The organism is Mucilaginibacter sp. (genome assembly GCF_028288185.1).
In the GTDB taxonomy this organism is placed as follows: domain Bacteria; phylum Bacteroidota; class Bacteroidia; order Sphingobacteriales; family Sphingobacteriaceae; genus Mucilaginibacter.
Window position 1 is genome coordinate 1 of sequence record NZ_JAQBOF010000031.1, and the last position, 57,671, is coordinate 57,671.

Sequence of the window (57,671 nt, forward strand, 5' to 3'; positions counted from 1 at the left end):
CCATACAGATGATCCGGAAGGAACCGAAAAATAAAAACCTGCCGATCATCGCCGTAACGGCCAAAGCCATGATCGGCGACCGGCAAAAATGTATCGCATCAGGTGCCTCCGATTATATTACCAAACCGGTTAAAACCGATCAGCTTTTATCCCTGATGAGGGTATGGCTGATCAAATAAAACACTGTAGCTCATGCCTGTAAAAATATTGTTGGTGGACGATAACGAAAATAACCTGTTATCAATGGAGGTCGCCCTGGAAAATGCAAAGTATACCTTTTTCAGGGCCAATTCCGGCCGCGAAGCATTGCGGATACTGTTACACGAAGCGGATTTTTCCTTGATCCTGCTCGATGTAAAAATGCCGATCATGGATGGGTACGAAACAGCGGAGCTAATTTATCAGAGAGATAAACTGAAACAGATCCCGATCATTTTTATAACAGCGCACGATTATGAGGAAGCTGCCATATTCAAGGGTTACCAGGCTGGTGCCGTAGATTTTATCCGGAAGCCTTTTAACGCGGAAATATTGCGTTCAAAAGTGGCGGTATTTGCAGAGCTCTATAAAAAGAATCTGCTTTTAACAAGGCAGGAAGAAAAATTACAGGCTATTAATGACGATCTGTTACAACTTAACCACGAACTGGAACAACGGGTGTTGGAGCGCACGCTGGCCCTCGAAAGTATGAACCAGGAGTTGCAGGCGCTTAATTTATCCAAAGATAAATTTCTTTCGGTGATGTCGCATGACCTGCGCAACCCGCTTACAGCCTTACTGGCCTCTTCTGGTAAATTAAGCGAGGATCCGGAAAGCCTCAGGCCCAACCAGATCAAACAGCTTTCCCAAATTATCCACCGCACGTCGAACAAACTCCTTGACCAGCTGAACGAGGTGATCGAATGGGCTAAAAAACAAAGTCGGAAAACCAGTTTTAATCCTGAAAAAGTACGGCTTGCCGATGGTGTCGAGGAATCGTTGGAGCTCTTAAAGCCCAATGCCCAGCAGAAGAAAATCAACCTACAGAATCATATACCCAAAGATATAGAGGTAATGGCTGATTCCCTGATGCTCCGGTCTATTGTTCAAAATCTGGTGACCAATGCCATTAAGTATACCCCGGAAGGCGGGTCGGTGCGGCTTAACGCCAAAAGGGAAGCGCAAATGGCCTGCATTTTTGTAGAAGACTCCGGCATCGGTATGACCGCCGAAATGAAGGCGCACTTGTTCACTAATACCGATCCAAAGTCGCTGTCCGGCACAAATAACGAACAAGGCAGCGGACTGGGCCTATTGCTGGTCAGCGACTTCGTTGTTCAGCATGGCGGTCAGATTGACGTGGAAAGTACCCTGGGAGCAGGTACCACGATCAGATTTACCATCCCGGCCATAGAAATGAGTAAATAATAGAAAAGAATGCGGTAGTATTCAGGGATATTCCGGAGTATACAAAGTTTATACACCAGCCCATACCTTAAAGCGGCCGATACGAATAATACTTTCATTTTCGAGAAATATGTAATCTTTGAATTTTCTGATTTCTTTATCCCGGACGATCTTTATCGTGTTGACCCGCCCATAGGTCTACTATTATCGCATCCAAATCGCATATTTCTAAAGTTTAATAGTCAGAATAATCAGTTGGATAAAGAAAAAAGCTTTCGCCTTTTGATACATTATGCTGGTACTCGGGCATTTTGCCTAAGGCAACAAATTGCGGATCACTGCCAAACTGTTTCCATTTGTCAATATTATCCTGTTTGTTGTTATAGGTGGTCATGTACATCAAATTAGGCATATGGCCACCGGCAATCACTTCTGAATAGAATACGCCATTCATGTTATACTTCTTAAATATGGCCATTTCATCGCCTATATTAAACATTTTAACTTTACTGGCATGTAGTTTTTCGGTAGCACCTTCGTAGCTGCGTAACTCATATATCCTGTCTGCTTTTTTTCCGGTTAGGTTTGGCATGTTTGGCTCGGGAGCATTTACAAACGCACGAGTTATAATTGTTTCTATACGAGTATAAGGTGAGTTATTATAAGCAGCATCCAAATAATCCTTTCCCGCATCCAGATAGGTTTGATCTTTTAATATTTTTTGATCGGTATTTTCCAAAGCATCCCAGGTACGGTAAGGTACAAAAACATAAATTTTCCTATCCAGGCTATCTTGTTTAATCAGCTTAAAAACGCCAATATTTTTTACGCCTGCTTTATGCAATGCGGGTATATAAGCATTTTGCAGGTAGGCATCTAAACGCCCCTCTTGTGTTGCGTTTTTAAAGTGATAAATTTTTATTTGGTAATAATATTGTGAAGCTGCCTGCGCATATAATCCGGAGAATAAACAGATTGTAAATACAAATAAAGCAATGAATACAATGGGGCATTTTTTATAGAAATTTTTCATAATTGTTATATTTTATAAAACTAAGTTAGTTACTATCTAATTAAAATCGGGGCGGGTTACTATCAATAATATACTACTGCGGTTACCCGTTTCAATAAGTTTGCATCTACACCAAGTCTGGTATGGCTACGAATTACGCCACTTCAGCAGTTAGAATTTTTAACAGCGGCAAGATAAATTAAATTGAGAGAATATGAAAAGTAATTTCAGTTTTTTTCCAAAGTCTTTATTGCTTTGCAGTTCTTAATTTGGTAACGCATGAATTGTCCAACGATTAGCAGCCGCCTACGCAAAAAAGCACCGGGGGGTGTCACATAATAGGTAAAAAAACCGCGCTGGGTTGTTGGTATAATTTAGTTTACCTTTCCCCGGCAGTAGTCTGGTAATAACCTTGCCTTTTCTAAATGGTCGCATCGGTTTTACTTATTTATCACAAGCGCGGATCATTACTTTAGTTTAAACCTCCAGTTTGGCTGAGATATTTTTTATCGCTGTATCCAGGTTATCCACAGCATTTAATAAATGGTCCTCTACCTCAATATAGGCCTTATGCTTATCATCGCTTTGTTTAATAGTATCGATGATGCCAAGGATATTGGATAAATGCCGCCGCACTTCGTGAGAATTAATGAAAGCCAGTTCTTCTTGCCTGGCTGTAAAGAAGATCTGTTCATAATATCTTTTTCGCTTAATATTGCGATAAAGCAACGCAACGAGGATCAGGCTCAGCACCGTGACAATGACTGTAAATATCAGCCAAAGGCGTTCTCTTTTGTAGCTTTCCGCCTTTTGAATATAAGCACCCTGCATTTCATCGATCTTGATCTGCGATGAAATAGTATCAACTCGGGTCAGCCTGCCAATTTGCTCCTTGGCTTGTTGCAAAGCCATTTTAAAACTAAGAACGGCCTGTCGGTCATCCCGATCTTTTTCAGCCACAAGGCCCAGCATTTCATAAAGGCGCAACCTGATCTCTGGGTGATTATTTTGCGCTTCATCGGCCAGCTGACGACTAATCACCACTTTGGCCGAATCGGACCGACCCGCCATGAAATAGGCATCCGCCAGGTTTTGTTCATCTGTAGAGTCAAACCGGTACAGGGTATCTTTACGCAATTGCTGCAAACCGCTGATCGCCTTTGGGTAATTATGTTGCAGTAGGTCAACGTAATAATTCGTCCGCTTTTGGTAGCTATATAACCGGTATGTCCCAATTTTCGTGGCATTCAATACCTGATTATACTTCTTTAACGAATCTGTGTTGCCCATACGGAAATAAATCTCCGCTTTGTTATTATTGATGGCATTTTTAATCATGGGCACGATAATATGATGGCTAACCATCAGCGATTGGGCCTGATTAATGTAAAATAAAGACTGGCTATAAAGATTGATCTTATAATAAATATCGGAAATATTGATATCAATGATGACCTGCATATAGGCATCGTCTAACAAATCGGCTTGTTTTTTAGCCATCCAAAAGCTGGATATGGCTTCGATCATATTGCCATAATAGGTTTGAATAAAGCCCAAATGCGTGAAACAGGCATACAATAAACAACTATCCTCGTTTTTATCCGCCAGCGCTATTGTCTGTATCAGTACTTTTTCCGCTTCCCGATAATGTCGCAACCGCATCAGGCAAAGGGTTTCAACAAAATAGCCTATGGCGATGCTATCCTCCACCTGGTATTGTTGCATTAACTTATTGATCTCTGCTTTAGCGACATTTAAGCGGCTTTCTGAGATATTATCGAAATAATAGCGGAGGTAAAGCACCAATTTCTTTTCCCGGGTCTGCGGGTTGCTTATATGGAGGATGGTTAACAAGCTGTCCTGTTTAACCGTCGGCTCAACCGCAGTTGCGCAGATGGAAAAACAGCAAAAAAATAGGCAGAGGCAAATAATTTTTAACATAGATATAGCAGTTAACACGATATGACCTACACATAAACAACAAATCGGAGTAATAGTTGTAGGTCATTACAGCGCATATGCGCCGGCCTATGTCCTATTCTCATTAACTCCAGATATACTGTCCTCTGATAACCCTACCCGCTTACAATTCTATCATCTTCCCCGTTTTAACTGATTCATCACAAGCGAAGGCGACTTTTAAGCTGTTTATGGCATCATCGGTAGGCTCTGAAAGTTCTATATTTTCCAGTATCGCTTTTAAAAAATAGCGTTGCTCGCGGTTGCATAACTCCTGGTGGTCTGGTTCGTCTTTAAGATCTACCCACTCGTCTTTCCTTGTAAATTCATCAGCAGCATCTATGTCTGCATAATGTACTTTGATAGATTCGGTTTTGGTATGCGCGTCAATATTGTCTGAATTACCTGCTGCGGCAGCGGTTTTGGCAACAATAGAAACAGCGCCCTTAGGCCCAAATACATCTTTGATGAAAAATGCGTTATCGCTCACCATCGGCCCCCACCCTGCTTCATACCAACCTACAGAACCATCTTCGAAGCGAATCTGTAACTGGCCATAGTTGTAATTCCACTCAGGGATATCATTAGTAAGCCTGGCACCAATGGCACTAACTTGCATTGGCTTAGATCGTGTCATCTGGCACATTATATCAATATAATGCACCGCACAATCTACAATCGGGCTAAGGCTTTTCATCAGGTTGCGGTGAACTGTCCATTTAGCGCCGTGGCTTTGTTGGTTAAGGTTCATGCGCATTACCAACGGTTTTCCCATTTCCCTGGCTAGCTCGGTAAATTTCTCCCATGATGGATGATACCTGAGGATATAACCAACCAAGAGCTTCTTATTTGCCTTTTTAGAAGCTTCTGCAACCTTTATTGCGCCTTCTACGGTATCTGCCAACGGCTTCTCAATAAATACATGACAACCCTCCTCAAACGATTTGACGGCGTAAGCCTCGTGCGTATCGGGATAGGTAGAAATACAAACCGCATCCGGTTTGGTAGTTTCAAGCGCTTCGTAAAAATCTGTAAACAACTGATACCCCCCACCTAACTTTTGGTTAAGTACATTTTTACTTTTACCGGTAGATACCAGCCCGCATATTTCAAAACCGGGTAAATTATGATAAGCTGTAGCGTGCGATGCACCCATATTACCACAACCCACCACCAGCACTCTTAAATTATTTTGTGTAGACATAAATTTTATCCTGTTATACGTCCGGCTTTCTTTGCCGGTTTTATTTATTTCTTTTCGCCCAGGTCTTTAACCCTTATGTTGCGAAACGACACTACCGAACCATGACCCAGAAAACCAATATGGCCACTGTCGCGCAACAAGCCGGGATGCGCTTTTCCATCAGGCGCACCGTTCTTTCTAAAAGGCGTAAGATCACCATCCAAAATCACCGTACCATTAAGGATAACCTTTACCAGCGGGCCTTTTACAATAACCTCTTCATAGTTCCATTCGCCTACAGGTTTAAGGAACCCTCTTTTAGCGGGAATAGTACCATATACAGAGCCGTGATATTGATATACATGCAGGTCCTTATACATTGGCGCTTCATTATCCAATATCTGCAGTTCCATACCGGTATAGGCGGCATCACCTTCTAATGGGGCCCGGATGCCCAATCCATTGTTAGCGTCCGGGGTCAGTTGAAACTCGAATCGGAAAACAAAATCACTGTATTCTTCTTTGGTATACAGATTGCCTCCTGACCCTTTACCCGGTTTCGGCCTGATAACCAGGTTTCCATCCTCGGTCGAGTAATCAACTGTATTACCAATCCAATTAAACATATTAGTGCCATCAAACAACACTTTAAAGCCATCTTTCTTTTCCTGGGCACTCAGTTCGAACGGTTTGGCACGAGGAATCTCCCGAATGTAGATATCCCTATAAGCTACCGGCGATCCGTGTGCCTGCAATTCTATCTGCTCTTCAGGGAAAATCGGCTGTTTCCTGTCCCAATAGTTTTCCAACATTACGTTATCTGTAACTAATACGCCGTTCAGCCAAACTGTTACGCGGTCGCCTTTCATCAGTATCCTGAAAGTGTTCCACTCATCAAGTTTATTATCAGCTACTACTAATGGTTTGCTTGGGTTAACCTGGTTATTATACAAGCCACCCGAGCCCACCTGCGCGCCAACATTGGTACGCGCCAAATCCCAAATCTGTACTTGCGGCGATCCCCTTAAATATATCCCCGCATCTCCCTGGCCCTTTTTATCATCAATGATCTTCCAGTCTACCAGCATTTCAAAATCGGCATATTTCTTTATCGTGGCCAAATTATCGCCATGGCTTTGAAACACAAGCTCGCCGTTTATTACTTTCCAGCTGTCCTTTGCCATCGCGTCAGCTTTGATCTGCGCCTCTTCTAATGTCTTAGCGTCCATTTTACTGCGCTTGATAGGATCGGCCACTAAACCCTTCCAACCGGTGAGATCCTGGCCATTAAATACCTGTACAAAGCCGGTCTCGGTCTTCATTCCGGCCAGGTATTTACTTATTTTATCTTTTTGAGTAGCTGCATCCCGACTCTTAATTATTTCGCTGGTCTTAGTTAACAACTGTTTTACCAGATCTCCACTGTACTCACCTGCCAAAGTAATGGTTGCCACGGTTATTGCTGCAGCTTGTTGTAACTCAGCATCATCCAAATATCTACCGGCAAAAAGGATAGCATTATAGCATTTAGCCTGCTGCATATCCCTTAATACTTGTTTCTTCTGATCGGCAGTTTGAGCTACTGTCATTGCTTCGCGTAGCAATAACAAACGTTGTTCGGGTGTGTAAGTTGTATTTTGTTTCACAGAACCCAGGTAACTGCTCAGCACTGTATTGAGCACCTCAGCATCTTTGGTTTGGTGCGCTATTCTTAACAAGTCTTTAGCAGCGGCTTCATTTGGCCAGGCAGCCAATGCATCGAGTGCGGCCTTCTGAACTTGTGCATTACCGCTATTATAGCCATCAACAACCACTTTTAATGCTTTGGTATCGCCCAGGCTGCCCAGTATCTTATAAAACAGCAGCTTTTTATTTTCGGGGGCTGATGCCATTTGTTGTAACACCATATCCGTCTTTTGTCCGACATCGCCCGATAAGCTTAAAGTCGCGATTAAAGCATCCTGCACGGCTGATTCTTCCGAATCGTTAGTATCATAAAACAACTTAAATAACTGCGGCAGGTTCTCCTGTGTGGATACATGGCTCAATGCCGCGTAAGCAGCATGACGGGTGCGCGGATTTTTGCTTTTTAATTGCATGTAAACCGCATTATACTGACCAATAGCAGCACGCGAATCAAGCATATCTATTAGCGTTGCCTGCGTACTTTCCGGCGCGGCAGGCACGGCCGCGGCTAACTGCGCGGCAACGGTGGTTCCTTTCATCCGCGATATTACGCTTGTAATCAGGTCGACATCATCCGAATTAGCATTAGTCATTAATTTTATCAGGCTACCCAGTACTTGTTCCTGGCCAATGTTAACGGCAGCATTAATGGCTGCCACCTTAACCGCCTGATCTTTGCTCTTTGCGAGTGCCAGTATAGCGGGCAAAGCACTCTTGGCCGAGCTTTGTCCCAGCATGTAAAGGATATCTATTTTGGTCGCGTCATTAACAGCAGCTAGTTTTTTTGTCCAAAGCGGGGTTGTTATTGGTGTTAAATAAGGCAGCGCGTAGCGTAAAGCCGCAGCGCGATACTGTGGGTCAGCATCACCGGCGGCAGTAAGCAGTAGTTGCTGGGGAGCTTTACTTGCTTTCACCCGCAACTGCAAGGCATTTATGCGGATACTTACCAAGTCGGGTGTTGTTGCTTTTGTTATAAGGTGGTTAGCTATTTTCTGCACCAAAACAGTGTTACCGTTTTTAAGCAGGTTTTCGGCGTATACCAGGTAAGCACCGGTGGCATTTGTTTTTTCGTATTTATAACCGCTCTTGTCGGCGGCTGTAGCCAATACAGGCTCTGATGACGGGTTAGCAATTTGCGCCAAGGCGTATAAGGCTACTTTAGCCGTAACAGGGTCATCCCCGGCAGCTAAAGTATTAATAGGTGCAGCAGCTGACGAATAACGGCTATCGCCCAAGGCTTCAATAATAAAAAGCCGGGCCGGGCCATTTGCCTGCGATAAGGCATTAAGCAAAGCTGTTTTTGAAGCTGGCGTATTTATTTTAACCAAAGCCCTTGCAGTAGCATCTGCCAGGTCATTATCGGTTAAATATCCCTGCAAACAGGTTATAGCATCGTCCTTACCCACAATATCAAACTGACTGATGATAAACTGTTTATTTTTTTTATCAGTCAACTTTTGCAAGGCTTTGCTATAAGCACTTACGCTCATTTTACGCAAGGCTTCGTTGCCCGGCTTAGTTACATAAGCAGAAAAGCCGCTAACTGTATACTCGATAGGCGCGTTATTGGCGTTACCAGGAGTTGTTAGCCCGTTTATTAATGACACATAGCTATCCTCGCCAAGCGTGACAATAGCAGCCATGTCTTTTTGGAGCGTAGTGGCATCCTTAGCTGGCATTTGCGCAAGCAGGCCGGTAATTTTAGCATTGTCCTGCGCGTTAACTGTATTTTGCAGCATCAAAGCGGCGAACAAAGTAATGTATATTTTTTTCATGATTGATTAAATGCTAAAAGGTGCGCGCATAGTTGGATTGATAAGCCTGTTTGCCGCATCGTCATCAATAAACTCCAACTTTATCGGGTCAAATTTTAACGAGCGTCCTAATCGCAGCGCTATCAACCCCATGTTAACAATGGTGCATGAACGGAATCCGTTCTCTTCGTTCAATGCAAACTTTTGCCTTGTTTTAACCGACTCGGTAAAAGTGGTGATCTGCGGCGCTGGGTCAGGGAAAGCAGCCAGTTTACGCTCCATATCTGGAATATCCGATTTAAAGCCTGGGTACAGTTTTCCTTTAGGCCCTTCTATATAAGGCATATTTTCTTCTTTACCCTCGCCGTCCAATATAATCTGGCAGCCATCGGCATAAGTATAAGTTATTTTTCTCCACGTACCTACAGCGTCTGGATGTTGCTGTGGCGCATCTATTTCTACCGAAATTGGGCTGGTATCATCTTTATTTAAAAAATATTGAACAGGATCCATATAATGTTGGCCCATATCGCTCAAACCGCCGCCATCATAATCCCAATATCCACGGAAGGTTTGATGCGTACGGTGTATATGGTATGGCTTATATTGTGCAGGCCCTAGCCAGGTGTCATAATCCAATTCAGGTGGTACGGGTTGCGGCTCCAGGTTTTCTTTACCCACCCAGTAAAACTTCCAGTCGAACCCGGTGCCTTTGCCTACCCTAACCTTTAATGGCCAGCCCAACAGACCGCTGTCAACCAGTTTTTTTATAGGTTTTGCCTGTACATTCATGCCATAAAACACATCTTTAAACCTGAACCAGGTATTTAAACGGAACATTCGGCCATGCTGTTGCACAGCTTCAATTACACGTTTACCTTCTCCAATGGTATGTGTCATTGGTTTTTCGCACCAGATATCCTTACCTGCCTTGGCGGCATCTACAGAAATAATACCATGCCAGTGCGGCGGGGTTGCAATGTGTACAATATCAACTTCGGGCAGTTGTAGCAGTTCGCGGTAATCGCCAAAGGTTTTTACACCGTTGCCTACCAGTGCAGCGCCTTGCGCAAGGTGTCTTTTATCTACATCGCAAATGGCAACTACAGGGGTATTCTCATAAACCAAGTGTCCGCGACCCATGCCGCCAACGCCTATTACTGCTTTGGTTAGTTTATCGCTGGGCGCCAAATAACCCTTGCCTAGTACAAAACGCGGCACGATGGTAAACGCCACTACCCCTACTGCAGATTTCTTAATAAAGTCTCGCCTGGAGCCTGGTTGTTGTGATTTTTTAAATGTCATATTGGTTGTATATACAACAGGTAACTGTTAAACCAAATTTAGCCAAATATTTAACAAAAGGAAGTTTTTCTATTATCATTAGCTATCTATTTTAATAATACTGCTGAACTCCCGATCTTTACAATTTTTAAAATATGGGAAACAAAAATGCTTCCCATTTATTTTTTTATCATATTTGATAACAGAAAACAAACCTAATAATATGCAGGAATTAGATCCAACAATTCTTAATAAAGCCAACTCATGGCTACAGGGAAATTATGACGCTGAAACCAAAGCGAGGATTCAGAAATTGATAGACACCAACGCAACTACAGAACTAACAGATTCTTTTTATCGCGATCTTGAATTTGGTACCGGTGGCCTTAGGGGCATCATGGGGCCGGGCTCAAATCGTATTAATAAATACACTATTGGCTCGGCAACGCAGGGACTGGCTAATTTTTTAAAGAAGACCTATCCAAACGAAAAGGTTAGCGTAGCCATAGCGCATGATAGCCGGAATAACTCGGATATATTCGCCAATATTACCGCTGACGTATTTTCGGCGAATGGTATCCATGTATACTTTTTTAGCGCGTTGCGCCCTACGCCCGAGCTATCTTACGCCGTACGTAAACTGGGATGCAAGAGTGGGGTGATGCTTACCGCATCGCATAACCCAAAAGAGTATAACGGTTACAAAGCTTATGGTGCCGATGGCGGCCAGTTTGTGTCGCCGCATGATACAGCGGTGATGGACGAAGTAGCTGCTATTTCAAGTATTGACGATGTAAAGTTTAACCGTATACCTGGAAATGTTGAATTAATTGGTGAGGAGATAGACAAGGAATATCTTGATAAGATAACAGCACTATCAGTATCGCCGGAGGCTATTAAACGCCAGAAGAATCTGAGCATTGTTTTCTCGCCTATTCATGGTACAGGTATAACGTTGGTGCCGCCTGCTTTAAAAAGATTTGGCTTTGAAAACGTAACCGTTGTTGAAGAGCAAGCTACTCCTGATGGCAACTTCCCAACGGTTATCTATCCAAATCCGGAGGAAAAAGAGGCTTTAACGCTGGCCCTAAAAAAGGCTGCCGAGATAGATGCTGACCTGGTACTGGCTACCGACCCCGATGCCGACCGTGTTGGTATCGCTGTGAAAAATACCGACAATGAGTTTATCCTGCTTAACGGTAACCAAACAGGCAGTTTGCTAATTAACTACTTGCTTACAGCGTGGGAAGAAAAAGGCAAACTGGATGGCAATCAATACATTGTAAAAACCATTGTAACCACCAATATTATAGAGGAAATTGCAAAAGCTAAAAAGGTTAAGTTTTATAACACCTTAACCGGATTCAAATATATTGGCGAGTTGATGACCAAATTTGAAGGCAAGCAAACCTTTATTGGCGGCGGCGAAGAAAGCTACGGCTACCTGATAGGCGAATTGGTGCGGGATAAAGACGCGGTAGTATCAAGCGCGTTCATTGCCGAAATGACAGCCTATTATAAAGATAAAGGCAGCAGTTTATTTGAGGCTATGATAGATATGTATGTTGAGTATGGCTTTTATAAAGAGAAGCTGATATCGATAACTAAAAAAGGTAAGACCGGAGCCGAAGAGATCAAGGCCATGATGGAAACCTTCCGCACTAACCCACCTGCTACTTTGGGCGGATCAAAAGTGATTACGGTTAAGGATTATGAGCGCCAAATAGAGACTGACCTTACATCAAACACAACTACGCCTATCGCGCTACCGGTATCTGATGTATTGCAGTTTGTAACTGTAGATGGCAGTATAATATCGGCCCGTCCATCCGGTACGGAACCTAAGATCAAGTTCTATTGCAGTGTGAATGGCAAACTGGCCAGTAAAGAAGCTTATAAGCAAACCGATGCTGCGTTGGATGCAAAAATTAACGGAATTATAAAGGACCTGGGCGTATAGCCTTTGTTTGATAACCATACCAGATCCCGGGACCATAGTTTCGGGATTTTTTATTTGAGTGTGAGCCTGTTTTGTTTCACGCGAGAGTGAAACAGATGAAACAAGTGAAACAAGATTTTTAGATAACTATTTGTAAAATAAACATTTATGAAAAACCAGTGAAACAAAATGAAACAACTTTTACGTCATTATTTTTAGGAATAATTTTTACATATAATGCTTATTATCAATTAATTGCAAATTGGCCCATTTTGATGTGTGAAACAACTTTTTGATCGATGAAACAAGTATTGGCCTATCTTTAATAATATTATCTACCTATGCGTATCCTAAAACTGCTGTTTGTTACCATATCTGTTTGTTTTTACACCATTTGTTTCGCGCAAAAGAAACTGCCGGTTGATTATGTCGATCCGTTCATCGGTACATCAAACAGCCGGTGGATGCTGTTCCCCGGCGCTACTATGCCCAATGGAATGGTGAAGTTGAGTCCCGATAACCAGGGAAATGTTTGGCAGGGTGGTTATGAATATTCGGTAGGCAGCATACATGGGTTTACGCATATTCATGGCTGGACAATGGCTGGCCTGTTAACCATGCCTACCAATGGCGACCTAGCATTAAAACCAGGCGCCCCTGATGAACCTTTTAAGGGCGCGAACGCAGGCTATCACTCAAGGTTCAGGCATGATCAGGAGCACGCGTCGCCGGGATATTATTCGGTTTATTTGTTGGATTCGCATATTAAAGCAGAATTAACGGCGACAGAGCGTACAGGTGTACAACGCTATACTTTACCGGCGGACAGCACCAACCGGATAATGATCCAGCTCAATACCCTTTCCGAGTATAGTTTAGAGTTGAAAGATGCGGTTATAACCCGAATAAGCAATACCGAAATGCAGGGTTACGCAAAATCGTCTACAGCCGGATTTAATGATTACACGCTGTATTTTGTAATGCAGTTTAGCAAACCGTTTACAGACTTTCACGGCTATATCAACCAAAAAGAAATTGCCGATACCAAACAGGTGAAAGGCACTAAAGATGTAGGTGCGTATGTAACCTACCCTACCTCGAAACCCGAACAAGTTATCATTAAAACCGGTATATCCTTCGTTAATGTGGACCAGGCCCGAATCAATCTGGATACTGAATTAAAGGATTTTAACTGGGATTTTGACCGCTTAGTTAAAAGCAATCGTACAACCTGGAACAATGTTTTGAAAACGATAACAGTCGAGGGCAACTCTGAAACCGATAAGAAAAAATTCTACACCAATTTATACCGCTGTTACACCGCTAAAATGATAATGAGCGATGTAAATGGTAAGTATACCGATGCCTGCGAAAATACGCAGCAGCTTCCATCCTACCGGCGGGCCATGATTGGTGGGGACGCTTATTGGAACTCTTTTTGGAATTTGAATTTACTTTGGACCTTAACCGCACCAAAAACCGTGGAGAACCTGGTAGGTACGCAGCTAGAAATGTATGAAAAAACAGGCTGGCTATCAAAAGGGCCTACCGGGATAGAATATTCGGGTATTATGGAAGGATCGCATGAAATGGCTTTGATGACCAGTGCTTATCTAAAAGGTATCATAAAAAATGATGCGGAAACGGCGTACACCGCCATGAAAAAAAATGTAACGGTTGAACCTGCCAATACCTGTGGTGGCTATCCCGGTAATCCGCAAATATCCGCCTATGCTAAATATGGTTATGTATCTACCGAAAAAGGCGCAACTTCTAAAACGCTTGATTATGCCTATGACGATTGGTGCGTTGCCCAAATGGCTAAACTATTAAATAAGACTGACGATTATAATTTCTTTTTAAAACGATCTGACAGTTGGAAGAACGTGTTCGACCCGGTGAGTAAGTACGTGATGCCTAAAAAGGATGATGGTACGTTTATTAAAAACTTTGATCTTTTTTCTGTGCAGCATTTTGTAGAGGGTAATTCATGGCAGTACTCTTTTTATGTGCCGCATGATATACCGGGGTTGGTAAAGTATGTAGATAAAACCACCTTTGTTAACCGGCTGGAAACCGGCTTTAAAAAGTCAGAACCGCACCAATTTGCCGCCCACGCGCTGGACCGTACTTGGGGCCAATCTGCCGAGTATTATATTAATCATGGCAACGAGGTAAATATGCAGGCTGCTTATCTTTTTAATTATACCGATAAGACCTACCTGACCCAATATTATACCCGCCGGATATTAGACGTTTTTTATGATGCTTCGCCCTATGGTGGCTGGAATGGTGATGAAGACGAGGGCCAGATGGGTGCCTGGTTTGTAACGGGTGCTATGGGGCTTTTTGAAATGAATGGCGGCACATCTCCCGATTTGAGGATAGATCTAACCAGTCCGCTTTTTAATTATATCAAGATTGATTTAAATCCTAATTACTACAAGGGCAAGTCGTTTATTATTAAAGCGTATAACAACTCTGCAAAGAACATTTATATCCAATCGTCAAAGTTAAATGGCAAGATTTTAAAGGATAATTTTATCAGCTTTAAAGATTTGGTTGCGGGCGGGATGTTGGAGTTGGTTATGGGAGCGGTGCCGGTGAACAAAAAGACCGACAAGTAAGCCACTTTCGCCCTATTTCTTAAACTTACACGTTATTGACGGGGTTGTGAGTATTGGTTAGTAATGGGGATCTACAAATTAAACATCAACTTAGCCAAAACAATCCTCCCCGGTATGGTATAGTTGCTTGATGTGTATACGTTGGCCGCCAGGTAAACCGCCGTATAATTTTGTGTATTAAAGAGATTTTGCGCGCTAAGCTCCACATCCAGTTTAGTTTTGTTGAACTTATAACGGATAGACGCATCAGCAAAAACATATTTCAAATCGCTGGCTTGTTGTTGGTGGGTATAGTAATGATCGCCTGATAAGTTGAAAAACAAATTGCTTAACGGGTTATAGTTTAACGCCGCGCTTTGTATCAACCGCTCAAACTTACTGTTAATATTGGTTGACAATGACTTGCTGGTAGTTTGGCTATAATTGGCTTTATAGCTAAAGGTCACCTTATCGCTTATTTTAGTATCAGTACCTGCACCTACCGTATTGTTAATGGTACTATAAGGCAGTATAATACTATTTTGTATCTGGTTAAGTTTGGTGGTTTGATAGTTTAAGCCGGCACTAAACGTAGTGCGCAAACCAAACGAATACTTGCTTATAAAACCGTTAAACGACCACGAATCCAGGTTATTATCATAAGGCAATACAATGCGCTGCTGTATATTATTAGTTAAAATACTCGAAGCTATATTATTGGCGTTTTGATGCACAAACCCCGCGTTAACACTAAAAAAGAACAGCGTTATAGCTTTGCGATAATTAAACCCTAATGATGCCGCCTGCGTTTGGCGCTCGGTCAGGTCGGCGTTATTAGCGTATAGGCTGCGGTAATTGGTTAATATCTCGCCGCGGTAAACATCCTGTATACCCCCGATGCTGTTTTTAAGGCTATAGTTTACCGTAAAATAATTTTCTATACCGGTTTGATATCGGATAGATAAACGCGGATCGAAGTATAAGCGGTTCAGGCTTTTATCCAATTTATAAAACGGGTCGTTATAGCTTATGCCTAAAAAAGTTAAGGGTAGTGTTACGTTTACTTTTAATATATTTCCGGGGATATCATAAGCCGCTTCGGTATATAGCTTTCTGCGCGACCAATCGAGGTTGTTTTTTGTACTGTCTGACACCAGGTTAGTGGTATTATTTAACTGCGTTACCGATAGATCTGAATTTAATGTTTGCGATTGTAAGCTAAAACCAGCCTTATAACTTTGCGTAACATACTGACGCGGTATTTTATAAGCGATATAGTTATTGGTAAAGAAACTTGGCACATTGGCATTTTGCGTTAACTGCGCGTAGTTTGCATTGTTATTAAATATATTGGGATTTAAACCCGGCTCAATTACCCGGTTTTCCGGCTCGCTTGAGTGGTTGATGTAGCTATAACCTTCAATAATATCGCTGCTTTTAAAAGTCTGCATAAAGTTCAGCTCGTTCGATGCATCCAGCAGGTTATCTTTAAAAACCTGCTTTACTCCCGACCCATTGGTTATTAGCGATGAGTAACCGGTGTTATGATTGTAATTAGCAATTAAATTATCATTCAAATAGTATTTGCTGTTGTTAACATTCAGCATAAACTGGCTATGGAACAGATTCGGCCTATTCTTATTGCTTTGTATTTCGGTATAATGCACCGTATCGGTAGGTAAGTATATATCGCTTATCTTTTTATAGTCTTGCCGCTGGTTATCGCGCAGGTATGATAGGTTGACACGCAATTGCACATCCTTATTAATATTTAACAGGTTATTTAAATTCAATATGCCCGACTGATCAAACAAGTAACGGTTACGCGGCAGATCAGGGTCTCCGGCGGTACCTAAGGATAGTATGGTAGCTGGTTTATCATTATCAATCCTCGACAAATAATCGCCCATATTATGTGATATCAGTTCGCCCTGCACATCAACGCCGGTGTTGTTTCCCTTTAAATAATTAATGGCTTTGTATTTGTCCTTAAACATCATGGCGTTCAGGTCGGCATAATAATTACCGGGTAAGCCGGCTCCTACTGTTTCCTGCCCTACCATTTGCAATTTGGCATCTTTTTTTATGGTAAGATTAAGGGCCACATCATCACTTACCACTTTATCCCTCAACATTTTTATGGGCTGATTATTTTGTAATACCTGCACCTGGTCTACCACCCCATTAGGGATATTATTGGTAGCTATGTTATATTTATCATCCAGTAAATTATCGCCGCCGATGTATAGGTTAGATATGGCTTTACCATTATAGCTTATCTTGCCATCCTTAGCTACATCAATGCCGGGCAGTTTTTTGATCACATCGCCTATTACCCTATCTTGCGGATTACTAAAGTCTGATACCTTATAGCTCAGCGTATCGCCGGTAGTATGTAAAAACGGGCGCTTATTTTTAACAACAACAGCTTTTAACTGGTTTACAGCTACGCCTAACTTAAAATTATAGGGCGCTGTAAAACTCTCAATCGGCTTAATAGCTTTGTTGAAGCCAATACAGCTAACTTCCAGTTTAAGGCCAGTCTTATCCGCATCGGTGGGCAGTTCTAGCTTATATATACCCTTGTTATTGGTGGTAGTATAGGCTATGATGATATTGCCGCTATTTTTTAAGTTAACCCCAGCCAACGATATTGGCTTACCTAAACTATCAACTACAGTTCCTTGTATGTTTTGGCCAAGGCATACCACGGACAACAGCATCCAAAAAATGAATACTCCTACCCATTTATTGGGGTTGCTCATTTTTTCTCAGGTAATTCCAACGGGTTGTTTATTACAGGACCGCTACCGTTTAAATTGATTTTCATTACCGGGCCACCAGATCCTGGAGCGCCACCCGGAGCGCCGCCGCGCATACCCGCCATTGCTCCTTGAGCAAATGCGTTAGGGTCCTTACGCATGGCATCAAGAAGGTTATTAAATTCTTTCTCGGTTGTACGTACCGCGTCGGTAGGTACGGCTATCAGGTTAGGATCAACGTTAGGGTCGTCCATGCCTATCATTCTAAAACCGCCATGCTCTTCGGGCGCAGCTGCTGTAGCTGATTTTACCGTTGGTACGGTTTCTTCCATACTATCAAATTTAAAAACAACCTCTTTGTTTTTATCGTAAGCCTCTAGTATTAAACCGGGCAAACCGTTCAGTTTCCACGGGCCGGAGTGGAAAGGCAGATCGGGCGAGAACCATGCCGTATAATCACGACCCTTAAAATGCGTCATCGCTTTTTGGCAATGCATACCGCCAAGCGTCATAGTATCAGCACTTATTTTCCATTTAATTTCAGGCATCTTCTCTTCTACCAGGTATGGTGTTATCAATCTTTCTTTACGCATAAATTTTCCGTCCGCCGGGAATTGAAAATACTCGGTATTAGTGGAAGACATTTTGTTGGTTATTCTGATATTCATTGGACCGCCTGATCCTTTTTGCTCGGCAACCTGGTCGGCAACTTGTTTACGCATCAGCGCTTCCTGCAATTTGCGATCATAACTTTTATAAACACTTGCCGATTGTCCCAGGAACAAAACCATATTTTCGGTATAAGGCTTATCCCTATTGGTTGTATCGCGAACGTGCGAGAATTTATAATGAACTATTAATTTAGCCATTTGAGGTTCTTGCGCTTTGGCAAGGTTTACCACGCACAATAAAACTGCTAAAACTGATGCTATTTTTTTCATGACTGCGATATAAGTTTAAATGTTAAGTCTCTATAAAATTTGAATTACAAAACAAATATAACTAACCACAAACCATTCTACGAACTTTTCGTAGAAATTTAACACATTTTAACAAATTACGAAGTTTTCGTAGGTAAAATGATGGTACTTATACTCAGGAGTTATGAACTCCGTTTCATAGAAATTGGAAATTGAAGCGTAAATTGCGTACCTGCATCTAATTTACTCTCCACACTTATTGCACCTCCCAGGCTTTCAACCTGCATTTTAACCATAAATAAGCCTACGCCTTTACCCTCTACGCTCCAGTCGAACCGTTTGTACAAGCCAAATAAGTGCGCGCCGTACTTATCCAGGTCAATCCCTTTTCCATTGTCTTTAAAATAGATAAATATTTTATCATTTTTTATTTTACTGCTGATAGTGATAACAGGGTCAACGTCTGTGCGCCTATATTTAATGCTATTTACCACCAGGTTTTGCAATATGCTATACAGGTAACTTTTAAGAATGTAAAGTTCATCAACAGCATCAAAATTAAAATTAATGGTTACCTTATTTTTAGTAATCATTTGGCTGATACCGGCTTTAATTTCTTCAACTAATAAGGACAACGGTACCATTTCTATCTGGTCATTTACCTGGCTCCTAACTTGTAGAATCTGGTTAAGATCAAGTATAACTTTATCCAAATTATTTACCGAGACAGACAACGCCTCCAGAGTATCCAAACTTTCGGCCCTGCCCGGGTCAAAATCAGATAAGAGCGATGCTAAGCCCTGTATATTAGCTACCGGTGCTCTTAGATTATGCGATATGATATAAGTAAACTGCTCCAGATCTTTATTGCGCTGGGCAAGGTCGGCAGTCATGTTTTCGCGTTCCGATTCGGTATTTTTCTTCTCGGTAATATTTTTAAAAGTAAGGATAACACCTACATTCTCGTTTTGCTGATTAACTACTCCCACCCATTTAATATCATACCATTCTGCTTCGCCTCCTAAGGTTGAAAAACTTGTTTCATACGCAGCTATTTTATGCTCTTTAACCAACGCAATGGCATGTCTGATGGATGCCCGCCTATTTTTGGGGAAGTTGTTTATAATAGGCTTTCCAATTTTTATTTTCTTACCAAAATGCCTGACCATGGCAGCGTTTGCATTGCTATTGTAAGATACTACGTTAAGGTTAATATCAAAAAGAACAATGGCAAGATCAATATTTTCAAACACCGAGCGCAGGTTAGCTTCTGATTTATGTAAGGATGCCTCGGCAAGTCTACGATCAGTAATATTGATATGTAAAATCACCGCGCCCTTATGAGATTTATCAGCAAGGGGAGCCACAACTATCATAAACCACTCTTTGCCACCCAAAACGGGATACTCCAGGGTAAACTCTTTATTACTGCCACGAATAACCTCTTTTATCCCTTGTTCAATTTTACTATTATCAGTTTTATTAATCCCGGTGGCTTTCTCGGACAACGTCAGGTAGTTATAGCCAACGCCGTAATTAGGAATGCCCAGGTTATTAAACAGCGCCAGTTTTTTCCATGATTCGTTAACTGCTACTATCTTACACTTCGCATTTATTAATACAATATTTGGCGGCAGGGCATTTAATATAGCTGCTTGTGTTTCGGTAACTTCCTTTATTTTTTCTTCGGCTATTTTAGTTTCGGTAATATCCTGGGTAAAACCTTTCAGTCGTATGGGCAGGCCTTGTTTATCCCTGTCAACCAGTAGTTTGGCATGCATGTATTTTATGCCGTTATCATACGTGTTTATTCTAAAATCAAAACTAACTGAATCCAAATTAGCTATGGCGTTATCCATCTCAGTTTTAACCCGAAACCTATCATCAGCATGTACCCTATTAAAAAAGTTTTTAAAAGAGGGTTCAATATCGCCAATTTTAACCCCCAGGATATGATATAAACCCGGCGACCATTTGGTGAGCTGGGTCTGTATATCGATGTCTAATCCACCTATATCCGCAATATTTTCAGCTTCTTTCAACAACGCTTCGCTGGATATCACCTCGTCCATATATCTTTGGCGATCGGCTTCCAGCTTAAACTTTTCTAACGCGTTTAATATAGCGTTAGGTAAGCGCTGCATCCTGTCTTTCAATATATAATCAGCGGCACCATTTTTCATTATCTCGACCGCAAACTCTTCTGATATGGTAGCTGTAATCAGGATAAACGGCACATTCAGCCGACTTTTTTTAAGGATCTGAAAAGCTTCTATCGAATCAAAGGATGGTAGCGAGTGATCTGATAGAATGATATCGGGCTTATATTCATCAATTGCCCTTATGTAATCTATTTTATTATCAACTACCAATCGCTCGAACAATAATTTCGACCTTTTCAACTCTATGCCTACCAGTTCAGCATCGGTTGGCATATCTTCCAGGTGCAATATTTTTAGTTTTGTATTCACTCTTTTTTATAAAATTATAATGGCGGCTGATTGATGATCAGCCAAAATAGCCCCAGGTCGCTAATGGCTTTGGCAAATGTTTCAAAGTTTACGGGTTTCACTACGTAGCTGTTTACGCCCAGGTTATAGCTTGTAATAATATCCTGTTCTTCTCTCGACGATGTCATTATCACTACCGGGATTGTCTTAGTAATATCGTTTGATTTTATTTGCCTTAATACCTCAATACCATCAACCTTGGGCATTTTAATATCCAGCAATATAACTTTTGGCCGGTTGGTGATCTTCCTGTCAGAAAATTGGCCTTTTGCAAAAATAAAATCAAGCGCCTCCTCGCCATCTTTAACATGCACCAGGTTATTAGCCAGGTTTACTTTTTTTAATGACCGTATGGTTAATTCGGCATCATGGATATTATCCTCTACCAGCAATATTTCAACCGCAGTGTTGTTCATAGCTTATTTATTTTTTAAAGGCATGCTGAAATAAAAGGTAGCACCTTCACCAATAACTGATTCTGCCCAAATAGTACCACCATGCTTATTAATTATCCGTTTTGCTAAAGCAAGGCCCACACCTGTACCCTCAAACTCTTGCGCACTATGCAACCGCTGAAATACCCCGAATAATTTATGGTTATACTTCATATCAAAACCTACGCCATTATCTTTAACATAATAAACGCGTTTGATACCATCCTTTACACTGCCTATCTCTATTACTGGCTGTTCGTTTTTCGAACTGTATTTTATAGCATTGCCAATTAAATTCAGCATCACCTGTCGTATCAAGCTAAGGTCGCCTTCGCATGATGGTAGCTTATGTACCTTCACCTCATATTTATTGGTTTCATTTTCAAATAACTCGCGCAGGCATACATCAGTCAGCGCGTTCATATCAACCCGCATCATAACCATGGCTTTGCGGCCCATGCGCGAAAACGCAAGCAAATCGTCAATCAATTGGCCCATTAGCCTGGCATTAGTTATAATGGTGTTAATAACGCGGTTACCTTCGGCATTCAATTTATCTTCAAACTCTTCCTTTAGCATCATAGCATAGCCATTTACAGCGCGCAATGGCGCGCGCAGATCATGCGATACGGAATAAGAGAATGATTCCAGCTCTTTATTAGCCGCCTCTAATTGCAGGGTGCGCTCGGCTACTTTTTTCTCCAGGTTTTCATTAAGCTGATAAATTTGGTGTTCGGCTTTTTTACGCGCAGAAATATCACGGATAAAGACAGACAAGCCTCCACCTGCTGATGGATAAATATGATTTTCCTGCCAAAGATCTAACGGTCCATAATAATCTTCATTACAAACGTATTGCTTTTTAGTGGCAGCTTTATTAAAAGCTTTATAGGTTGAAGAATTTACCGCGACGGGAAACTCGGTCCAAATATATTTGCCTATTAATTCTTCGGGAGCACGGCTTAACATATCGCCTATACGCTTATTGGCATAGGTATAACAAAAGTCCTTATCAAGCGCTATAAAGCCATCGGTAATACTTTCCAGTATGTTTTCTATCTGCTCGTTTTTGGTTCTAAGCTCTTCTTCCGCAATTACCCTTTGTGTTATATCTTTAAAATTGCATACAATGGCTTTAATATTTACATCTTCTAACCAATTGGTAAAAAGGGATTCTATCCATAGATAATGGCCAAGTTTATGTTTGGAGCGATAGGTGGAAATTATGGGTACACCGGGGCTATTCAATATTTCGTCAAAAAGCTCTTTAACCTTAATTCTATCATCGGGATGAATCAGGTCATCAACTTCATGGCCGGCCCTTTCCTCATCACTCCAACCATTAATCCGCTCTGCCGATTTACTGCGGTATAATACATCCAACTTACCATCCAATAAAATAATGCCATCATAGCTGTTTTCTATCAGCTTTCTGAAACGCAATTCGTTAGCTACTATCTGTGCGGTGTTAACTTCAACAAGGCGCTCAAGCTCGGCATTTATTTCTTCACGCTTTTCGTCTTTGTTTTTCCTATCAGTTATATCGCGCGTTATTACGGCGAACCCTACTAAATGCCCGGCATCATCATATACTGTTGTAAAAGCCAAATGTGCCCAAAAAACAGAATTATTTTGGCGCACCAGCCAGCATTCTTTTTCATACATACCGTTTTTAAGCGCCTCGTTCAGGTCATGTCGGGGTGAGTTCGTTTTATTGTCTGTTGATGTGTAAAAAACAGATATATGTTTACCGATAATGTCGTCCTCAGTATACCCTTTAATGCTTTGCGCACCCTGGTTCCAACTCATAATATATCCGTTGGGGTCGGCCATGAATATGGCATAGTCGCTTATACTAGCTATAAGCAATCTAAAAAGCTTTTCATCAAAGCTATGGCTTAATGCAACACGGTCAATATTTTCGCTCAGCACAAAAATTAATTAAAATAAAAAGACATGACGCTAGCTTTGTGCGATAATAATTAACAACGCCTAGGGAGGAGCGTTTAGATTGGTATATGCACAAATGCAATAAAATAAATATATGTATTTGTAATGGATTTTACAACCCAGTGTTTTAATTTAAAAATGAATAAATGTGAACGACTAAACTTTTAATTGTTATCAGTAATTATTATCCGAATATGTTTTTTGCTTTTGTTAGTGTTTTCTCCAGATCAATGCCTTTACCTAAAACCCTTTTAAACAGGTCGCCGGTTTCTTTTAAGCGATCGATAGAATTAAATATAGTGAAGTGTTTCATAGTTAGACCGGGTTTTACTTCATCCCATGCCAATGGCATAGAAACCGTTGCCCCTACTTTTGGCCGTAATGAATACGGGCCAGCTATGGTAGCACCGGGCCGGTTCTGTAAAAAGTCCAAATACATCTTGCCCTTACGGTTAGCTACCATACGTTCTAAGCTGGTATAATCGGGTATTTGTTTATGTACAAGTGATACAATGATCTTAGCAAACATTTGCGACTGCTCATAACTGTACTTTGCATCCAGCGGGATGTACAAATGCATACCGGTTGAGCCTGATGTTTTGGGATAGCATGGAACATCTAAAGCATCCAGTACTTTTTTAACTTCCAACGCGGCTGCTATTACCTGGTCGAATGTATTTTTGTCCGGATCAAGATCTATCACACAATAATCCGGGTTATCCGGCGATTGCACCCTACTAAACCACGGATTCATTTCGATACAACCTAATGATGCCATCCATAATAAATAAGCTTCGTCTGATCCTACCAAATATTCTTTATGTTCACCATCGCCATTAGTGTAAGGGAAGGTTTTTGTTACCCAATCAGGCGCTTTGCCTTTAACATCCTTTTGATAAAAACTTGGCCCGTGTATCCCGTTAGGGAAACGATTAAGCGACATAGGCCTATCTTTTAAATAAGGTAAAATATATTCAGCAACGCGGTAGTAATAGTTAAACATATCGCGCTTAGTAACACCATCTTCGGGCCAATACACTTTACTTAGATGGGTAAACTTTAAATCATGCCCGCATATTTTTCGCACCTGCGTTTCGTCTTTAGGGTTAAGTAAAGTTTTTCGATCCTTATCGGTTGGCGGTTTAATAGCAGTATGGGTTTCTTTTGGTTCTCCTTCTGCCTCCTTTACTGTTTCATCCGTATCCTTCGGTATTTCCAATATCACATCTTTGGCGTTTTTATCTTCGCGCATACCTTTAAATGAAGCCTGCCTGAAAACACCATCGCCGGTAACTTCGGCAAAAGCAACCTCGCCAACCAACTCGGGTTTTAACCAGGTTGGCTTGGCACCCATCCGCAGCGGACGAAAACGTGATGGCTTATCAACGTCAGGTTCAATCTCAAAAGGCCTCTTATCGATTATCAATGGCTTAAACCTGGTCATCATTTCTTTTTGCAGTTTCTCAGAAAACCCCGTACCAACCTTACCTACATATTTTAGCTCCTTGCCATCATAAACTGCCAATATTAATGCACTAAATGCTTTGGCGGTGCCGGCGTTTTTGGTAAAACCGGCTATTATTACCTCCTGCCTTCGTTGTACTTTTATCTTTAACCATTCTTTCGAGCGCAGATCAGAAGTGTAAACACTGCTTGCTTTTTTGGCTATGATGCCCTCCATTCCAATTTTTTCGGCAGCTTCAAAAAACTCAGTACCATTAGCGGCAAAAACCTTGCTTTGTCGTATGCGATCATCGTTGGTTGGCAATATTTCTTTAAGTATAGCCTGCCTGTCCCTTAATGGCAAGTTTATCAGGCTTTTACCTTCATACCATAATATATCAAATACATAATAAACCAGGTTGCCATCTGCCTCGCTGCGCCAGTTTTGCAACGCGCCAAAGTCTGACAGACCTTTATCATTCAACACTACTATCTCGCCATCAATTACGGCGTTAAGCTGCCAGTCTTTAAGCAGTTTATTTATGGGATAATATTTATCGAAAGGAATGTTGTTGCGCGATATCAGCTCCGCTCCTTTTTTGTCCATAGCGGCTATGGCACGATAACCATCCCATTTAACTTCGTATACCCAATCCGGGTCATCAAAGGGCGCATCTACCAGCGTGGCCTTCATGGGTTTTATGTTTTTGGGGGGAGCTGATTTTGGCGCCGATTTTAAAAGCGCTGCAACATCGGGCTCGGGCTCATCCACTTGTCCCGCGGTCAGGCCCTCAACCACCACTTCTTCAGCCGATTGCGCCAGACCTTTTTTCTCAGCTTTTTTGCCGATCTTTTCTATAGCTTCCTCATGGCCATGCTGCCAAACTTTTTCGCTGGTTTTTTCCATCGACTCAATGGTTTTACCGGAGAGAACGGATTTATCTTTTTTGGTAATATCAGCCTTGGCAGCAAAGTCATCATTATGTTTAATCAGCAGCCAGCCGTTTTCGCCCATGCCATGAGTTTTTACCAACGCGTATTCTCCTTCCAGTTTTTCGCCATGTAGTCTTATTTTAACTGAGCCTGCTTTTAATTGCTGTAATAGGTGTTTCTCTTGTGCTTTTTTACCTTTTATTTCTTCAATAGGTTCATAGGTACCCTCATCCCAAACTATTACCGTACCGCCCCCATATTCGCCCGGTGGTATTATGCCTTCAAAGTTTCGGTAATCAAACGGGTGATCTTCTACCATCATTGCCAGGCGCTTGGTTTTAGGGTCGGTTGACGGACCTTTTGGTACGGCCCAGCTTTTTAATACGCCATCCATTTCCAGCCTGAAATCATAATGCAGGCGCGATGCATCGTGCTTTTGTATAACAAACATTAAATGGTCTTTATCCTTACTTAGGCCGGCTTTGGGCTCGGCTGTTTTGGTGAAATCCCGCTTCTCTGCATATTTTTCAAGGCTCATAACTAATAGCTTGTTTAGTTATGAAACAACAGAATTGAAAAAATAGTTTTAAACAAAAAAGCCGAAATGGTTTCCCATTTCGGCTTTTTTAATATTCAGGTTGATTGTTGTTATTTTTTCAAAGAGAATATCCAGTCTAAAATTTGTTTGGCTTCATCAGCTTTTAGGCTCGGGTGAGCCGGCATGGTTACATCGCCCCAAACACCTGTACCGCCATTTTGTATTTTGGCGGTAAGTTGAGCATACGTTGCTTTGTTTTTCTTGTATTTATTTGCTACGGCTGCAAATGCCGGGCCTATAACTGTTTCATTTGTTTTATGGCATGATTTGCAATCCATCGACATCATTAATGCTTTGCCTGCGGCAAATGGCAATGATGGGTCTACCGGCTCATCCAGGCTACCCGCGGCAATAATTACCGGTTTGCTTGTGCTTGATGCCAGTTTAACATCCTTAACTGTTACAGTAGCGTTAAATGTACCTGCTTTTGGATAAGTATAAGTTACTGATGGCTTTGTAGTGATTTTTTTAATACCATTTCCAAAACTCCAGGTATAGGTCATCTTATCATTTTCCGGATCAGTAGCATTAGCCGTTAAAGTAATTGTTGTAGGCAATGGGCCGTAAGACTTATCCGCAGTTACAGAAGCGATCTCGGGCGCGCGGTTACCCGCATTATAATCTATACGGCTTACGCCGGCATCACTATTCTTTTTAAACCAGCCGCCGTTGGTACCATATTCTAACACATATAATTTACCATCTGGGCCCATTTCCATATCGATCATAGCATTAAACTTAGCCGATTTCATAAAGGGTTCCATTGATACGTAGTTACCATTAGCATCCATAGTCACCACTTTTATCCAGCCACGTATAAATTCGTAAATGAACAGTTTGTTGTTAAAATATGATGGGAGTTTACCGGGATTCTTATAATCTTCTGAATGATAAACCGGGCCTGCCATAGAAGTACGGCCACCCGAGCCAACCTCAGGAAATTCTTTTGACTCGCCGTACGGATACCATATAAATGCAGGTTGTGCCGGTGGCAGTTCTGTTAAACCGGTATTGTTTCTTGAATCATTGATAGGGTGTTGCGGGTCAAATGGCTCGCCAACTTTACCTGTCGCATAATCATAGCGGCGATAAGGATAGTTATTACCTATAAAAAACGGATAACCAAAGTTACCGGCTTTTTGGGCCTGGTTAACTTCATCATAACCGCGTGGGCCGTGTGTTGCTAAACTATCATTGTTAGCATCCGGGCCAACCTCGCCCCAGTATAAAAAGCCGTTCTTTTTATCAACCGAGATCCGGTAAGGATTTCTATCACCCATTACATAAATTTCGGGGCGGGTTTTTTCCATTCCTTTAGGGAACAAGTTACCTTCGGGTATAGTATAAGTACCATCAGGTTTAATTTTTATACGCAATATCTTTCCGCGCAGGTCATTGGTATTACCAGAACCTCTTCTATCATCATATTGCTCAAATCCCGGACGGTCATCCAGTGGAGCATAAGAGTAAGAGTTAGGTGGATTTTTACCGCGGCCATTGCTAGGCTCGTCAAACGGTGTTGTGTTATCGCCTTGCGAAACAAAAAGCACATGGTCTTTACCAAAAGCGATAGAGCCACCTGTATGGCAGCAAATTTCGCGGGTGGTGCCCACCTTTAAGATCATTTTTTCACTTTTCAGGTTAAGCTTATTATTTACAAAAGTAAAGCGCGATAACTGGTTAACAGATTCGCCTACCGGGCTGTAATAAACATAGATAAAATGATTTTTAGCATAGTCCGGGTCAGCCTGTACACCTAATAAACCTTCTTCGGCGTTTACACCCTTCGCAGTTAATACGTGATCATATACCGGGAGTTTACCAACCTGTCTTGTTTTTTTAGTTAGGTGATTGTAAAGCATGAACTCGCCTTTACGTTGCACCACTAAAATATCAAGGTTTGGCAAAATAGTCATTTCTGTAGGTTCATCAAAAACGCCTACGGCCAGTTGTTTTTTATTAAACCTGTTTTCTTCAGGTACACGTTGTGATTTGGCTTTAGCGTAATTTAACGGAGTGTTTTTACCAATGGCATATTTTATACCACCTAGTAAATGTTGTAAAAACAACGGTTCGCTGTATGATTCATCGGTATGGCCAAGGCCAGTATAGAATACACGGCCGCCATCAAACTCATGATACCAGGCAATTGGGTGGCTCGCGCCCATTTTAAAAGCATCATCACCACCATTTTTATTATAAGTAAGTGATGATTCTTCTAAATTTATCAGAATATGTATATCCGGATTTATGCTTTTATAGTGGTACCATTCGTCTTTACGTTTCCATTCGGTTGGAAGCATGTTGGTGGCTATAAAATTTTTATCAACCACGGTTAAAGTAGCCATTTGCTGCGCCGGGTGATGGGCGAACCAACCACCTATCATTTTACCGTACCATGGCCAGTTATACTCGGCATCGGCAGCCGCGTGGATACCCACAAAGCCACCACCGGCTTGTATAAAACGCTCTAAAGCATTTTGTTGTACGGAGTTTAAAATATCACCTGTTGTGCTTGCAAAAACAACAGCGGTGTAATTCTTTAAATTGCTTTCCACAATTTTATTAGCATCCGTAGTAGTATCAACCAGGAAACCGTTTTCCTGGCCTAATTTCATAACAGCCAACGCCGCAAGCGGAATAGAACCGTGATGAAAACCTGCTGTTTTCTTAAAAACTAATAGTCGTGGTTTTACTTGTGCTTCAGCATTACCCGCACTTAAAAGCGCTAATAAAGTAATACTTAAAAAGCTAAAAAGTCTTAATTTCATTGTTATTAAATTTGTTTGGCTGTTTTTGGTGTCGAAATATTATCCTTAATTCCCAGGAACGCGTTGTGATTTGGCTTTAGCGTATTTTAACGGAGCATTTTTACCAATAGCATATTGTATACCACCCAGTAAATGCTGTAAAAATAACGGTTCGCTGTATGACTCATCTGTATGGCCAAGGCCAGTATAGAATACACGGCCCCCATCAAACTCATGATACCAGGCAATTGGGTGGCTCGCGCCCATTTTAAAAGCATCATCACCACCATTTTTATTATAGGTAAGTGATGATTCTTCTAAATTTATTAATATGTGGATATCCGGGTTTACCGATTTATAGTGATACCATTCGTCTTTACGTTTCCATTCGGTTGGAAGCATTTTTGTGGCTATAAAGTTTTTATCAACCACGGTTAAAGTAGCCATTTGCTGCGCCGGGTGGTGAGCAAACCAACCACCTATCATTTTTCCGTACCATGGCCAGTTATACTCGGCATCAGCCGCCGCGTGGATACCCACAAAACCACCACCGGCCTGTATAAATCTTTCCAGATCTGCCTGTTGAGCTTCATTTAAAATGTTACCGGTTGTGCTTGCAAAAACAACAGCGGTATAATTTTTTAAATTGCTTTCTGTGATTTTATTGGCATCCGTAGTAGTATCAACCAGAAAACCATTTTCATCACCTAATTTCATAACTGCCAACGCAGCCAGCGGAATAGAACCGTGATGATAACCTGCCGTTTTCTTAAAAACTAACAAGCGTGGTTTTACCTGTGCATTAGCAATGCTTACGCTTGCCAACACTACTAATAAAGTAATGTTTAAAAAGCTAAAGAACTTTAATTTCATGATTATTAAGAATTTATATTGGTTATGTTTTAAATACGCAATAGATTGCGGAGCTAAAAGTATTCAAATTCCAAACAAAACCTCAATAATCTTATAAAAAACAGCTAACAATGTGTAAATAATCTATTACACATTTATCTCCACCCGCCACCAAGCGAGCGATACAACTCTGCAACAGCATTTAAACGTTCGGTTTTTATGGTAGCCAAAGCCAGCTCGCTTTGTAAAACATTGCCTTGCGCAGTTATCACCTCTAAGTAATTAGCCATGCCATTTTTAAATAACTGATTAGCGTTCGATGTTGCTTTTTGCAATGTATTTACCCGGTTAGCGGCAATATCCTGTTCAGCTTTTAGCTTGTCAATTTTTACTAACGCGTCCGACACCTCGCCTACAGCATTCAATACGGTCTGCCTGAATTGTATAACCGTTTTTTCACGGTCGATCTTTGCAACTTCATAACTAGTTTTTAACTCCTTATGATTTAATAACGGCTGTAAAACACTACCCGATACTATACCAAACAAAGATGCCGGGATATTGAACCAATTACTCGCCTTAAATGAGTTTACGCCGCCACTGGCAGTGATCCGCAAAGCGGGATACATTTCGGCTTGGTTTATGCCTACGTTGGCGTTGGCTATGTTCAACGCTAATTCGCTGCTTTTCACATCTGGCCTACGGCTGACGATGGCTGATGGTAATCCAGCAGGTAAATTATCAGCAAAAGCAATTTCATTTAAAGTTTTATTGCGGAGGATTCTATCCGGCAATTCACCTGTTAAAATACGCAAAGCGTTTTCGTGTAAGGCTATGTTTTGCTCAAACTGTGGTATTAATTGAGAAGCCGCCTGTTGTTGTGCCTCAGCTTGTTGTACAGCTAATAAAGTAACCTGTCCGGCAGTGTATTGTAGCTTGATGATACGTAACGTACTATCATTCAGTTTAACATTATTTTGCGCAGTTTGCAACTGTGCATCCAGCATCAGCAGATTATAATAACCTTGCGATACGGAAGCTACAATGTTGGTTTGTATTGCTTTTTTAGCTTCTGTAGTTTGCAAATAAGCGGCTAGCGCTGCTTTGTTTTGGTTACGGATCTTACCCCATATATCAGCTTCCCATGACAGGGATAAGTTAGCCGAATAATCCTCAATATGCTTAGTGTCGATATTGGCGTTGCTCAAGCTAATACCATTCAAACTATTGTCTGACGGGCGACTGGTGCTTGCGCTTACATTTAAACCAACTGTTGGCACGTAGTTCCATTTTACCTGTTTAACCAATAGCTGCGATGACTCTATGTTTTTTATAGCTAACTGCATATCGTAATTTTTTACGATGGCGCTGTCAATCAGTTTTTGCAATTCGGCATCTGTAAAAAAGTTTTTCCAGGGGATATCAGCAATGCTGGTGGTATCGGTAGCAGTACTGTTTCTAAAAGCCGCAGGCAACGCGGCCTGCGGTGTTTTAACGTCTTTTGATACGGTACAGGCGCTTAGCACCAGTACCGCCATCAATAAGGCATATTTATTTATAGTGTTCATGATAGTTTCTATTTTAAATTATACCAGTTCTGTTTGATGAATGGCCGGTATTTGCACGCCATTTTTTATTTGCTGATGATGATCATCATCATTGTCTTTACCCGGGCCGAAAGGCACGCCTGTAATTTTTTCCTGGAGACCCTGGAAGATCACAAACAATACCGGGATGATGAATAAACCCAGCAATACACCGGATACCATCCCGCCCGCGGCACCAATACTGATAGAGTGGTTACCCTGTGCAGATGGGCCGGTAGCGATGCTCATTGGGAACAAACCAAATACAAATGCAAGAGATGTCATAATAATAGGCCGCAACCTTAATTTAGCGGCCTCAATAGCTGATGCTACCAGGTCATGCCCTGCCCTTCGGCGCTGTATCGCGAACTCTACTATCAGGATGGCATTTTTAGCCAGCAAGCCTATCAGCATGATCAATGCTACTTGTACGTAGATATTGTTTTCGATGCCGGTTAAACCCAATACCACAAATACACCTAATATACCGGTAGGGATAGATAGTATCACCGCCAATGGCAATATATAACTTTCGTACTGTGCGGCTAACAGGAAGTAAACAAACACCAAACACATCAAAAACACGATGGTTGATTGCCCGCCTGAGCTTATTTCCTCGCGGGTTTGACCTGAGAATTCATAAGCGAAGCCGGCAGGCAACTCGTCTTTTGCTACCTCTTGTATAGCGCGGATAGCATCGCCCGAGCTATAGCCTGGTTTTGGTATAGCGTTGATCTCGATAGAATTAAATAGGTTATACCTGGACGCGGTTTCTGAACCAAAAACGCGGGTTAGTTTAACCAGTGTGTTAATTGGCACCATTTCGCCGGCTTTGTTTTTTACAAATACACGGTCAATGGCCGAAGGATCGGTACGGTCTGCAATATCAGCTTGAACAACTACCCGGTAGTATTTTCCAAACCGGTTAAAATCTGATGCCTGGGCGGTACCAAAGTAAGCCTGCATAGTTTGCAAAATGTCTTTAACGTTTACACCTAATTGGTTGGCCTTTTCGTCATTAACCTCTAATTGCAATTGTGGGTAATCTGCTTTATAAGAAGTAAAGGCAAATGCAATTTCTTTTTTCTGCATCAGCTTGCCAATAAAATTGTTAGCAATGCCGCTAAATTTATCTAACCTGCCGTTGGTTTTATCTTGTAACATCACGTCAAGCGCCTCTACGTTACTAAATCCCGGCACGGTTGGAAAGCTGAATACGAAGAAAGTACCGCCCGGTATACCGGCTAATTTGCCCCTTACTATATTTTGTATATCATCAATGTTCTTAACATCGCCCCTTTTTTCATTAGGTTTTAACAACAAGAAAATTACACCGGCCGACGGGCTGCTGGATTGTGTTAAAAAGTTAAAACCAGACAGTGCGGTAACAAACCTTGCTGATGGTAAACTTTTTATCTGATCTTCGGCCTGCCTGAATATCTTATTTGTGCCATCTAATGAAGTGCCGGATGGTGTAGAGACAGCTATGGCCACAAACCCCTGATCTTCGGTAGGGATAAAGCCCGACTTTGTTGTGCGCACCAAATAAACCGTAGCAACAACTACCAATAAAAGCCCTGACATACTAACCCATTTATTGCGGATAAGAGCTTTTACCCCGCCAATGTACTTGTCGGTCATATAATTAAAACCGCCGTTAAAGCCTGCATAAAACTTTTCTGTAAAGCTTTTTTTCGGTGCTTCGTGGCCATCCACAGTATGTTTATTCTTTAAGAATAAAGCCGCCAATGCAGGGCTTAAAGTTAAAGCGTTAACAGCCGATATCAGGATAGCTATAGCCATGGTTAACGCAAACTGCCGGTAAAATATCCCTGTGGATCCGGTCATAAAACTCACCGGTAAAAAAACGGCCGCCATAACCAGCGTAATAGATATAATTGCGCCTGTTATTTCATGCATCGCTGCGCTGGTAGCCGCTCTTGGGGTAAGACCAGGGTTATGTTCCATTTTGGCATGTACCGCCTCTACCACTACAATGGCATCATCCACCACAATACCTATGGCCAATACCAATGCAAACAATGTTAAAAGGTTAACAGAGAAACCAAAAAGGTTCATAAAGAAAAACGTACCTATAATAGCAACCGGAACGGCTATAGCCGGGATCAATGTAGACCTGAAATCTTGCAGGAAAATAAATACTACAATAAATACCAGTATAAATGCTTCAAGCAATGTATGTTCAACCTGGGTAATTGACTCGTCAAGGTCGGTTTTGGTACGATAAAACTGATTGTATTTAATGCCGACAGGAAAATCCTTTGATGCCTTTTCCATCAACTTATCAATGGCTATCTGAATTTCGTTGGCGTTTGAGCCCGATAGTTGTATAACACCAATTATTATACCATCATGCCCGTTAAGGTGGCTGGCGCTGGTGTACGAATAAGTACCCAGCTCAACACGCGCTACATCTTTTAAATGTAATACAGAACCATCCGCATTTGCGCGGATTGCTATATTTTGGTATTCTTCCGGTTTGGTAAGCTTACCTTTATATTTAATTACATACTCAAATGCTTCATTACTCTGTACGCCCAATTTACCCGGGGCTGCTTCCAGGTTTTTGTCCTGTATAGCAGCCATTACTTCGGCGGGGGTGATTTTGTAGATTGCCATCTGACCCGGGTTTAGCCAAACACGCATAGAGTAATCTTTAATACCACCAAATATACTTGCAGAGCCTACACCCGGGATACGTTTAATTTCGGGGATGATATTGATCTGCGCATAATTGGCCACAAAGGTTTGATCGTATTTTTTCGGGTCCTCTGTGTAAACAGCTATAGCACCTATAAAACTGTTTTGCTGTTTAGTGGTGGTTATACCATATTGAACCACCTCGGCAGGTAACTGACTGGTAGCTTGCGAAACACGGTTTTGAACATTCACTGCCGCCTGGTCGGGGTTAGTGCCTTGTTTAAAATAAACCGTAATACCCAATGTACCATCATTACTGGCAGTAGATGTCATATAGGTCATGCCTTCCACCCCGTTAATGGCTTCTTCTAATGATGGTGTTACAGAACGTAAAATAGTTTCGGCATTAGCGCCCGGATACACCGCGGATACCAATACCGCCGGGGGGGCTATATTAGGAAACCGCTCTAAGGGCAATTTTGTTAAGCCGAGTACGCCAACTATCACCAGCAATATGGAGATAACGGTTGCCAGCACGGGCCTTTTTATAAATATTTTAAACATGATTTGTGTGTGTTGTAGAGGGGAGAGTCAAGAATTAAGAGTCAAGAGACAAGACGAATGTTATCCGTACTATCTTAATAAACTCTCTATCTTAATTCTTGGTTCTTGACTCTTGATTCTTAATTCTATTACTTAGTTTTTAGCAACCTTGTCTGCTGCTTTTTGCGGAGCTATTTTAACGCCTTCCTGCAAGTGGTCAATACCGCTTAACACAATTTCATCGCCTGCTTTTACACCGTCTTTTACTATATAATCTGTACCGTTTTTACCAACAATGGTGATGGGTACTTTTTTAACTTTGTTGCTATCGGCAAGCGCGAAAACAAATACCTTGTCCTGCATTTCAATAGTGGCCGATTCGGGTACGGTCAGCGCGTCTGTATGCACCAGGCTTAAACGAATCTTGCCGGTATTGCCCGAGCGTAATAAGCCCTGCGCATTAGCAAAACTGGCACGTACGGTTATGGCACCGGTATTTTTATCAAACTGGCCGTCTATCATATCTATTTTGCCTTTAATGGCATATTCGCTGTTATCAGCCAATAGTAATGATACTGCGGGTAGGTGTTTCAATTTGTCTTTTAAGGTAGCCCCTGCATATTGCTCTTTAAAGCCTACAAAGTCCTTTTCGCCTAACGAGAAGTAAACATGTACGTCATGCACATCTGATAGTCGCGTTAAAGCCTCAACATCCTGCGGAGATACCAAACTACCTTGCTTTTTAAGCAGGCGGCCTATATAACCGCCAACAGGCGCTTTAATTAAGGTATAACCCAGGTTAATTTGTGCGGTTGATACATTTGCTTTTGCCGATTCGATATTGGCCTTAGCAACCTGGAACGATGCTTTAGCTGTTTTTAACTGATAATCTGATACTACTTTGTTTTCAACCAGCGGGGTTAGCTTGTCAATTTCTAACTGCGCGTTGGTTTGTGCCGCTTCGGCAGCGTGCAGGCTGGCTAGTGCGTTGTTTAAAGCCGCGCGGTAAGGTTGGTCATTGATCTTAAATATTGGTTGGCCGGCTGATACTAAAGCGCCTTCGTCAACAAATACTTTAGATAATGATCCGCTAACCTGCGGGCGGATCTCTACGTTAACCGCGCCTTCAATTGAAGCCGGATATTCCTGGTAAGTAGTTACCGAACTTGTATGTACGGTAGTTACCGGTAATGACTGCGGCGGTGGTGCAGGCGCGGCGGCAGGTGCCGATGAACAGCTATATAAAAAAAGCGATAGTAACGCTAAACCGATGGCTATAACACTATTAATTTTTTTAACAGTGTTAAATGAGTAAGGAAGTGATGGAGTTGTCATGATGTATTAATTTAATAGTAGATGTTTAAAATTTAGTTAATTTAACAGCGTTAGATATTTTAACAATGTTATTTTCGTTGTAAAAAAATTTACCCTTTTAAGGACTTTGTTATCCGGTTATTGAGCGGATGATACCGCTGATAGCGGTCTTTAAAACTTCGTGGTTTGTTTCGGCGCTACTACCGCGATTAACCATATTGATAGAGATCAACCCATGTATAACCGACCAAAAAGTATAGTACTTAATGCAAACCTCGTCTTCGGTTGGTACGTGTGGCGCCATTATTGGCGTCATCAGTTCAACCATTACGTCCCATATCAGGTCCATAGGCAATTCAGACTCAGGCATTTTCTTCGCCATCTCGCAACAAGTGGTTTCAACACCGTACATTACCTGGTACAGTTCTTTTTCGGCGAAGGCAAAGTTCCAGTATGCCAGCCACATGGCCTCCAGCTGTTTGGCCGGTAAACGGTGTTTGCTTTTAGCAGCCTCCAGATCTTTAGCTAATAATAGAAAGCCCTTGCGGGTTAATTCTAATAATATAGCACCCTTGTTACTGTAGTATTCGTAAATAATAGGCGCGGTGTATTCTATCTCGTCTGCTATTTTACGCATGCTCAAGGCATCCCATCCTCCCTCTTTTACAATCTTTAAAGAAGCATCCAGTATGTTGCACCTGGTTTCTTCTTTTAACCGTAATATCCTGTCTTTACTTGCCATTGCTTTTGGGCATTAATTTATTTAACACTGTTAAACGGTACAAATGTATAATGCTTTTTTAAACATCGTATCATTTATTTGTCATTTACTTAACAGTGTTAGATAATTTAATTAGTGAATTATGAGTGGTGGGGTTTGAGTGGTGAGTTTTGGGTGATGAGTGTGGGCGGTGAGATGAGTATTAGTGCAAAAAAACTCAAAACCCACTACTCAAAACTCATAACTCAAATGGGCGTATCCCTTCGGGCCGGGCTGTACATTCATACGCCTGCAGGCCTTAGGCTCGGGGCCGGTATCCATTTCCATCCCTTACGCGGCCAGCGCGCCGGCCTTTGTCTGAACCGCTGATTTTTATGATTACTGGATGACTATGATGTATACCCGAAGCTTTGACAACTTTTAAAAAGTTGTCAAAGCTATTGCATTCCCACTTGCTATGCGCGCCCGCCTTTGTTGTGTGTTATCACCAACAAATGTGCGGTGGGTGTCCGTCTGCAAAAGGAGTGAGACAGGATGGACAAGCGGACAAGGTTACCACCTAACCAACACGTCTTTGCGAGGAACGAAGCAATCTTTACGGAAGCTAATCAGTTACTGTATTGTGTTATAGAGCATAGTCTGTAATGGCTTAGTTGCAGGTATAAGGGTGACATTATTATTAAGATTAATAGTATCTTGGCTTAGGTAATTGTGTCTAATAAAAGACTGATCAAAATTTAAAATTTCTATAATTAATGGCGTACGAACGAAAAGGCATAAGAGTCAGGACAAAGGTTTTAAAAGACTCCTTGTTTTTTGAATCATTAATAGCAGATATAGCTGCAAAATTTTTGAATATTTCAAATCCAAATGAATCAAATTGTTTCGGTAATACAAGCAAGTCGTTATCATTCAATCAAAAAGTCTTTTTGTTGATAGACCTTGGAATTCTTGATAAAACTTCAAGAGATAAACTTGTAAAATTTATGGAAATTAGAAATCAATTTATGCATAACATCCATGCTTCGAGTTTTGAAAAATGTTTCAGTTTCTTGGAAGGAACTGAAAATTATCTTTTTAAATTATATCCGATAAACTCTAATGAAAATAAGGAATCAAAATTAGCACTCCTTTATGATAAGTTAAAATTCGATATAATTGCAATTATTCGGAAGTTGATTGAGGAATTACAGGGCAAAACAGAAGAAAAGATTACCCAGAAAGCCAATTTAATATTAAATGGGTATTATCAATTCAACATACAAGCTATTGCCGATTATTATCGCGTGTTTACTAATAATATTACCGAAATAGTTGTTAATCCAGAATTGAATGCCGAAATACAAAGACGGATACAAACACACATCGACGCAATTGCCGGCTTAACACTCGAAAGTTTTAGGAAAAGTCTCGACTAAAAGTATCAACTAATTCTGTTACCGAATTATCCAGCCTTTACAGCAACAACGAACGAAGAAACTAAGCGGTTAACCCGTCCGTCCACCCCTCCCCTCAAACACTTTCAGCCTGTCGGACACTAACCAACCAACCTCATCAATGCTCATTGCAGGAAGGAAGTAACCTCTGCGTGAGCAAAGTAACTGAGTATGCTAACCTCGCTATATCCGCGCCATGACTAACAGTATAAAATATTATATTTACAAGAAACTTGACCTAGTATCCTTATTATGAAACATATTAAGAAAAAGCTTCTTCGTCAGCAAGATATACCCAAAGGTGCTTCGTCACTATTTGCGAATGCAATAAACGCAGATTTAATTCCCAAAGAAGAAATTCAAAAAAAATTAACTAACAATCACTTTGCTTATTTAATAACAGACAAAGATCAAATGATTGGAACTTTTCGATATCAAGTAGACAAACATAAATCTTTATATATTCCAGAACCTGACCTTGTTGTATGCTTATTCGAAACAGCACGCCAAAATATTGTAGATATCAATGGATATCGAGCTAAATTATTGAAAGAATATCGCGATGTTTCCGAACCGTTACAACATTCTTATAATTTTTTTTCTACCGCAATCTTGGCAAGTACGACTCTATTTAACGCGTTGGAAGGTTTTGTTAATCGCATAATACCATTTGGGTTCAAGTATGAAGACTCAAATGGTAAACAAACAACGCTGCAAAACAAAAGTCAAATTGAAAGATACCTTTCATTTGCAATAAAAATTACAAACGTAATACCCCAGGCAACAGGAAAGGATTTTAAATTACATGATAGAAAAAAATTCGAAACAATCATTAATTTAAGGGATTTAAGGGACGACTTTACTCACATGAAATCCTTCGATGCCGACAGGCAAATCAGTTATGAAAAACTATACAATGACAGTTTAAAATTTGATTATACTAAAGCACTTTATGCTGTTAAAGACTATATAAACTTTTATAACCCTGAATTAATAGAACTTTGTAACTGCGGAAAAGACTTCTAATTACTTAGCTTACGTAGAGATTGCTTCGTTCCTCGCAATGACGCGCGGAGAGAATAGGCGTATATTATTATGCAGGATCTTATTCTCTAGACAAACCGTCAGACGAAAAGCTTCGGGTGAGCGCAGGTAAAACTGCTGGCCTTGCGGGTGGCAGGGGCATAGCGTCTTTTTGCCAGGGCAATGGCCTGTGCGACCCGGAGCAAAATTATGCAGCCCGAGGTTTTACCTGCGATGCCGCGCAAAGGCCAAGTGCGTCAAGAAGCCTATCGTCTGACTTGATCTTTGGTTACTTTCCATCTAAGGGAAAGTAACTAGGCCCTAGCGGCCATGAGCGCTACGATGCGTTCTAACGAACCACACCCATTTCGCTGATTAGCAAGTGTAGAGGTTGCTTCGTTCCCCGCAATGATGCCTGGAAAGGAGTACGTTATGGACTTAGAACAATATTTTTCAAATTGATGGTGACACCATTCCGTCAGTAAACCGTTGCTGAAAAATTACTTATAAGTCAGGAAAAGTGTGCCAAATTGTATCATGAAACCGGATTAATAAAATTAACCATTTTATTATCAATCAATTACAAAAACAGGTGTACCAAAGTGTATCATGGAGAGACACACGCGCGTGGTACACTCGCGCGGTGTCAAACAGCGTTAATTCTGCATGTGCAAAGCCCTATATGGACTATGTTGCTATGATCTCTTTCTTCGCTTCCATATCATAATAACAGCCCCTAAACCGTTAAAAGTTTAACCGATCAAATAAAAGATCGATATTTGACACATGACGGTAAGTATTTTAGGCTGCGGATGGTATGGGTTAGAACTGGCGAAATCGCTTGTCAACAAGTGGGTAAAAGTTAAAGGCTCGACCACAACCACCGATAAACTAAGCCTGCTTGCCGAAAGCGGAATTGAGCCTTACCTGATCGATCTCTCTCCCACCGATGAGATCATCGACCCCTCTTTTTTTGAATGTGATGTACTCTGGATCAGCATCCCGCCCAAAGCAAGATCCGGTAACGGTGCAGAATACCTGTCAAAAATTGAGCGTTTAATATCCCTCATCAAAACCTACAACATCAAACAAGTTGTACTAATAAGCTCGACCGGTGTTTATAGTGATAGCAACGCAGAAGTTACCGAACTTGATGATCCTAGTCCTGACAGCGAATCGGGCAAGATCCTATTAGCCGCCGAAGAACTATTAAAACAACAATCCGATTTCACCACAACCATCATCCGCTTCGCCGGCCTCATTGGCCCCGGCCGTGAACCGGGAAGATTCTTTGCAGGTAAAACCGATATACCTAACGGCGAAGCACCGGTTAACTTAATTCACCTTACCGATTGTATAGGCATCAGTAACACGATATTGGATAAACAGGCATTTGGGTATACCTATAATGCAGTTTCACCGTCGCACCCTACCCACGCTAATTTTTATACGCAAGCTGCCGTTGCTGCCGGTTTAGATGCACCACACTTTATTGAGGAAAAGGAAAATTGGAAGATAGTAGCCAGTGTTAATGTGGATGAGGTGTTGGGTTATGAATATAAGGTTATGATATAAATAGCGATGGGTTTAAAACCCATCGCTATTATATTGGTGGTTACTCCACCCCCTTAACATTCATCTTTAACATATAAACGCATTTAGAAGCGGTTATAAATAGTATATCACGGTTCTTTCCTCCAAAAACAACGTTGCCTGTCCATTTATCAGTGTTAGGTATATTGGCTATCTTTTTACCTTCGGGACTATAAATAGTTACTCCCCGGCCGGTGATGTATATATTCCCCTTCTCATCCAACGTCATCCCGTCTGATCCCTGGTTAAACAGGAGCGTTTTTTCGCTTAGAGTGGCGTCTTTATTAATGCTATATCTATAAGTCTTTTGAGCACCCAGATCAGATACATAAAGGAATTTACCATCAGGTGTACCAACAATACCGTTAGGCTGGCGCATATCGCCTACTACTTTTATCGGCGTTTTGGCTCCTTTTGGTAGGTAGTAAACATGCTCGCCGTCCAGTTCTTTTTTCTTGCGTGTCCAGTAATCGCGTTGGTAGTAAGGGTCGGTCATGTATATGCCGCCTTTCTTGTCTATCCAAACATCATTAGGGCCATTCATTTGTTTCCCTTCCAAATCAGTCATCAAAACAGTAACCTCTCCTTTCGGGCTGATAGACCATAGCTCGCCTTTATCATCAGCACAAGTAATAAGGTTACCTTTTTTATCGAAATAAGTGCCGTTTGACCGGCCGGCCTTATCCAAAAAAACAGATAGCTTCCCGGTTTCAACCTCATACTTCCAAATCTTATCATTAGGCTGATCTGTAAAGAACACATCCCCGTTTTTTGCAACCGAGCAGCCCTCGGTAAAAGCAAACTGGTTTGATATCAACGTTGGTTTTGTTAATGTATCAAATAAAGTATGTTGGGCAGCTGCGGTCATAGCTATAAATGTTAATGCAGATAGAGTAATTAGTTTTTTTACAGATGTCATATTATTCAGTTATTGTTGCTTCTTTATATAATCCAAAATCGCTGAGCGCAATGCTTACCGGCGCGCTGGTTATCCTTAATCTTACTTTGGTTGTAGTTACATCGGCCTTTAAACGTATCAACCTGTTGCCGCCAATACTTGTAGCTGTGGCTACTTCTTCCCATTTATCGTTTAACCAGGCATCAACAGCAACCGCATCTATACGCTGACCCAGCTTAATGTTTTCGCGCAGGCGTATCACATTAAAGGTTTTCGGCTGATGCAGATCAAGCGTTAATTCAGGTGTTGTAACTTTATCATCGGTGGCCCAATAACTGTAACGGTCGTTATCCAACAGCATTGTAGGGCCGTATTTTAGTTTGTTTTTTCCACGGATATTACTGGCAGTAAGCGTTGCGCCCTTTGCTAAGTTAACATTAAAGGTTTCTTTTAATATGGTTCCAAATGCTGCTAATGCTTTAACATCTCCATCAGCCAGTAAACCCAATCTGTTTGGCGATAAACCCAGGTCCAAACAAGCACCATGGCCTACACTATTATAATACAGCTTCAGCAACGTAGCCGCTGATTTCACCTTATCATCCTGATCTGCATGATAAAACCATCCGGGGCGTATAGATACATCGCACTCGGCAGGCAGCCAGAATTTACCATCGCGATGCCCTTCTACACCTTCTTTATCCAACACGAAACCATTACCCGGCGCTTTACCGGCTTCTGGAGCATGTGGTGTATAGGTTGCCCAACTGGTTTCGCCAGCCATACCGCGCTCATTACCGACCCATCTTACATCGGGGCCGACATCGCCAAATATAACCGCATTGGGTTGCAGCTTGCGTGCTATGCCCCAGGTCTCGTCCCAACCGTAATAGGTAGACCGATCTATTGTTCTTTTCTCTTTAGCGCCGCCATAGTAGCCGTCACCACCGTTAGCGCCGTCATGCCACACGATGAATAGCGGACCGTAATTGCTATATAATTCCTGCAATTGCTTGCGATAAACATCGGTAACATATTCAGGCTTGCCATATAACGGGCTATTCCTATCCCACGGCGAACAGTATACGCCCATTTTCATACCCAATTTATCGCATGCTTCGCGATATTCTCTCACAATATCACCTTTTCCGTTTTTATATGGACTTTTTGAAATATTATGCTCGGTGGTTTTAGTGGGCCACATACAAAAACCATCATGATGTTTGGCTACAACAACTATCCCCTTTAATCCGCCCGCTTTGGCCGCGCTAACAATTTGCATGGCGCTAAATTGGGTGGGGTTCATAATTGCCGGATCTTCATCGCCATAGCCCCACTCTTTATTAGTATAAGTATCTGGCCCAAAGTGAATTATGCCATACATTTCTGTTTCCTGCCATTTTAACTGCCCGTAGGTTGGCAAAGGTCCGCAAGGTTTTGGCGCAGACTGGCTAATAGCCAAAAAGCTTGTGCCGCACAGCAAAAAAGCAAGTATTAGTTTGTTCATGAATGGTATAATATTGGTTTAGCTAATGTAAATGTTTTTGTAATAGGTTAGTTGTGGGAATGATAATTTATTTTGCTAATTTTGTTAGCATGAAGCGTTCGGGAAGTGCTGATCTGCCATTACATTACGGTTATGTACCGCAATGGTTGGCCGAAAGGATGGCAAAGTTGGGTTTGGCTGTTGTGGAAACTATCGTATTAGACTATGGCAAAGACGAAGTATTGCGCCGACTAAGCGATCCGTTTTGGTTCCAGAGTTTGGGGGCAGTTATGGGGATGGACTGGCATTCATCAGGCATAACTACTTCTGTAATGGGGGCTTTAAAACGTGCTATTAATCCGCATAGTAAAGAGTTAGGCATTTATATTTGTGGCGGCAAGGGCAAATACTCCAAACAAACGCCTGATGAATTGATGCGGATAAGCGACCGTACCGGCCTTGACGGTAATTACCTGGTTAAATGCAGTAAGCTAAGTGCCAAGGTTGATAATACTGCCATACAGGACGGTTTCCAACTATATACCCATAATTTTATTTTAAGCGATAGCGGTAAATGGAGTGTAGTACAGCAAGGCATGAGCGATGCATCAAGCACTGCACGCAGATACCATTGGCATTCTGATTCACTGACCTCATTTGTTGATGACCCGCATACTTCTATCTACGGAAAAAACAATGGTCTTATATTAAATATGGCCGATAGCCTGGCAGCGCCTTCACGTGCCGGGGTTATGCAAATAGCTAATGAGAACCCGGATAAGATGCTAAAAGAGATTGGCAAGCTTGTAATGCCATCGCATCACGATGTTCGCGCCGAAAATGTTGACTTAAAAAGATTAGGTTCTGTACTTTGGCTGGCGCATGAAAAACGCCCGGAAGATTTTGAAGAATTATTATTGTTAAAGGGATTAGGGCCGCGCACATTGCAATCGCTAACTTTAGTTAGCGAGGTTATACATGGCACTCCATCACGATTTAAAGATCCGGCTCGCTTTTCATTCGCGCATGGTGGTAAGGATGGGCACCCCTTCCCTGTCCCTACTAAAGTTTATGATGAAACAATCGGTACCCTGCAAACAGCCATACATAAAGCTAAATTAGGTAATAACGAAAAAAATGAAGCTATAAAAAGATTAACTCAAATAGCCCAACGGGCCGAGCAGGATTTTATACCTAACGCAAATTTTGATCAAGTGATTGAGGAAGAAAGAAACAACTCCTGGAAATATGGCGGCAGAACGGTATTCGGCAAAGCACAACCACCAAAACAGCAACAATTAAAGTTATTTTAATGTCGCGCAAATCAAATTTGCCGAATCTAAATGCATTTTTAAAACCGGCAACGCTCTCCGTGCGAAGGTTTGTATTCCATCAATCCTGTCATTAGTTGCAGCATTATATAATTTCACAGCGCTTTGGTGCTCTGTTACCATAAATTGTATATAAGCTTTATCAAATGCATTGCCTGACAATGACGTAATATTTGCTATTGTTTTTTTATGCATCGCACTAACAGAATCCCCACCTCTTACCCTGTTGTTAATTGCTATTTTTTCTAACTTGTCATTAGTCGTGTCATAATCCATTATTATAGATTTGGCAAAACTTAACACATGCGGATTTTTTGAATTTGCTGCTGCTAACTGAGATGCTTTTATTTCGGTTTGACCAGCTTCCAGTCCTTGTTGAATAAAGGAAACACTGCCCTCGTCAATCATTTCATTATAGTTTTTGGCGTGTTTGTTATCCTTACATGATGAAATAAAAAACAATACCATCACCATGCATACGAAGCAGATTAACTTTTTCATTTTAAAGCCGTCAAGGTTATATTGGTATAAACAAATATAACCCTAACTAGTTTAAAATATTTAATTAATAGTAGAAATATTTAAAATAGATAGAGACGCAATTCCTTGCGTCTCTGATGATTGTAATATGAGAGGCAAGTATTGCGTCTCTACATGAATGGGGTTACGCCAAATTACGTCCGGCGTTAACAATACCGTACACAGTCCTGATAACCAGTTTATCGTAAATCTCAATTAATTCTTTATCGGTGGTATTATTCATGCAGTTTAAAGCATAATGCTGCATAATAACCAAAGGCAATACAATCTTCTCGCGGATGCCTATAGAACGACGGTCAACCGGTGAATCTTCCATCAGTATTTCCGTATTGGTTAATTCCAACAATAAGGATTTAGTTAGTTCAAACTCATCTTTTAATTTTTTCCAGAATGCGCCAAATTTCTCGTCCTTCTCCAAATAAGCAGTAATTCTGAAATCAGATTTAGACATGGACATGATACAGTTATCCAGCATCGTTTTAAAAAATCCCGATGTATTATAAAGCTGCTCTACCTGAGCCCAGTTACCTTCATCTTTCATTTTCTTTAACGCCGTACCTACCCCATAAAATCCGGGGATACTTTGCTTTAACTGGCTCCACGACGTTACAAAACTTATAGCGCGCAGATCTTCCAATTTTAACGGCGCGCCTGCATTACGTTTGGTTGGACGGCTGCTTATGTTAATTTTTGATAATAGTTTTAACGGGCTAAATTTCTCCAGGTATTCTACAAACAACGGGTGTTGGCGCAGGCTTAAAAATAGTTCGTGACTAGCATCGGCCATATCAGTAATTAATGCTTTTTGCTGAACGCTTAACAGATCATTGCTATCCGGGTTTAATGCTGATGTTACGCCGGCATTAATTAACTGCTCCATATTAAAACGGGCAGTTTCAATTGATCCGTATTGCGAGCTTACTGTTTGGCCCTGTATGGTTAATTGAATATGTTCGTTAGCTATCTCATTACCCATTGATGCATAAAAACGGTGAGTTTTACCACCACCACGCGCAGGTGGGCCGCCACGACCATCAAAAAATGCCAGGTCAATATCGTATTTACGTGCCATGGCCGTAAGCTCTACTTTAGCTTTATAAATAGACCAATTGGCCATTAAATAACCACCATCCTTAGTACTGTCAGAGAATCCCAGCATTATGCTTTGAGAATTACCCCGTTTCTTTAAATGTGACGCATAAAACGGATGGGTGTATAATTTTTCCATTACATCAGCAGCAACTTTTAAATCGTTAACTGTTTCAAATAATGGCATAAAGTCAACGGTTAGGCTTTCTGCTTTCCAACCACTCCATAAAAACAGGTCTATCAACTGCAACATATCTGATGCCTGCTGGCAATTGCTGATAATAAAACGCTGACAAGCCTTTTCGCCATTGGTATGCTGAATATGTTTCATCAGCATTATGGTATTTAGCGTATCCTTGGTCATATCATCCGCATCTTCAGGACATAAAAAGTTAAGCTCGTTAAAAGTTATGCTTTTTAGTTTTTTTTCTTCGCTTAGTTCTTCGTAGTTAGCAGGCAAGCCTGTCGCTATGCCTTTGTCAGTACAATAATTAAATACGCTGCGTAAAATGCGGCTATCCTGCCTTATATCCAAAGTAGCAAAGAAACAGCCGAATAAACGCACCTTGCGTATCAGGTCTTCAACTATGTTAACAAAAAGACTATCGTGACTGGTTATTAAGGTTTCGCGTACGGCGCCTAACAGTTCCAACAATTCACCCTGCAAGTCTTTAGCGTTATGTTGATGTTTATTAAAGGCATTCTCATAAAGCATGGCTTCCAAGGCAGCCATTGTTTTTTCTATTCCTCTAAAAGTGATCCTGCGTTTTAATACCCTAAAATCACGGTAGTAACAGCGGAAAATGATCTGCCTTAACAATACGGCCACATCATAAGTAGTTTTGGTATTAACGTTAGGGTTTCCATCACGGTCGCCGCCCGGCCAAAAGCCCAATTCTAATAATTGATTTTTACGATTTTCATCTATATCAAACTCTTCTTCTAATTTTGATTGGATGCCCGATATAGCGTGGTAAAAAGTATTTTCTAAAAACCAAACCAAACTCACGGCCTCATCAACCGGTGTCGGTGCTTTTTTATTGAAGAACGGTGTTTTACCTAATTGTTGTAATAAAACATCTATACTGTTGATATCGTTAGTTTTTAATGCTTCGATCAGATCAGTCATTATACCTAATACCGTACCCGGATAAAATTGGGTTGGGTGTGCGGTAAGTACCAATCGTAATGAAAAATCTTTTAGCTTTTCGCTAATGTCCTGGCGCACATGGTCGCTGGTTGCGGCAGCTTGCAGTAAGCCTGTTAAGGTACCTACATCATCGGCACGACCAATTTTACTAAACGATGAATCTTCAATAGCATCAAACAAAACTACCTGACGCTCAATATATTGTATAAAACGAAACATGCGGTTAAGCTGTTCTCGGTGGTCAATATCCGGTACGTATTTTTGAAAAAATGATTCGATTATTTTGGTTGGCGATTCTTCTTTTATAGCCCCTTTATCGCAATGCGAACTAAAAAAAGGTAATAGTATACCAATTTCTTTAACCTGGTAAAATGGCAGCGTTTGGAACAAGCTGTTATATAACTCAAAACGGGTAACAACCTCGTTATTGAAAGCTGTTTCTCTTTGGCTGAGTTTTAAGGTTGAGGACATAAATTAAATCAGATAAATAAGTTTAAAAAAGCGGCTTGGTAATAATAATCAGTAAATCGGTGTGAATTTAAACTAAAATCATTAAAAATTATATAATTATTAAAAAAAATACACATTGACACTAATATTGATTATAAAAAACCCATTCGGATAGAATTTTTATAAATTCATATATCAGCCTTTTTTCCGAGATTTGTCGGGTGGTAATTCAAACTAAAGAGATAAAAAGTTTCTTTTTCAGCCAGTATTTTTCTGACGGCTTGCGCATATCGTTAGGTATTTTACTGCCTGCGCTGGTATTGCTGCAATTTGGTAAGTTTGACCTGGGGATAACCCTTTCATTAGGAGCGATTTGTATTTGCGTTATTGATAATCCCGGGCCCGAAGTACATAAGCGCAATGGTATGGCCATAGGTAATTTATGCGTGTTTATTGTGGCTGTTACTACAGGCTTTGCCCGTTTAAATGTTTATACATTAGGTTTAGAAGTTACTGTATTTTCTTTCCTGTTCTCCATGTTCATTGTTTATGGTAATCGTGCAGCATCGGTTGGTACGGCGGCCTTGCTGATTATGATATTTATGATGGATAAGGAAATAAAGCCTGATGAAGTATTAAGCTACAGCGCGATAATTTTAGCAGGCGGTATTTGGTATATGTTGTTTAGCCTGGTATTTTTTGGCATTCGCCCCTACCGCGCGGCACAACAAGCTTTGGGTGAGAACGTAGCCGATGTTGTTAAATTTCTGCGGATAAAAGCCGATTTCTATCTCCCCGATACGGATATTGATGATAATTATAATAAACTGGTATCGCAGCAAATACAGGTAAGCCAGCATCAGGATGCGGTTAGAGAGCTTCTGTTTAAAAGCCGTGTTATGGCACGCGAAAGCACCAATGCCAGCCGTATACTAGTGCTTACATTTGTGGATTTGGTGGATATGTTTGAGCAGATTATGGCTACCCATTATGATTATACGCAGATACAAGACAAATTTAAGGATACCGGCATTTTACCAGATATAGCGCAACTGGTACATCAAATGGCTAACGAGCTGGAGAATATTGGCTTTGCCATATTATCAAACACGCGATACAAGTACATGGTTAATTTTAACCCGGCTTTAGAGCAGCTTAAACTACAGATTGACGCCATAGGCAACGCGCATGAAACCAGTAACCTGGTACTTAAAAAGATATTGATAAACCTGCGCGACCTGAACAAAGAAATAGAGAACATTTTTAACTACTATAACTCAAGCTCATCAAAAATACTGATAGCGAATGATAACGATGTTGAGTACTCTAAATTTGTAACCCACCAGGATTATGAGCCGCATGTTTTCTTCGATAATTTCTCGTTAGATTCTGCCACATTTAAGCACGCCCTAAGGGTATGCTTAGTTTGTTTAATAGGATTTACAGTAGCCAAAGCATTTGCATTGGGTCATCATAGTTATTGGGTATTGTTAACCATTATTGTAATATTAAAGCCCGGCTTTAGCTTATCTAAACAGCGCAACTATCAGCGTTTAACCGGCACCATAGCAGGCGGTATTATTGGTATCATTATCCTTTTGTTTATACCCAATACCAATGTGCAGTTTACTTTTATGCTGGTATTTATGTTGGGGGCTTATAGTTTCCAAAGACTTAATTATGTGGTAAGTGTTGTTTTCATGACCCCATACGTGCTTATCCTGTTTAAATTTTTGGGGATAGGCCATTTGGATATTGTGGAAGAACGTGTGATAGATACCGCAATAGGATCAAGCATCGCGTTTATTGCCAGCTATTTAATCTTCCCAACCTGGGAATTTGAGCAGATTAAACAAAGCCTGTCCGATGTGATCTATGGCAACGTTAACTATCTTGTAAAGATCGCCAAAACCATCACTGGCAAAACAGTTACCACTACCGAGTATAAACTGGCCCGGAAAGATGTATATGTGAAATCGGCCAACTTATCTGCCGCTTTTGAGCGCATGACATCCGAGCCTAAAAGCAAGCAGCGCAATATAAAAGACATACATAAGTTTGTGGTGCTTAACCATATCCTGTCATCCTACACCGCTACAGTAGCATCAGAAATTACGGTAAAGGGGATGCACAAAGCCAGCCCGGATACTTTAAAACTATTAAAGAAAAGCATAGCCGTACTAAACGAAAGCAGCAAGAAACTAGGCGGCGAACGCATAGAATTTACCGGGGAAAAAGCGGAACCGACCGAAGAGCTGGTGCCCACCGTAACCGATAACCTGCTTAAAGAGCAATTGAATTTTATTAGTAAGATAAGCAATGATATTGCTAAGATTACGGATGATATAGCCCCCTCTAAATCTCCCCCAGTAGGGGAGACTTTTAATTAATTCTTATTCACTTGTTGCAAGTGGCTATTGAAGTCTCCCCTACCGGGGGAGATTTAGAGGGGGCTTACAACAACTCTGTAGCCAAATTAGCCAACTCACTTCGCTCCCCTTTTTGCAGGGTGATATGCGCGTAAAGCGGGTGGCCCTTCGCCCTGTCAATTAAGTAAGACAAGCCGTTACTTTCTGCATCCAGGTATGGGGTGTCAATCTGGTAGATATCACCGGTGAAAATAAATTTACTGTTCTCGCCGGCGCGAGATATGATGGTCTTTATTTCGTGCGGGGTAAGATTTTGGGCCTCATCTACAATAAAGAATATTTTGCTCAGCGTACGGCCACGTATAAAAGCCAGCGGTGCTATAGAGATCTTATCATTAATAACCAGTTCATCCAGTTTGGCCTGCATTTTTTCATCATCGGCAAACTGGTCTTTAATAAACTTCAGATTGTCCCAAATAGGCGCCATATAGGGGTCTATTTTTGATTTTATATCGCCCGGCAAAAAACCTATATCTTTATTACTGAGTGGTACTATAGGGCGTGTAACATAGATCTGGCGGTAATACTTACGTTGCTCCAATGCCCCGGCCAAAGCCAGCAAGGTTTTACCTGTACCGGCATTGCCTTGTATGGTAACCAACTTAATATCCGGGTTTAGCAGCGCATGTATGGCAAAAGCCTGCTCCTGATTCTTAGGGAAGATGTTAAATATAGGCTGCTCTGTTACCCGTTCCAGCACACCGGTTTGGCTATTATAAAATGCCGATGCCGTATTTTTTTTACCTTCCAATATATAGAAGTGATTGCTGGTGTTTGCGTTTAATTCAAATTCATCAACGGGCAAACTACCCTGTTTATTAAGTTGGGCTATCTGTTTATCGGTACTATTTAAAATGGTTTTGCCAGTGTATAGCTCGTCCAGGTTTTTAACCTTGCCGGTTTCGTAATCTTCGGCATGCAGGCTAAGCGCCTTGGCCTTTAAACGCAGGCAAATATCTTTTGATACCAGCACCACCTTTTTATCCGGGTTTTCTTCCTGCAAGCTCAACGCGGCATTCAATATGCGATGGTCTACCTTATCTGATCCAAAAATGGCCTCGGCATCCATATCGTTGGTTTTTATGCCAATGACAACTTTAAAATTGCCTTTATCTTTTCCGTTTAGCGGATGCCATTTATTGATTAATTTTTTGCGTGATATATCATCAATCAGTCTGATAAAACTGCGGGCCTCGAAATTGCGGGTATCATTACCGCTTTTCATGTTATCCAGCTCTTCCAACACCTGTATAGGTATGGCTACATCATGTTCCTGGAAATTTTCAAATGCATTATGATCATATAAGATCACAGAGGTATCTAAAACAAATATTTTTTTTCTCCCGTTCGGCCTGCTTTTATCGTCCTTTTGCATAAGCCACTAAATTAGGTAATTTAAGTTTGCCTAAAAACTATTTGTTTACCAAAGGTGCAACCTTTGTACCTAAAAGCTCAATGGCACGCAACAATTGCGCGTGCGACAAACCTGCATTGTCCATCTGGAAAGTGATCCTGGATATACCGCCCAATGCTTCGCTATGATGCAAAATCTTCTCAGCAATTTCTTCGGGGCCACCTACTAAATATGCACCTGTTTTGCCATTCTGCGCGTCAAAATGCGGGCGCGTTACCGGCGGCCAGCCACGCTCACGCCCTATGCGGGTAAATATTTCGGCATAACCCGGGTAAAAATCAATTACTGCCTGTTCGGTAGTTTCAGCAACGTAACCCAGCGAGTGCAAACCCACCTTCAGTTTTTCCGGCGAGTGCCCTGCTTTTCTACCAGCTTCACGATACAGATCAACCAATGGACGGAAGCGATGGGTTTCGCCGCCAATTACCGCCACCATCAACGGCATACCTAGAGTACCGGCACGCACAAATGAGGCAGGCGTGCCACCTACACCCAGCCATACCGGCAGCGGATTTTGTAACGGACGCGGATAGATAGGCTGATTATTCAACGCCGGCCGGAATTTACCAGACCAAGTAACGTACTCATTATTTTGAATATTTAACAGCAGATCCAATTTCTCTGAAAACAATTCATCGTAATGATGCAGATTTAACCCAAACAGCGGGAACGCTTCAGTAAATGAACCACGACCGACAACCATCTCCGCACGTCCTTGCGAGATCAGATCAAGTGTCGCGAAATTTTGGAATACCCTAACCGGATCAGCAGCACTTAACACGGTAACTGCACTGGTTAGTATAATACGCTTTGTGCGGGCAGCTGCGGCAGCCAGGATCATGGTTGGCGCAGAATCTAAAAACTCTTTGCGGTGATGCTCGCCAATACCAAATACATCAAGGCCCACCGTGTCGGCATGCTCCATTCTATCTAATAATTGTACAAGGGCATCGCTGTTGTTAGTAGTACCTTTTACGTTTGCTGCGGCAAAACTGTCTATTCCAATTTCCATGACTATAATATATGTTTAAACAAATATCTATAAAGATTATGAAAGACAGATCAGGCAGAGGTAAAATTTACGAGGCCTTGTCATTGACAGGATATTTGTGTTTAAAACCCCATATAAAAACAAAAACGGGAGTCGCCTCTTTCGATTTGTCTCCCGTTTTCTCCCTTATGGCTAACCGTAGTTCTCCATAAAGCATCATGTTTTCTGTAAGTTAACCAACTCGCTCTGGCCCTCTCCCTTGCGGGTTCCGGTTGCATCAAAGTCATTACCTTCCGCTGTCTATCTCCGAAAAAATCGGCAGCTTCTGTTAATACCCTATTTTAGTTAACACTGCGTTTCCGTCGCTTGCGCAGTTTCTGTTTGGTGTGTAACTCAGGCAGTCCCATGATCTTTAGCGTTTCCGAAGATTTGCCCGATTCACTTTCTGTTATTCCTGTAAGGCTGTTAAAGTACGTCTGTTTTGATGATTTCAATATCGGGACACAAACCCGATCTGCAAAATATTTTTTATGGTTTTTATTAACGGATTGCTAACATAAAAAATAGCACTATTAAACATTTATAAATTATACATAGTGTTAATAATCAATTATTTAAAGTGATTATATCTTGGGTTATTAACAATCTGTTTATCAACAAAATTTGATAAAATTGAGATTTTTTAGAGGGATGAAAATGCGTGAAAGTTGGGTTTTGGTGAAATAGTTGTTGGAATATTGGGGGATTTTTCGCCTTATTAATTGAAGATAATTTAATGAAGTGAAGCAGAGAGGATGTCATGCTGATGCTCTCGAAGCATGAGGGCAAAGGCCTTTACGCTCACCCTTCGAGGGCCTCAGGGTGACACCTCGTTTCTTGTAGTGGTGAGAAAAATTATAAAAAACAAAAACGGGAGCCGCGTCTTTCGATTTGATCTCCCGTTTTCAACCCTATATCGTACCGTAGTCCGTTATAAAGCATCAAGTTTTGTGTATAGTGACCGACCCGCTCTCGTCATTGTTATTAGTGCCAACCTGGTTTCAATCTTCATTCCTGCGAATTTCTGACTTAACATTGTTTTTGCAGATGCTCGATTCCGTTTCTCCCCTTGCGGGCAGCAACTCCTCTGTTATATGCGCAACCCTGATACATCATCATTCAGAAGGCTTTCCGAACTGATCATTGTTTGCTAACATTGATTACTTCAAGGTCATTAGTTGTGTTACCATTCTCCGTAGACAATTAGCAACTCACGTAATACCTCGTTAATTACATGCTTTTTCAAACCTCTCGATTTTTCATTTTTCTGTAACTCAGGCTTTCCCTTGATCTTTAGTTTGTCCGAAAACTCACCCGATTCAATTTCTGTTATTCCTGTAAGGCTGTCAAAGTACGTCGTTCTTGATGATTTCAATATCGGGACGCATACCCCTTTTTGCAAATATTTTTTGGGTTTTTTATTAACGGGTTATTAACAGAAAAACTGTAGTTACCAACATGCTTAATACAACAAAAATCAGTATATTATAGATATTATGTCTTGGGTTATTAACATTTTTCTTATTCACAACTTACCTGTTTTTAGCATTTTTTATTTATCCTAAAAAAGCGCAAAATCTAATTCTATCTAACTTTTGTCTGCAAAGGCATCCCATATTTTTTTTATCGAAGTAAAGCTATGGTGAGTTATCGTTCACATCAAACATTATCGCACCCTGGCAGGTTACTTAACAATGGAAAAACTATATACTGCCATTGTCAGCGCTAAGGGCGGTCGCGATGGCCATATCAAATCAGCAGATGGCATAATAGACCTTGATTTAAAAGTGCCTAAAGCTATGGGCGGCGAAGACGGTTATGCAAATCCTGAATTATTATTTGCCGGTGCCTGGGGTGCCTGTTATTTGGGTGCGCTGGGGTCGGTTGGCAAGCGCGATGGTGTAGATGTTAGCGAAGCCACAGTTGATGTACATATTAGCTTTAATCAGGAAGGGCCTACAAGCTACGCGCTATCTGCAGAACTGCATGTGCATGTCCCTGGCATTGATACAGCCAAAGCCCAAAAACTGGCAGATGCGGCGCATAAGGGTTGTCCATATTCAAAAGCTACACGTGGCAATATAGATGTAAAAGTAATTGCCGAATAAGGATAATTTATAGAGACGCAAAATTTCGCGTTTCTACCTTTACCACGCAACTCATTGCGTCAATTCCACGTATATTTACTATATGGATGTTAAAGAAGTAGAACGTTTAATAAAGATCAGTAGGGAACATCCCCTAATGCCCGAAAACTACATTCCCTGGCGACTAGAACCCGAACCTGACGATATTTTTCTACCTGAAACTTTAACATCATTACAAGGGCTTGATATTTACAAAACGCTCTCTCCTACTCAAAAGTTGGAACTGGGTCGACATGAACTGGTGCAAGTAATAGCATCCTACGCATGGGGCGAATGCCTGTTTTGCGTGTTTATGACCCGCCACCTGATTACTTTGCCGGCAGATAATGTCGAACACCAATTTTTAATACGTGAGCTTATAGAAGAATTTCGTCACCAGGAAATGTTTGCGCAAGCTATTGCCAAACTAGGCGGCAAACCTATCAAGCAAAGCAGGCTGCATAAGTTTTTTGGCGAGTTTAGTAATAAATATCTTCCGGCCGATTATTTGTTTATGGGCAGCGTATCGGTAGAATTGGTTACAGACATTTATGGCAATTATGTCCGCAAAGCGCCAAACATCTATCCCGTACTCAAAAAAATGTTCGACCTCCATAATATTGAAGAAAGCAGGCATATACTATTTACCAAAGCTTTACTTAAAACTTACGCTGCAAAAGCAGGCTTTATTAAACGGACACTATACAGCTATGTGATTCTATTTAACATTCTCTTTGTACGCACCATGTACGTTAAAAAAGAGATCTACGAACGGATCGGCCTTGAAAACCCGGACCAGGCCTATAAGTTGGCAACCAAAAACTTCAAACAGAAATTTGCTAATAATTGCCTCAAATACATTATTGAATTTGTGGATGAATGGAAAGGTTTTAACCTGCTAACGCGATTTGCGTGGCGGTGGGTGTTGAGTGCGAAGGTGTGAGGTTATTTCTTTTTATTTAATTCATCCAGCCGTGCTACATCAGCCCAATCTTGCGGTCGATGAGTCAATATTTTCATTTGGCGTAGGAAATCGTAGTCTACGACATTAAGTATTATGCTCTCTCCTATATCATGAGTTATCATGCATTTTTCTGCCTGATCAAAATCTATGTTGTGGTGCACAAAGGTCAAACAATCGATTGTATGGGGCTGCTCACCTATCGAACATTTGAAAAAGGTGGTAAAATCTTCAGTTTTATAATCCGATATTTCTTCTTCTGTATAACCTAAATCAAGCAACACATAATAGAATCGATCTCGATTATTATTTGTCGGCGCAAGCCAAATATCCATATCCTGAGTATTACGAATTACCCCATGGAAATTAACCGCCATTCCTCCTATAAGCATATATCTTACTTCGTGCCGCTGTAGGGCAGAAATAAATGCTAAAAAAAACTCATCTGCAATATCAAGTGACATTATGTGAATGATATATTTTTAATATTTTCCCCTTAGGATAAATCTCTTTATGAAAATTGATCATGTCTCTTAACTTAAAAAAATACCTTAATCGCTCAGAATAAGAAAGCCTCGCAAAAAACTGCCGTCTTTCATCCTCGTCTTCTTCCCAAGTTGTATTTATTTTAAACCTCTTCATACAATACGATTAAAGATTAATAAACCATTCGTTTTTTATTTCAACTGTTTCGGTAAGTTTTGTTGTTACCCCTAAGTTAAGTTCTTTTAATTTATCACAAAGAAGTTCGCCATCAATTAAATCAATTGGCGGTGCTCCATCTCTTGTTGCTTCCTTAATGGCTTCTCTCGTAAAAGTTCCTGTTGTAATTACGAGTCCTTTGTCTGCACGCCCCTGCATTGCTCCTCTAAAATCTCTAATTTGACTTGGACTTACAGAGCCTTTATATCGTTTGCATTGAAATATTACATGAAAACTTAATAACCCACTTACCCTGACAATTCCTTTTCCATCAATTCCACCATCACCAACTTTTCCTGTTACTTCTACCTGTGAAAATCCACTTTCGCGAAGTATCCGTTGCGCTAATCGCTCAAAAGCTGCTGGAGTAATATTGTAAAGGATTTCAAGTAAGTTATCTTTCCATTCTTCGGTGTCCACTACTTCATCTTCAACTTCTTTTTGGATGTTAATTTCCGATCTTGTGGTTATAGAATTTTTCTCAACTTTATCTATAGTAGAACGTTCCCGGACATACCTTACTATTTCATTTGTATCAAGATTTGATACGTCAATGTCTGTTTTTAATAATGCCCAAATTCCTCTTGAAGAATTTTCAAGAAGGCCAAACTTTTTTAGATAAGTCTTACTCCAAGCGAGCCTATAATCGACTTCTTTTCGAGTATCGCTGTCGCTATGAGGAATTTGCAATACATCTTCAGGGATTTTGGCTATTTCGTAAACAAGGTTATTAATTTCCTCTACCGAACCCGATCCACCCAACTTTACTAAAGCTTTTACAGTTGGAACTAGTAATTCATCAAAGGAGGGAACAGTCAAATTATATCTTTTCCTTGCCATCTATAATTTCTATATCACCTCATTAATACTCATTTCCTTTATCTCTTTACTTTCTGGCCTGCCGTTTTTAAAGGCTTTACGTGGGGTTAGGCCCAGCAGTTCGAACATGGCCATATCCTCATCGAATGACGGATTTGGTGTAGTCAAAAGCTTCTCGCCGGCGAAGATGGAGTTTGCACCTGCCATAAAGCAAAATGCCTGCTCAACCACGCTCATTTCTGTACGGCCTGCTGACAGGCGCACCACAGTTTTAGGCATGATTATACGTGTAGTTGCTATCATCCTTACCATATCCCAAACAGAAACACGTGGCTGATCTGCCAATGGCGTACCTTTTACCGGTACCAACGCGTTAATAGGCACCGACTCCGGGTGTTGCGGTAAGTT

The 57,671-nt window shown here is 41.2% G+C and carries 38 protein-coding genes (1 of these 38 running past the window's edge); 12 read left to right on the forward strand and 26 right to left on the reverse strand.

The window, feature by feature from the left end; genetic code table 11:
• Positions 1 to 8 precede the first annotated feature (8 nt).
• Both JWQ34_RS19165 and JWQ34_RS13840 read left to right on the forward strand, forming a co-directional pair.
• A complete protein-coding gene (locus JWQ34_RS19165) occupies positions 9 to 179 on the forward strand; it encodes a response regulator (RefSeq protein ID WP_367278622.1) in 171 nt (56 codons plus the stop codon).
• 13 nt (positions 180 to 192) lie between these two features.
• The gene (locus JWQ34_RS13840; protein ID WP_299357975.1) at positions 193 to 1,407 is read left to right on the forward strand and encodes a hybrid sensor histidine kinase/response regulator; all 1,215 of its coding nucleotides are present in this window, start codon (positions 193 to 195) and stop codon (positions 1,405 to 1,407) included.
• Positions 1,408 to 1,621: 214 nt separating this feature from the next.
• Here the strand turns inward: JWQ34_RS13840 and JWQ34_RS13845 are convergent, their stop codons facing one another.
• The 5 genes from JWQ34_RS13845 to JWQ34_RS13865 form a co-directional block, all read right to left on the reverse strand.
• Positions 1,622 to 2,419, reverse strand: a complete 798-nt coding sequence (locus JWQ34_RS13845; RefSeq protein ID WP_299357977.1) for an NIPSNAP family protein — start codon at positions 2,417 to 2,419, stop codon at positions 1,622 to 1,624.
• A gap of 456 nt (positions 2,420 to 2,875) precedes the next feature.
• Complete coding sequence (locus tag JWQ34_RS13850) at positions 2,876 to 4,339, reverse strand: hypothetical protein (RefSeq protein ID WP_299357979.1); 1,464 nt, start codon at positions 4,337 to 4,339, stop codon at positions 2,876 to 2,878.
• A 142-nt stretch (positions 4,340 to 4,481) separates the two neighbouring features.
• Positions 4,482 to 5,561 (reverse strand): Gfo/Idh/MocA family oxidoreductase, encoded by a 1,080-nt coding sequence (locus JWQ34_RS13855; protein ID WP_299357981.1) that lies wholly within the window; start codon positions 5,559 to 5,561, stop codon positions 4,482 to 4,484.
• Positions 5,562 to 5,605: 44 nt separating this feature from the next.
• Positions 5,606 to 9,001 carry a family 16 glycoside hydrolase gene (locus JWQ34_RS13860; protein ID WP_299357984.1) on the reverse strand — a complete coding sequence of 1,132 codons (3,396 nt, stop codon included), beginning with the start codon at positions 8,999 to 9,001 and terminating at the stop codon, positions 5,606 to 5,608.
• Between the two features lie 6 nt (positions 9,002 to 9,007).
• Positions 9,008 to 10,285 carry a Gfo/Idh/MocA family oxidoreductase gene (locus JWQ34_RS13865; RefSeq protein WP_299357986.1) on the reverse strand — a complete coding sequence of 426 codons (1,278 nt, stop codon included), beginning with the start codon at positions 10,283 to 10,285 and terminating at the stop codon, positions 9,008 to 9,010.
• A 202-nt stretch (positions 10,286 to 10,487) separates the two neighbouring features.
• Here JWQ34_RS13865 and JWQ34_RS13870 point away from each other — a divergent pair, with 202 nt between their 5' ends.
• A complete protein-coding gene (locus JWQ34_RS13870; RefSeq protein ID WP_299357988.1) occupies positions 10,488 to 12,224 on the forward strand; it encodes a phospho-sugar mutase in 1,737 nt (578 codons plus the stop codon).
• Positions 12,225 to 12,544: 320 nt separating this feature from the next.
• Positions 12,545 to 14,830, forward strand: a complete 2,286-nt coding sequence (locus JWQ34_RS13875; protein ID WP_299357990.1) for a GH92 family glycosyl hydrolase — start codon at positions 12,545 to 12,547, stop codon at positions 14,828 to 14,830.
• A gap of 71 nt (positions 14,831 to 14,901) precedes the next feature.
• Here the strand turns inward: JWQ34_RS13875 and JWQ34_RS13880 are convergent, their stop codons facing one another.
• The 12 genes from JWQ34_RS13880 to JWQ34_RS13935 form a co-directional block, all read right to left on the reverse strand.
• Positions 14,902 to 17,574, reverse strand: coding sequence for a TonB-dependent receptor (locus JWQ34_RS13880; RefSeq protein ID WP_299357993.1), 2,673 nt, complete (start codon positions 17,572 to 17,574; stop codon positions 14,902 to 14,904).
• Complete coding sequence (locus tag JWQ34_RS13885) at positions 17,571 to 18,512, reverse strand: GLPGLI family protein (protein WP_299357995.1); 942 nt, start codon at positions 18,510 to 18,512, stop codon at positions 17,571 to 17,573. Before JWQ34_RS13885 ends, JWQ34_RS13880 begins: the two co-directional genes overlap by 4 nt.
• A 161-nt stretch (positions 18,513 to 18,673) precedes the next feature.
• The gene (locus JWQ34_RS13890; protein ID WP_299357997.1) at positions 18,674 to 20,962 is read right to left on the reverse strand and encodes an ATP-binding protein; all 2,289 of its coding nucleotides are present in this window, start codon (positions 20,960 to 20,962) and stop codon (positions 18,674 to 18,676) included.
• Positions 20,963 to 20,976: 14 nt separating this feature from the next.
• The gene (locus JWQ34_RS13895) at positions 20,977 to 21,417 is read right to left on the reverse strand and encodes a response regulator (RefSeq protein WP_299357999.1); all 441 of its coding nucleotides are present in this window, start codon (positions 21,415 to 21,417) and stop codon (positions 20,977 to 20,979) included.
• A gap of 3 nt (positions 21,418 to 21,420) precedes the next feature.
• The gene (locus JWQ34_RS13900) at positions 21,421 to 23,367 is read right to left on the reverse strand and encodes a PAS domain S-box protein (protein ID WP_299358001.1); all 1,947 of its coding nucleotides are present in this window, start codon (positions 23,365 to 23,367) and stop codon (positions 21,421 to 21,423) included.
• Positions 23,368 to 23,569: 202 nt separating this feature from the next.
• Complete coding sequence (gene ligD, locus JWQ34_RS13905) at positions 23,570 to 26,299, reverse strand: DNA ligase D (protein WP_299358003.1); 2,730 nt, start codon at positions 26,297 to 26,299, stop codon at positions 23,570 to 23,572.
• 110 nt (positions 26,300 to 26,409) lie between these two features.
• Entirely contained in the window at positions 26,410 to 29,130 is a 2,721-nt protein-coding gene (locus JWQ34_RS13910) for a ThuA domain-containing protein (protein WP_299358005.1), read from the reverse strand.
• 45 nt (positions 29,131 to 29,175) lie between these two features.
• Positions 29,176 to 29,982 carry a ThuA domain-containing protein gene (locus JWQ34_RS13915; protein WP_299358007.1) on the reverse strand — a complete coding sequence of 269 codons (807 nt, stop codon included), beginning with the start codon at positions 29,980 to 29,982 and terminating at the stop codon, positions 29,176 to 29,178.
• A 134-nt stretch (positions 29,983 to 30,116) separates the two neighbouring features.
• Positions 30,117 to 31,529: an efflux transporter outer membrane subunit gene (locus JWQ34_RS13920; protein WP_299358009.1), complete on the reverse strand. Its 1,413-nt coding sequence runs from the start codon at positions 31,527 to 31,529 to the stop codon at positions 30,117 to 30,119.
• Between the two features lie 18 nt (positions 31,530 to 31,547).
• A complete protein-coding gene (locus tag JWQ34_RS13925) occupies positions 31,548 to 34,772 on the reverse strand; it encodes an efflux RND transporter permease subunit (protein WP_299358011.1) in 3,225 nt (1,074 codons plus the stop codon).
• 132 nt (positions 34,773 to 34,904) lie between these two features.
• Positions 34,905 to 36,086 (reverse strand): efflux RND transporter periplasmic adaptor subunit, encoded by a 1,182-nt coding sequence (locus JWQ34_RS13930; protein ID WP_299358014.1) that lies wholly within the window; start codon positions 36,084 to 36,086, stop codon positions 34,905 to 34,907.
• A 109-nt stretch (positions 36,087 to 36,195) separates the two neighbouring features.
• Positions 36,196 to 36,807: a TetR/AcrR family transcriptional regulator gene (locus tag JWQ34_RS13935; RefSeq protein WP_299358016.1), complete on the reverse strand. Its 612-nt coding sequence runs from the start codon at positions 36,805 to 36,807 to the stop codon at positions 36,196 to 36,198.
• Positions 36,808 to 37,541: 734 nt separating this feature from the next.
• Here JWQ34_RS13935 and JWQ34_RS13940 point away from each other — a divergent pair.
• The 4 genes from JWQ34_RS13940 to JWQ34_RS13955 all read left to right on the forward strand — a co-directional run bounded on the left by JWQ34_RS13940 (position 37,542) and on the right by JWQ34_RS13955 (position 40,820).
• Entirely contained in the window at positions 37,542 to 38,204 is a 663-nt protein-coding gene (locus JWQ34_RS13940; protein WP_299358018.1) for a hypothetical protein, read from the forward strand.
• Between the two features lie 270 nt (positions 38,205 to 38,474).
• Entirely contained in the window at positions 38,475 to 39,248 is a 774-nt protein-coding gene (locus tag JWQ34_RS13945; protein ID WP_299358021.1) for a hypothetical protein, read from the forward strand.
• Between the two features lie 116 nt (positions 39,249 to 39,364).
• Positions 39,365 to 39,559 carry a hypothetical protein gene (locus JWQ34_RS13950; protein WP_299358024.1) on the forward strand — a complete coding sequence of 65 codons (195 nt, stop codon included), beginning with the start codon at positions 39,365 to 39,367 and terminating at the stop codon, positions 39,557 to 39,559.
• A gap of 472 nt (positions 39,560 to 40,031) precedes the next feature.
• Entirely contained in the window at positions 40,032 to 40,820 is a 789-nt protein-coding gene (locus JWQ34_RS13955) for an SDR family oxidoreductase (protein ID WP_299358027.1), read from the forward strand.
• Between the two features lie 40 nt (positions 40,821 to 40,860).
• Here the strand turns inward: JWQ34_RS13955 and JWQ34_RS13960 are convergent, their stop codons facing one another.
• Positions 40,861 to 41,757 (reverse strand): SMP-30/gluconolactonase/LRE family protein, encoded by an 897-nt coding sequence (locus JWQ34_RS13960; RefSeq protein WP_299358030.1) that lies wholly within the window; start codon positions 41,755 to 41,757, stop codon positions 40,861 to 40,863.
• 1 nt (position 41,758) lies between these two features.
• Entirely contained in the window at positions 41,759 to 43,243 is a 1,485-nt protein-coding gene (locus tag JWQ34_RS13965; RefSeq protein ID WP_299358033.1) for an alpha-L-fucosidase, read from the reverse strand.
• Positions 43,244 to 43,332: 89 nt separating this feature from the next.
• Here JWQ34_RS13965 and JWQ34_RS13970 point away from each other — a divergent pair, with 89 nt between their 5' ends.
• A complete protein-coding gene (locus JWQ34_RS13970; protein ID WP_299358035.1) occupies positions 43,333 to 44,535 on the forward strand; it encodes a DUF763 domain-containing protein in 1,203 nt (400 codons plus the stop codon).
• Here JWQ34_RS13970 and JWQ34_RS13975 read toward each other — a convergent pair.
• On the reverse strand, positions 44,527 to 45,054 hold the full coding sequence (locus JWQ34_RS13975) for a DUF4142 domain-containing protein (RefSeq protein ID WP_299358038.1): 528 nt from the start codon (positions 45,052 to 45,054) through the stop codon (positions 44,527 to 44,529). The genes JWQ34_RS13970 and JWQ34_RS13975 overlap by 9 nt on opposite strands.
• Positions 45,055 to 45,217: 163 nt before the next feature.
• Positions 45,218 to 47,803 (reverse strand): phosphoenolpyruvate carboxylase, encoded by a 2,586-nt coding sequence (locus tag JWQ34_RS13980; protein WP_299358041.1) that lies wholly within the window; start codon positions 47,801 to 47,803, stop codon positions 45,218 to 45,220.
• 200 nt (positions 47,804 to 48,003) lie between these two features.
• Here JWQ34_RS13980 and JWQ34_RS13985 point away from each other — a divergent pair, with 200 nt between their 5' ends.
• On the forward strand, positions 48,004 to 50,172 hold the full coding sequence (locus JWQ34_RS13985; protein WP_299358043.1) for an FUSC family membrane protein: 2,169 nt from the start codon (positions 48,004 to 48,006) through the stop codon (positions 50,170 to 50,172).
• 64 nt (positions 50,173 to 50,236) lie between these two features.
• On the opposite strand, the gene JWQ34_RS13990 is transcribed toward JWQ34_RS13985, so the two are convergent.
• Together JWQ34_RS13990 and JWQ34_RS13995 are read right to left on the reverse strand one after the other, a co-directional pair.
• Complete coding sequence (locus tag JWQ34_RS13990; RefSeq protein WP_299358045.1) at positions 50,237 to 51,586, reverse strand: PhoH family protein; 1,350 nt, start codon at positions 51,584 to 51,586, stop codon at positions 50,237 to 50,239.
• Positions 51,587 to 51,623: 37 nt separating this feature from the next.
• Complete coding sequence (locus JWQ34_RS13995; protein ID WP_299358048.1) at positions 51,624 to 52,637, reverse strand: LLM class flavin-dependent oxidoreductase; 1,014 nt, start codon at positions 52,635 to 52,637, stop codon at positions 51,624 to 51,626.
• A 1,712-nt stretch (positions 52,638 to 54,349) separates the two neighbouring features.
• Between JWQ34_RS13995 and JWQ34_RS14000 the strand changes: the two genes are divergently transcribed.
• Both JWQ34_RS14000 and JWQ34_RS14005 read left to right on the forward strand, forming a co-directional pair.
• Positions 54,350 to 54,763 carry an organic hydroperoxide resistance protein gene (locus tag JWQ34_RS14000; RefSeq protein WP_299358051.1) on the forward strand — a complete coding sequence of 138 codons (414 nt, stop codon included), beginning with the start codon at positions 54,350 to 54,352 and terminating at the stop codon, positions 54,761 to 54,763.
• Positions 54,764 to 54,845: 82 nt separating this feature from the next.
• Positions 54,846 to 55,724, forward strand: a complete 879-nt coding sequence (locus tag JWQ34_RS14005) for a diiron oxygenase (protein ID WP_299358054.1) — start codon at positions 54,846 to 54,848, stop codon at positions 55,722 to 55,724.
• Positions 55,725 to 55,726: 2 nt separating this feature from the next.
• Here the strand turns inward: JWQ34_RS14005 and JWQ34_RS14010 are convergent, their stop codons facing one another.
• From JWQ34_RS14010 to bioB, 3 genes are all read right to left on the reverse strand, one after another.
• Positions 55,727 to 56,206, reverse strand: coding sequence for a hypothetical protein (locus JWQ34_RS14010; RefSeq protein WP_299358057.1), 480 nt, complete (start codon positions 56,204 to 56,206; stop codon positions 55,727 to 55,729).
• Between the two features lie 187 nt (positions 56,207 to 56,393).
• Positions 56,394 to 57,284, reverse strand: a complete 891-nt coding sequence (locus JWQ34_RS14015; RefSeq protein ID WP_299358060.1) for a restriction endonuclease — start codon at positions 57,282 to 57,284, stop codon at positions 56,394 to 56,396.
• A gap of 9 nt (positions 57,285 to 57,293) precedes the next feature.
• Positions 57,294 to 57,671, reverse strand: partial view of a biotin synthase BioB gene (gene bioB / locus JWQ34_RS14020; protein ID WP_299358062.1) — the 3' end only. The gene runs 636 nt beyond the window's last position; the window shows 378 of its 1,014 coding nt (coding positions 637–1,014); its start codon lies off the right edge, out of view — the gene reads right to left on this strand; the stop codon is at positions 57,294 to 57,296.

What these genes read in the sequence shown, in the direction of transcription:
- JWQ34_RS19165 (WP_367278622.1), top strand. Translation starts at nt 9, where the DNA reads ATGATCCGGAAGGAACCGAAAAATAAAAACCTGCCGATCATCGCCGTA.
- JWQ34_RS13840 (WP_299357975.1), top strand. Translation starts at nt 193, where the DNA reads ATGCCTGTAAAAATATTGTTGGTGGACGATAACGAAAATAACCTGTTA.
- JWQ34_RS13845 (WP_299357977.1), bottom strand. Translation starts at nt 2,419, where the DNA reads ATGAAAAATTTCTATAAAAAATGCCCCATTGTATTCATTGCTTTATTT.
- JWQ34_RS13850 (WP_299357979.1), bottom strand. Translation starts at nt 4,339, where the DNA reads ATGTTAAAAATTATTTGCCTCTGCCTATTTTTTTGCTGTTTTTCCATC.
- JWQ34_RS13855 (WP_299357981.1), bottom strand. Translation starts at nt 5,561, where the DNA reads ATGTCTACACAAAATAATTTAAGAGTGCTGGTGGTGGGTTGTGGTAAT.
- JWQ34_RS13860 (WP_299357984.1), bottom strand. Translation starts at nt 9,001, where the DNA reads ATGAAAAAAATATACATTACTTTGTTCGCCGCTTTGATGCTGCAAAAT.
- JWQ34_RS13865 (WP_299357986.1), bottom strand. Translation starts at nt 10,285, where the DNA reads ATGACATTTAAAAAATCACAACAACCAGGCTCCAGGCGAGACTTTATT.
- JWQ34_RS13870 (WP_299357988.1), top strand. Translation starts at nt 10,488, where the DNA reads ATGCAGGAATTAGATCCAACAATTCTTAATAAAGCCAACTCATGGCTA.
- JWQ34_RS13875 (WP_299357990.1), top strand. Translation starts at nt 12,545, where the DNA reads ATGCGTATCCTAAAACTGCTGTTTGTTACCATATCTGTTTGTTTTTAC.
- JWQ34_RS13880 (WP_299357993.1), bottom strand. Translation starts at nt 17,574, where the DNA reads ATGAGCAACCCCAATAAATGGGTAGGAGTATTCATTTTTTGGATGCTG.
- JWQ34_RS13885 (WP_299357995.1), bottom strand. Translation starts at nt 18,512, where the DNA reads ATGAAAAAAATAGCATCAGTTTTAGCAGTTTTATTGTGCGTGGTAAAC.
- JWQ34_RS13895 (WP_299357999.1), bottom strand. Translation starts at nt 21,417, where the DNA reads ATGAACAACACTGCGGTTGAAATATTGCTGGTAGAGGATAATATCCAT.
- ligD (WP_299358003.1), bottom strand. Translation starts at nt 26,299, where the DNA reads ATGAGCCTTGAAAAATATGCAGAGAAGCGGGATTTCACCAAAACAGCC.
- JWQ34_RS13910 (WP_299358005.1), bottom strand. Translation starts at nt 29,130, where the DNA reads ATGAAATTAAGACTTTTTAGCTTTTTAAGTATTACTTTATTAGCGCTT.
- JWQ34_RS13915 (WP_299358007.1), bottom strand. Translation starts at nt 29,982, where the DNA reads ATGAAATTAAAGTTCTTTAGCTTTTTAAACATTACTTTATTAGTAGTG.
- JWQ34_RS13920 (WP_299358009.1), bottom strand. Translation starts at nt 31,529, where the DNA reads ATGAACACTATAAATAAATATGCCTTATTGATGGCGGTACTGGTGCTA.
- JWQ34_RS13925 (WP_299358011.1), bottom strand. Translation starts at nt 34,772, where the DNA reads ATGTTTAAAATATTTATAAAAAGGCCCGTGCTGGCAACCGTTATCTCC.
- JWQ34_RS13930 (WP_299358014.1), bottom strand. Translation starts at nt 36,086, where the DNA reads ATGACAACTCCATCACTTCCTTACTCATTTAACACTGTTAAAAAAATT.
- JWQ34_RS13935 (WP_299358016.1), bottom strand. Translation starts at nt 36,807, where the DNA reads ATGGCAAGTAAAGACAGGATATTACGGTTAAAAGAAGAAACCAGGTGC.
- JWQ34_RS13940 (WP_299358018.1), top strand. Translation starts at nt 37,542, where the DNA reads ATGGCGTACGAACGAAAAGGCATAAGAGTCAGGACAAAGGTTTTAAAA.
- JWQ34_RS13945 (WP_299358021.1), top strand. Translation starts at nt 38,475, where the DNA reads ATGAAACATATTAAGAAAAAGCTTCTTCGTCAGCAAGATATACCCAAA.
- JWQ34_RS13955 (WP_299358027.1), top strand. Translation starts at nt 40,032, where the DNA reads ATGACGGTAAGTATTTTAGGCTGCGGATGGTATGGGTTAGAACTGGCG.
- JWQ34_RS13960 (WP_299358030.1), bottom strand. Translation starts at nt 41,757, where the DNA reads ATGACATCTGTAAAAAAACTAATTACTCTATCTGCATTAACATTTATA.
- JWQ34_RS13965 (WP_299358033.1), bottom strand. Translation starts at nt 43,243, where the DNA reads ATGAACAAACTAATACTTGCTTTTTTGCTGTGCGGCACAAGCTTTTTG.
- JWQ34_RS13970 (WP_299358035.1), top strand. Translation starts at nt 43,333, where the DNA reads ATGAAGCGTTCGGGAAGTGCTGATCTGCCATTACATTACGGTTATGTA.
- JWQ34_RS13975 (WP_299358038.1), bottom strand. Translation starts at nt 45,054, where the DNA reads ATGAAAAAGTTAATCTGCTTCGTATGCATGGTGATGGTATTGTTTTTT.
- JWQ34_RS13980 (WP_299358041.1), bottom strand. Translation starts at nt 47,803, where the DNA reads ATGTCCTCAACCTTAAAACTCAGCCAAAGAGAAACAGCTTTCAATAAC.
- JWQ34_RS13990 (WP_299358045.1), bottom strand. Translation starts at nt 51,586, where the DNA reads ATGCAAAAGGACGATAAAAGCAGGCCGAACGGGAGAAAAAAAATATTT.
- JWQ34_RS13995 (WP_299358048.1), bottom strand. Translation starts at nt 52,637, where the DNA reads ATGGAAATTGGAATAGACAGTTTTGCCGCAGCAAACGTAAAAGGTACT.
- JWQ34_RS14000 (WP_299358051.1), top strand. Translation starts at nt 54,350, where the DNA reads ATGGAAAAACTATATACTGCCATTGTCAGCGCTAAGGGCGGTCGCGAT.
- JWQ34_RS14005 (WP_299358054.1), top strand. Translation starts at nt 54,846, where the DNA reads ATGGATGTTAAAGAAGTAGAACGTTTAATAAAGATCAGTAGGGAACAT.
- JWQ34_RS14010 (WP_299358057.1), bottom strand. Translation starts at nt 56,206, where the DNA reads ATGTCACTTGATATTGCAGATGAGTTTTTTTTAGCATTTATTTCTGCC.
- JWQ34_RS14015 (WP_299358060.1), bottom strand. Translation starts at nt 57,284, where the DNA reads ATGGCAAGGAAAAGATATAATTTGACTGTTCCCTCCTTTGATGAATTA.